This window comes from Palaeococcus pacificus DY20341, from assembly GCF_000725425.1.
Taxonomy (GTDB): Archaea; Methanobacteriota_B; Thermococci; order Thermococcales; family Thermococcaceae; genus Palaeococcus; species Palaeococcus pacificus.
Genome location: NZ_CP006019.1, coordinates 223,432 through 281,102, shown reverse-complemented (window position 1 = coordinate 281,102; position 57,671 = coordinate 223,432). Strand labels below are relative to the sequence as shown.

56 protein-coding genes and 2 tRNA genes (2 of these 58 only partly in view) are annotated in these 57,671 nt (G+C 43.6%); 22 read left to right on the top strand and 36 right to left on the bottom strand.

Annotation, left to right across the window (positions count from 1 at the left end):
• A protein-coding gene (locus PAP_RS01530) for a 50S ribosomal protein L16 (protein ID WP_048164275.1) crosses the window boundary here: on the bottom strand, positions 1-122 show its 5' portion. It extends 421 nt beyond the left edge of the window; the window shows 122 of its 543 coding nt (coding positions 1-122); the start codon lies at positions 120-122; the stop codon falls past the left edge of the window.
• Between the two features lie 179 nt (positions 123-301).
• Here PAP_RS01530 and PAP_RS01525 point away from each other — a divergent pair, with 179 nt between their 5' ends.
• Complete coding sequence (locus PAP_RS01525) at positions 302-1,489, top strand: aminotransferase class V-fold PLP-dependent enzyme (protein WP_048164274.1); 1,188 nt, start codon at positions 302-304, stop codon at positions 1,487-1,489.
• Here PAP_RS01525 and PAP_RS01520 read toward each other — a convergent pair.
• Genes PAP_RS01520 through nuoE form a run of 4 tightly spaced genes read right to left on the bottom strand, consistent with a single transcriptional unit; the run spans position 1,476 to position 7,185 of the window.
• On the bottom strand, positions 1,476-1,997 hold the full coding sequence (locus PAP_RS01520; RefSeq protein WP_048164273.1) for a nitroreductase family protein: 522 nt from the start codon (positions 1,995-1,997) through the stop codon (positions 1,476-1,478). The two genes, PAP_RS01525 and PAP_RS01520, sit on opposite strands and share 14 nt — an antisense overlap.
• 26 nt (positions 1,998-2,023) lie before the next feature.
• Entirely contained in the window at positions 2,024-4,924 is a 2,901-nt protein-coding gene (locus PAP_RS01515) for an NAD(P)-binding protein (RefSeq protein ID WP_048164272.1), read from the bottom strand.
• Between the two features lies 1 nt (position 4,925).
• Complete coding sequence (gene nuoF / locus PAP_RS01510) at positions 4,926-6,728, bottom strand: NADH-quinone oxidoreductase subunit NuoF (RefSeq protein ID WP_048164271.1); 1,803 nt, start codon at positions 6,726-6,728, stop codon at positions 4,926-4,928.
• Positions 6,721-7,185, bottom strand: a complete 465-nt coding sequence (nuoE, locus tag PAP_RS01505; RefSeq protein ID WP_048164270.1) for an NADH-quinone oxidoreductase subunit NuoE — start codon at positions 7,183-7,185, stop codon at positions 6,721-6,723. Before nuoE ends, nuoF begins: the two co-directional genes overlap by 8 nt.
• 172 nt (positions 7,186-7,357) lie before the next feature.
• Here nuoE and shyB point away from each other — a divergent pair, with 172 nt between their 5' ends.
• Genes shyB through pbp11 form a run of 7 tightly spaced genes read left to right on the top strand, consistent with a single transcriptional unit; the run spans position 7,358 to position 12,975 of the window.
• Complete coding sequence (gene shyB / locus PAP_RS01500; RefSeq protein ID WP_048164269.1) at positions 7,358-8,362, top strand: NAD(P)-dependent hydrogenase/sulfhydrogenase 2 subunit beta; 1,005 nt, start codon at positions 7,358-7,360, stop codon at positions 8,360-8,362.
• The gene (gene shyC / locus PAP_RS01495) at positions 8,359-9,228 is read left to right on the top strand and encodes an NAD(P)-dependent hydrogenase/sulfhydrogenase 2 subunit gamma (RefSeq protein WP_048164268.1); all 870 of its coding nucleotides are present in this window, start codon (positions 8,359-8,361) and stop codon (positions 9,226-9,228) included. The genes shyB and shyC overlap by 4 nt, the downstream gene beginning before the upstream one ends.
• Positions 9,229-9,966, top strand: coding sequence for an NAD(P)-dependent hydrogenase/sulfhydrogenase 2 subunit delta (gene shyD / locus PAP_RS01490; protein ID WP_048164267.1), 738 nt, complete (start codon positions 9,229-9,231; stop codon positions 9,964-9,966).
• Positions 9,963-11,210 (top strand): NAD(P)-dependent hydrogenase/sulfhydrogenase 2 subunit alpha, encoded by a 1,248-nt coding sequence (gene shyA, locus PAP_RS01485; RefSeq protein WP_048165895.1) that lies wholly within the window; start codon positions 9,963-9,965, stop codon positions 11,208-11,210. Before shyD ends, shyA begins: the two co-directional genes overlap by 4 nt.
• 50 nt (positions 11,211-11,260) lie before the next feature.
• Positions 11,261-11,926 carry a DUF257 family protein gene (locus tag PAP_RS01480; protein ID WP_048164266.1) on the top strand — a complete coding sequence of 222 codons (666 nt, stop codon included), beginning with the start codon at positions 11,261-11,263 and terminating at the stop codon, positions 11,924-11,926.
• 57 nt (positions 11,927-11,983) lie between these two features.
• Positions 11,984-12,661 (top strand): DUF257 family protein, encoded by a 678-nt coding sequence (locus PAP_RS01475; protein ID WP_048164265.1) that lies wholly within the window; start codon positions 11,984-11,986, stop codon positions 12,659-12,661.
• 5 nt (positions 12,662-12,666) lie between these two features.
• Positions 12,667-12,975 carry a tRNA-binding protein Pbp11 gene (gene pbp11 / locus PAP_RS01470; RefSeq protein ID WP_048164264.1) on the top strand — a complete coding sequence of 103 codons (309 nt, stop codon included), beginning with the start codon at positions 12,667-12,669 and terminating at the stop codon, positions 12,973-12,975.
• Here the strand turns inward: pbp11 and PAP_RS01465 are convergent, their stop codons facing one another.
• The 14 genes from PAP_RS01465 to PAP_RS01400 form a co-directional block, all read right to left on the bottom strand.
• Positions 12,976-13,584, bottom strand: a complete 609-nt coding sequence (locus PAP_RS01465) for a ZPR1 zinc finger domain-containing protein (protein ID WP_048164262.1) — start codon at positions 13,582-13,584, stop codon at positions 12,976-12,978.
• A gap of 75 nt (positions 13,585-13,659) precedes the next feature.
• Positions 13,660-14,067 (bottom strand): cell division protein SepF, encoded by a 408-nt coding sequence (locus PAP_RS01460; RefSeq protein WP_048164261.1) that lies wholly within the window; start codon positions 14,065-14,067, stop codon positions 13,660-13,662.
• Between the two features lie 241 nt (positions 14,068-14,308).
• Positions 14,309-14,863 carry a permease gene (locus PAP_RS01455; RefSeq protein ID WP_048164260.1) on the bottom strand — a complete coding sequence of 185 codons (555 nt, stop codon included), beginning with the start codon at positions 14,861-14,863 and terminating at the stop codon, positions 14,309-14,311.
• Positions 14,860-15,342, bottom strand: coding sequence for a permease (locus PAP_RS01450; RefSeq protein WP_048164259.1), 483 nt, complete (start codon positions 15,340-15,342; stop codon positions 14,860-14,862). Before PAP_RS01450 ends, PAP_RS01455 begins: the two co-directional genes overlap by 4 nt.
• Before the next feature lie 73 nt (positions 15,343-15,415).
• Entirely contained in the window at positions 15,416-16,786 is a 1,371-nt protein-coding gene (gene glmM, locus PAP_RS01445) for a phosphoglucosamine mutase (protein WP_048164258.1), read from the bottom strand.
• A gap of 63 nt (positions 16,787-16,849) precedes the next feature.
• A complete protein-coding gene (locus PAP_RS01440) occupies positions 16,850-18,232 on the bottom strand; it encodes a mannose-1-phosphate guanylyltransferase/mannose-6-phosphate isomerase (RefSeq protein ID WP_048164257.1) in 1,383 nt (460 codons plus the stop codon).
• Positions 18,229-18,963, bottom strand: coding sequence for a mannosyl-3-phosphoglycerate phosphatase (gene mpgP, locus PAP_RS01435; protein ID WP_048164256.1), 735 nt, complete (start codon positions 18,961-18,963; stop codon positions 18,229-18,231). The genes PAP_RS01440 and mpgP overlap by 4 nt, the downstream gene beginning before the upstream one ends.
• Positions 18,964-18,968: 5 nt before the next feature.
• Entirely contained in the window at positions 18,969-20,153 is a 1,185-nt protein-coding gene (mpgS, locus tag PAP_RS01430; protein WP_048164255.1) for a mannosyl-3-phosphoglycerate synthase, read from the bottom strand.
• 121 nt (positions 20,154-20,274) lie between these two features.
• The gene (locus PAP_RS01425) at positions 20,275-21,648 is read right to left on the bottom strand and encodes an ADP-specific glucokinase (RefSeq protein ID WP_169738674.1); all 1,374 of its coding nucleotides are present in this window, start codon (positions 21,646-21,648) and stop codon (positions 20,275-20,277) included.
• A gap of 108 nt (positions 21,649-21,756) precedes the next feature.
• Positions 21,757-22,326 (bottom strand): glucose-6-phosphate isomerase, encoded by a 570-nt coding sequence (pgiA, locus tag PAP_RS01420; RefSeq protein ID WP_048164253.1) that lies wholly within the window; start codon positions 22,324-22,326, stop codon positions 21,757-21,759.
• Positions 22,327-22,407: 81 nt separating this feature from the next.
• Positions 22,408-22,989, bottom strand: coding sequence for a site-2 protease family protein (locus PAP_RS01415; protein WP_048164251.1), 582 nt, complete (start codon positions 22,987-22,989; stop codon positions 22,408-22,410).
• Position 22,990: 1 nt separating this feature from the next.
• Entirely contained in the window at positions 22,991-23,170 is a 180-nt protein-coding gene (locus PAP_RS01410) for a KH domain-containing protein (RefSeq protein ID WP_048164250.1), read from the bottom strand.
• A gap of 126 nt (positions 23,171-23,296) precedes the next feature.
• Entirely contained in the window at positions 23,297-23,965 is a 669-nt protein-coding gene (locus tag PAP_RS01405; protein WP_048164249.1) for a TraB domain-containing protein, read from the bottom strand.
• Entirely contained in the window at positions 23,943-24,866 is a 924-nt protein-coding gene (locus tag PAP_RS01400) for a ribonuclease Z (RefSeq protein ID WP_048164248.1), read from the bottom strand. The genes PAP_RS01405 and PAP_RS01400 overlap by 23 nt, the downstream gene beginning before the upstream one ends.
• A gap of 85 nt (positions 24,867-24,951) precedes the next feature.
• On the opposite strand from PAP_RS01400, the gene PAP_RS01395 reads away from it, so the two are divergent.
• Both PAP_RS01395 and PAP_RS01390 read left to right on the top strand, forming a co-directional pair.
• Entirely contained in the window at positions 24,952-25,911 is a 960-nt protein-coding gene (locus PAP_RS01395) for a tetratricopeptide repeat protein (RefSeq protein WP_048164247.1), read from the top strand.
• Positions 25,912-25,941: 30 nt separating this feature from the next.
• Positions 25,942-26,856 carry a GNAT family N-acetyltransferase gene (locus PAP_RS01390; protein WP_048164246.1) on the top strand — a complete coding sequence of 305 codons (915 nt, stop codon included), beginning with the start codon at positions 25,942-25,944 and terminating at the stop codon, positions 26,854-26,856.
• Here PAP_RS01390 and mobA read toward each other — a convergent pair.
• From mobA to PAP_RS01375, 3 genes are read right to left on the bottom strand one after another with little or no spacing between them, the layout of a single operon-like run.
• Positions 26,812-27,411 carry a molybdenum cofactor guanylyltransferase MobA gene (gene mobA, locus PAP_RS01385; protein ID WP_048164245.1) on the bottom strand — a complete coding sequence of 200 codons (600 nt, stop codon included), beginning with the start codon at positions 27,409-27,411 and terminating at the stop codon, positions 26,812-26,814. The genes PAP_RS01390 and mobA overlap by 45 nt on opposite strands.
• Complete coding sequence (locus PAP_RS01380) at positions 27,412-28,542, bottom strand: ATP-NAD kinase family protein (RefSeq protein ID WP_048164244.1); 1,131 nt, start codon at positions 28,540-28,542, stop codon at positions 27,412-27,414. It abuts the gene before it with no gap.
• 17 nt (positions 28,543-28,559) lie between these two features.
• On the bottom strand, positions 28,560-29,333 hold the full coding sequence (locus PAP_RS01375; RefSeq protein WP_048164243.1) for a potassium channel family protein: 774 nt from the start codon (positions 29,331-29,333) through the stop codon (positions 28,560-28,562).
• A 115-nt stretch (positions 29,334-29,448) separates the two neighbouring features.
• On the opposite strand from PAP_RS01375, the gene PAP_RS01370 reads away from it, so the two are divergent.
• Complete coding sequence (locus PAP_RS01370) at positions 29,449-29,880, top strand: molybdenum cofactor biosynthesis protein MoaE (RefSeq protein WP_048164242.1); 432 nt, start codon at positions 29,449-29,451, stop codon at positions 29,878-29,880.
• Here the strand turns inward: PAP_RS01370 and glnA are convergent.
• Positions 29,877-31,199, bottom strand: coding sequence for a type I glutamate--ammonia ligase (gene glnA / locus PAP_RS01365; protein ID WP_048164240.1), 1,323 nt, complete (start codon positions 31,197-31,199; stop codon positions 29,877-29,879). The two genes, PAP_RS01370 and glnA, sit on opposite strands and share 4 nt — an antisense overlap.
• A gap of 268 nt (positions 31,200-31,467) precedes the next feature.
• On the opposite strand from glnA, the gene PAP_RS01360 reads away from it, so the two are divergent.
• A tRNA-Glu gene (locus PAP_RS01360) sits at positions 31,468-31,545 on the top strand.
• Positions 31,546-31,555: 10 nt separating this feature from the next.
• A tRNA-Ile gene (locus tag PAP_RS01355) sits at positions 31,556-31,630 on the top strand.
• Positions 31,631-31,734: 104 nt separating this feature from the next.
• On the opposite strand, the gene PAP_RS01350 is transcribed toward PAP_RS01355, so the two are convergent.
• From PAP_RS01350 to PAP_RS01315, 8 genes are all read right to left on the bottom strand, one after another.
• Entirely contained in the window at positions 31,735-32,655 is a 921-nt protein-coding gene (locus tag PAP_RS01350) for a DUF2334 domain-containing protein (protein ID WP_236626999.1), read from the bottom strand.
• Positions 32,656-32,698: 43 nt separating this feature from the next.
• Positions 32,699-34,051, bottom strand: a complete 1,353-nt coding sequence (locus PAP_RS01345) for an MATE family efflux transporter (RefSeq protein WP_084177564.1) — start codon at positions 34,049-34,051, stop codon at positions 32,699-32,701.
• A gap of 51 nt (positions 34,052-34,102) precedes the next feature.
• Positions 34,103-35,473, bottom strand: coding sequence for an MATE family efflux transporter (locus PAP_RS01340; protein WP_048164238.1), 1,371 nt, complete (start codon positions 35,471-35,473; stop codon positions 34,103-34,105).
• Between the two features lie 175 nt (positions 35,474-35,648).
• Positions 35,649-38,015 carry a phosphoenolpyruvate synthase gene (gene ppsA / locus PAP_RS01335; RefSeq protein WP_048164237.1) on the bottom strand — a complete coding sequence of 789 codons (2,367 nt, stop codon included), beginning with the start codon at positions 38,013-38,015 and terminating at the stop codon, positions 35,649-35,651.
• Positions 38,016-38,169: 154 nt separating this feature from the next.
• The gene (locus PAP_RS01330) at positions 38,170-39,576 is read right to left on the bottom strand and encodes an ArnT family glycosyltransferase (protein WP_048164236.1); all 1,407 of its coding nucleotides are present in this window, start codon (positions 39,574-39,576) and stop codon (positions 38,170-38,172) included.
• Positions 39,576-40,637 (bottom strand): hypothetical protein, encoded by a 1,062-nt coding sequence (locus PAP_RS01325; RefSeq protein ID WP_052649032.1) that lies wholly within the window; start codon positions 40,635-40,637, stop codon positions 39,576-39,578. Before PAP_RS01325 ends, PAP_RS01330 begins: the two co-directional genes overlap by 1 nt.
• Entirely contained in the window at positions 40,630-41,619 is a 990-nt protein-coding gene (locus PAP_RS01320) for a hypothetical protein (RefSeq protein WP_048164235.1), read from the bottom strand. Before PAP_RS01320 ends, PAP_RS01325 begins: the two co-directional genes overlap by 8 nt.
• Positions 41,616-42,281: a TrmB family transcriptional regulator sugar-binding domain-containing protein gene (locus tag PAP_RS01315; protein ID WP_048164234.1), complete on the bottom strand. Its 666-nt coding sequence runs from the start codon at positions 42,279-42,281 to the stop codon at positions 41,616-41,618. The genes PAP_RS01320 and PAP_RS01315 overlap by 4 nt, the downstream gene beginning before the upstream one ends.
• A gap of 148 nt (positions 42,282-42,429) precedes the next feature.
• Here PAP_RS01315 and PAP_RS01310 point away from each other — a divergent pair, with 148 nt between their 5' ends.
• From PAP_RS01310 to cdr, 8 genes are all read left to right on the top strand, one after another.
• Complete coding sequence (locus PAP_RS01310; protein WP_048164233.1) at positions 42,430-43,662, top strand: 2,3-bisphosphoglycerate-independent phosphoglycerate mutase; 1,233 nt, start codon at positions 42,430-42,432, stop codon at positions 43,660-43,662.
• A gap of 62 nt (positions 43,663-43,724) precedes the next feature.
• On the top strand, positions 43,725-44,873 hold the full coding sequence (locus PAP_RS01305; protein WP_048164232.1) for a M20 metallopeptidase family protein: 1,149 nt from the start codon (positions 43,725-43,727) through the stop codon (positions 44,871-44,873).
• A 235-nt stretch (positions 44,874-45,108) separates the two neighbouring features.
• Positions 45,109-49,398: a S8 family peptidase gene (locus PAP_RS01300; RefSeq protein ID WP_048164230.1), complete on the top strand. Its 4,290-nt coding sequence runs from the start codon at positions 45,109-45,111 to the stop codon at positions 49,396-49,398.
• Between the two features lie 106 nt (positions 49,399-49,504).
• Positions 49,505-50,386, top strand: a complete 882-nt coding sequence (locus tag PAP_RS01295) for an SPFH domain-containing protein (RefSeq protein WP_394296787.1) — start codon at positions 49,505-49,507, stop codon at positions 50,384-50,386.
• Positions 50,387-50,400: 14 nt separating this feature from the next.
• On the top strand, positions 50,401-50,817 hold the full coding sequence (locus tag PAP_RS01290; RefSeq protein ID WP_048164228.1) for an NfeD family protein: 417 nt from the start codon (positions 50,401-50,403) through the stop codon (positions 50,815-50,817).
• Positions 50,818-50,856: 39 nt separating this feature from the next.
• A complete protein-coding gene (locus tag PAP_RS01285) occupies positions 50,857-51,159 on the top strand; it encodes a DUF424 domain-containing protein (RefSeq protein WP_048164227.1) in 303 nt (100 codons plus the stop codon).
• Between the two features lie 5 nt (positions 51,160-51,164).
• Positions 51,165-52,325 carry a 60S ribosomal export protein NMD3 gene (locus tag PAP_RS01280; RefSeq protein WP_048164226.1) on the top strand — a complete coding sequence of 387 codons (1,161 nt, stop codon included), beginning with the start codon at positions 51,165-51,167 and terminating at the stop codon, positions 52,323-52,325.
• 68 nt (positions 52,326-52,393) lie between these two features.
• On the top strand, positions 52,394-53,716 hold the full coding sequence (gene cdr, locus PAP_RS01275) for a CoA-disulfide reductase (RefSeq protein ID WP_048164224.1): 1,323 nt from the start codon (positions 52,394-52,396) through the stop codon (positions 53,714-53,716).
• Between the two features lie 21 nt (positions 53,717-53,737).
• On the opposite strand, the gene PAP_RS01270 is transcribed toward cdr, so the two are convergent.
• From PAP_RS01270 to PAP_RS01255, 4 genes are read right to left on the bottom strand one after another with little or no spacing between them, the layout of a single operon-like run.
• Positions 53,738-54,544 carry a hypothetical protein gene (locus tag PAP_RS01270; RefSeq protein WP_048164223.1) on the bottom strand — a complete coding sequence of 269 codons (807 nt, stop codon included), beginning with the start codon at positions 54,542-54,544 and terminating at the stop codon, positions 53,738-53,740.
• Entirely contained in the window at positions 54,544-54,819 is a 276-nt protein-coding gene (locus PAP_RS01265) for a HEPN domain-containing protein (RefSeq protein ID WP_048164222.1), read from the bottom strand. The genes PAP_RS01270 and PAP_RS01265 overlap by 1 nt, the downstream gene beginning before the upstream one ends.
• A 47-nt stretch (positions 54,820-54,866) precedes the next feature.
• A complete protein-coding gene (locus tag PAP_RS01260) occupies positions 54,867-55,952 on the bottom strand; it encodes an ABC transporter permease (RefSeq protein ID WP_048164221.1) in 1,086 nt (361 codons plus the stop codon).
• Positions 55,949-56,680 carry an ABC transporter ATP-binding protein gene (locus PAP_RS01255; RefSeq protein ID WP_048164220.1) on the bottom strand — a complete coding sequence of 244 codons (732 nt, stop codon included), beginning with the start codon at positions 56,678-56,680 and terminating at the stop codon, positions 55,949-55,951. The genes PAP_RS01260 and PAP_RS01255 overlap by 4 nt, the downstream gene beginning before the upstream one ends.
• 83 nt (positions 56,681-56,763) lie before the next feature.
• Here PAP_RS01255 and PAP_RS01250 point away from each other — a divergent pair, with 83 nt between their 5' ends.
• Positions 56,764-57,573, top strand: coding sequence for a TrmB family transcriptional regulator (locus PAP_RS01250; RefSeq protein WP_052649029.1), 810 nt, complete (start codon positions 56,764-56,766; stop codon positions 57,571-57,573).
• Here the strand turns inward: PAP_RS01250 and PAP_RS01245 are convergent.
• Positions 57,570-57,671 carry the end of an aminotransferase class V-fold PLP-dependent enzyme gene (locus PAP_RS01245; protein ID WP_048164219.1) on the bottom strand. It continues 1,089 nt past the right edge of the window, so only the last 102 of its 1,191 coding nucleotides appear in the window; its start codon lies beyond the right edge, outside the window; the stop codon is at positions 57,570-57,572. The two genes, PAP_RS01250 and PAP_RS01245, sit on opposite strands and share 4 nt — an antisense overlap.

Genomic DNA, 57,671 nt, shown 5'->3' with positions numbered 1-57,671 from the left:
CCAGCTGGGTTTCCCATATCGAAGATCGTAATCCTTGGACCAGGAGCACCCCTAATGTACTCTCTCCTAGTGTAAGCGGGCTTCTTAACCTTCCTGTCAATCTTAGCTGGTCTTAATCCCATCTAACTCACCTCCAAATGAGCATGATATCTATGCTTTAACAAATTCCCATGACTTATAAAAGTTTTGGGATTCAAGCATTTAGGTTTGGAGCGGGGGATTTTATAAAGATTGCCCTTTCTCTCGCTTCCTGCCAAAAACCTTTAATTCTCATGGTGAGAAGAAAGGGAGGGCGATTGTAATGATTAAACACTTGTTCCCAGCTCTAAAAAAGTTTAAGGCATATTTAAATACGGCCAGCATGGGACTAATGCCGTTAACGGCCATGCAGAGTGCCAATGAACTCCTTTCAAAAGTCATCAATTTTGAGGGTGAAGTTAATTCCGTTGATTTTATGGATCCACAGTTTTTAGAGGGCACCCTAGGCGAAGGCGCTAGACTCATGGGGGTTAAAAAAGAGAACATTGGGCTGAGCATTCAAACGACGGAAGGGCTTAAGCGAATTCTCCTCTCCCTCGAGCCAAAGAAAGGGATGAATATAGTCTCACTTGACATGGAGTTTCCAACACTCTCAGCACTTTTAAAGAGCTATGCTAAAAGGTTTGGCCTCAAAATTCGCGTGGTGAGGAATAGGAATGGGCTCTACCATCTTGAGGATATTGAAAAGACCGTGGACGATAATACTTTCGCCATAGTATGCAGCACTGTCCAATGGGTCTCTGGACAAAGGCTAAACCTCAAAGAACTCTCGAGAATAGCCCACGAGAGAGGAGCCTATTTAATAGTCGATGCTGCTCAACATCTAGGCTCTTTAAAGCTAGATCCAAAGAAAGAAGGCGTAGATGCCTTATCTGCTGGCGGAGAAAAGTGGCTCTTAAGTCCAAACACAGGAGCAGGGCTTATCTATTTATCTGACGAGCTTATAGAAGAGGCTTCGCCAATCACGGGAATACTAAACTTGGAGCCTCCAACAGGAGAATGGGGAGCTTGGTGGGGGCTTCCTGAAAAAGACCCTTGGGGCGAATATAAAGCGAGGAGGGATGCAAGAAAGCTCGACTTTGGAGGAGGGCCTCCATACCTCATAGCAGCTGCATTCAAAGCTTCCCTTGCACTCATAAACGATATAGGCATTGATGAAATAGAGAGGCACAATATAAAGCTCGTGGAAAGAATTAGAGACGAGGTTTTAAGCGTCGGACTCAGCGTTATAGCAGACAACTCGTCGATAATAACGATAAAAACCGGGCTGAACTATGAAGAAGAGGAAAAAGTAGTGAAAGCACTAACTGAAAAGGGCATATCAATAAGCCACCGCGGAGTGCTCGGCCACTACGGAATACGGGTTTCACCACACCTCTACAATACAAAGGAAGAGGTAGAACTATTTTTAGAGGAGCTCTTTTCAATTTTGGGAGCTAAAAGCGGTTGAAGTGAATCCTATCCCTCATTACTTCATCCTTTTTGTGCTCTTCCTTTTTCTCCGCTGGGTAGCCTATCCCGATGACGCATAAAATCCTTATGTGCTCTGGAATTCCTAAGAGCTCTCTTATGTATTCCTCGGCACTCTTCTTCTCATTATGCGCTCTATCGAGCACGTGGCCCCAGCAGGCACCAAGTCCCAAAGCAGCGGCCGCCAATTGTATGTGTTCAGCGGCTATTGATGCATCGAAGACCCATGCGGAGCTTATGCTCTCATCACCGCACACGACTATAGCGAGAGGTGCGGTCTCCAAAAACCTCAAAGCCGGCCTCGTCTTTGCTAATGCTTTAATGAGAGCCCTATCATCAACAACTACGAAGTGCCAAGGCCTCCTGTTCCTCGAGCTCGGTGAATAGAAAGCTGCCTCAAGGATTTTCTCGATGTATTCACGAGGAACTTCTTTCTCCTGGAATTTCCTAATACTCCTCCTCTTTTTAACCACATCAAAAAACTCCATGCTCTCACCTCAAAAACAAAAAGAGGTCAAAGGAATAAAAGCTCTTCTACATCAACCTTGAACTCCCTTGCCTTTCCGACTCTCAGCTCCATGTTGAAAACATTTATCACAGTGCCCTCCTTTTCGGCCCAAGCCTTATAGGGGATTATTAAGTTGCCCTCTCCTTCACCGAGCACTATTGTAAAGCCATCGAGCTTCTCCTTTAAGCGGCCGATTACTAAGTAAGTCTCCGCTTTAGGAATGCCTTTGATACCTAGCTTTAGCAAGCCTACTTCGTTGACACCCTCATGTAGGATTAGCGTTGGAACGTCGAGGGGTTCAGCCGGGGCTTCTAAAATAGCCATGTCATAATTCTCCTCCACAAGCTCCTTGCCATTTAGGAGAACCTTTAGGTATGGATACTTGTTCAAATCAGCCTTCACTAAAACGCGCTTGGCTTTCCTTAAGTCTTCAAGGGTTGCTGTTGAAATACCTTCCTTAACTAAAGCGCCGAGCTTGAGATTGTGCTTCTCTGCTAGCTCCTTGAAGTAGAGCGCTTCTTCTTGAGTAACCTCAGGAGTTAGGACAATTGCCAAATTGCATAGCTTCTCCTTTATTACTGCTTTCGCTTCTTCCCAAGTTATTTCCCGTCCATTAAGGATGGGCTTCTCAAGTTTTTGATCCCAGAGACGCTCAAATCTTCCCTTATCACATATATGGCCGTTGTTCCATGAGAGAAGCTTTGATGATGCCCTAACGAGCATGTCCCCATAAACTTCAATATTCATCTCACAACCTAAGCCACAGCCGTTGCACACCGTTGCCACCGGCGTGGTTTTCCATGGACCTGGCTTAACGAATGGAAGCTTTTCGCTGATAGCCCCAGTAGGACAAACATCTATCATGTCCCCAATAAATTGGCCCTCCATGTCCGAAAGCTTCGTGCCCAACGGCGGTGAAATCATGGTCTTAAAGCCTCTAAAAGTATAGTCCAAAACGCCTTCGCCAATTACTTCTTGGGTTAAATTAACGCATCTTCCGCACAAAACACACTTGTTGTTGTCTAAGACAACGCTTGGATGGCTTTCATCAAGCTCAAAGGCGTTTTGTTCACCTACAAAGGCATATTGCTTAGCATCATAGAGCGTTGCGTACTCCCTAAGCTTACACCTAAAGACCTCCATACATCCGCAGGACATGCATCTCTGAGCTTCTTTAAGCACTTCCTCTTCGCTCAGCGTTAGCTCGACTTCCTCAAAGCTCTTAGCTCTCTCCCCAGCATCCTTAAGCTTGGCCTTAACCCTTGGAATCCTCTCCACGTGCGCGTAGTCCTCCTCACTAACGTCTTTCCAGTGGTTGTATGGCTTCAAGTCGAAGAGCACTCTGTACAAGTCCTCATCGTCCACAATCTCCATTATGCGCTTTGATGGCTCTAAGAGTGCCTTCTCGGCCTTTTCGAGCTTACCTTTAAGGTATAGGTCTATCATTATTGCCGCTCTTCTTCCAGTGGCTATGGACTCTATCACCGTTGAGGGGCCCAAAACGAGGTCACCAGCCGCAAAGACACCCTCAATACTCGTTTGAAGCGTCACATCGTCCACCAAAGCTTTACCTCTCTTCGCCTCGATTCCCAAACTCTTCAAGAACTCCTCATCGCAGTACTGTCCGATGGCTAAAATCACGTTGTCCGCTTCAACCGTAAAGTTTGAGCCTTCTATTGGTATAGGCCTCCTCCTTCCGCTTGCATCTGGTTCCCCAAGCTTCATTTTAATTAGCTCTACCTTCTCGACTTTTCTTTCCCCAAGTATCCTGACTGGGTTTGTGAGGAACATGAATTTAACGCCCTCTTCCTCAGCCTCTTCCACCTCGCGCTCGTTGGCAGGCATCTCTTCCCTTGAACGCCTGTAAACAACGGTAACCTCGGCACCAAGCCTTAGAGCTGTTCTTGCTACATCCATAGCAGTATTTCCACCGCCTACGACTATAACCCGCTTTCCAAGCTCAACCTTCTCGCCCATGTTGACTTTTCTAAGGAACTCTATGCCGTGCATCACTCCCTCCAAATCTTCGCCTTCAATGCCCATCTTTCTGCTCTTCCAAGCTCCAACACCTAAAAAGACCGCGTCATATTTTTCTCTAAGCTCCTCTAATGTGACGTCTTTACCAAGGGCACAGCTAGTCTTGACCTCTATGCCAGTGTCTATTACCGTGGCTATGTCTTTATCCAAAACATCCCTTGGAAGCCTGTAAGGAGGAATTCCATAGCGCATCATTCCTCCAAGCTTAGGCATAGCCTCAAATATAGTCACATCATGTCCCATTGTCCTCAAATAGTAAGCACAAGCTAATCCAGCTGGTCCTCCCCCAACAACAGCCACTTTCTTACCCGTTGAAGGCGGAATTTCTGGCATCCACGGCCCGTGCTCTAGGTCATAATCTGCCGCATACCTCTTTAGCTGCCTTATCGCGAGGGGTTCTTCAACCAGATTGCGCCTGCACTCATCCTCACAAAAAGCAGGACAAACCCTTCCAAGGACTGCGGGGAGGATATACTTTTCTTTCATGAGCTTCACAGCTTCGTGGTACTTACCCATAGCTATCAAAGCTAAATAACCTTGAACATCACTGTGGGCAGGACATCCCTTCTGGCAGGGCCCGATACAATCGCCATAGTGGTCGGAGAGCATAAGTTCAAGAGCAGTTCTCCGCATCTCGACGATTCTATCGTTAAGTGTCTCAATGGCGAGACCTTCCATAGGCTTAAGAGTACATGAAGTTGTCAAACCTCTGGGTGTTTCGACGAGGCAGAGGCGGCAAGAGCCGTAAGGGTCTATTTCATCGTCGTAACACAGACCCGGAATGTGCTCGCCCTTTTCCCTAAGAATCTTAAGGAGGGTTTTATCATCAGGAACTTCCATCTCCTTGCCATTAATTATAACCTTCACCATTTTAATCACCCTCATGAGCGTCCATTATTTTTATGGCGTTGAATCTACAAACATCATAGCAAGTTCCGCACTTTATGCACTCTGCCTGATTTATCACGTGAGGCTTCCCCCTTTCGCCGCTTATGGCTTTAGTTGGACACATTATGGCACATGCCGTACATCCCGTACAGTTCTCCGCGATTATGACGTACTTTATAAGAGGTTTACAAACCTTGGCAGGACACGTCTTTTTCTCAACGTGGGCTAAGTATTCATCTTTAAAGTATCTAAGAGTCGTTAGAACCGGATTTGGGGCGGTTTGTCCAAGACCACAGAGAGAGCCAGTCTTCACCTGAGGTGCGAGCTTTTCGAGTACTTCTATATCCTCAAGGGTCCCTTCTCCATTGGTTATCTTGTCCAGAATTTCCCACATTCTCTTAGTTCCTAAGCGGCAGAAAGTACACTTTCCGCACGATTCCTTAACGGTGAAGTCTAGGAAGAACTTTGCAACATCGACCATACAAGTATCTTCGTCCATAACGACCATTCCACCGCTTCCCATGATAGCACCTGTGGCGTTGACAGACTCGTAATCAACGGGCGTATCAAAGAGATATTCTGGAATACAACCCCCAGAAGGTCCTCCTAATTGAACGGCCTTAATTTTTTTGCCGGTTTTAGTCCCACCGCCAATCTCATAGAGTATTTCTCTCAAAGTCATTCCCATCGGAACCTCGACGTTTCCACCCCTGGCTATTTTTCCGGCCAAAGCGAAGACCTTAGTGCCCTTGCTCTTTTCGGTTCCAAGCTTCGCATACTCTTCCCAGCCGTGTTTTATTATCCACGGAACGTTTGCCCACGTCTCAACGTTATTTATGTTTGTGGGCTTGCCCCAGAGACCTTTTTGAGCTGGATAAGGCGGCCTTGGCCTAGGCATTCCCCTCTTACCCTCAATGGAAGCTATCAAAGCCGTCTCTTCTCCACAAACGAAAGCTCCAGCACCTTCCTTAATCTTTATATCAAAGGAGAAGCCGCTTCCTAAGATGTTCTCCCCTAAAAAGCCTCTTTCCCTTGCTTGCTTTAGGGCTATCTTAAGTCTTCTTATTGCAAGGGGATACTCAGCTCTCACATAAATAAAGCCTTTAGTAGCTCCTATAGCATAGGCTCCAATTATCATTCCCTCTATGACACGGTGAGGATCTCCTTCGAGGACGTTCCTATCCATGAATGCTCCGGGGTCTCCTTCATCAGCATTACAAATTATGTACTTCTCATCTCCCTTTGCCTGCCTTGCGAACTTCCATTTAAGTCCCGTTGGAAAGCCAGCTCCTCCTCTTCCTCTAAGGCCAGACTTCGTGATTACATCAATTATCTCCTCGGGCTTCATTTGGAGAGCCTTTTTGAGAGCCTCATAGCCCCCAGCTTGAATGTACTCATCAATGCTCTCAGGGTCTATATAACCACTGTTTTCTAGAACTATCTTCTTCTGCTTAGCAAAATATCCGTCAACGTCCCATGTCTTTCTTATGCCGTTCTCATACCAATCCTTCTTCACTATCCACTCTTCGATAGGCTTCCCATTAATAACGTGCTCCTCAATAATTCTCGACACTTTTTGAGGGGTAACGTGGCCGTAGGTGATGATTTCATTCTCGGTTATTATATCTACGAGCGGCTCCCTATAACACATTCCAACGCAGCCAACGACTTTTAATGGGATATCAATGCCTCTCTCTTTCAGCTCCTTCTTAATGGCTTCATAAGTTTCTTTAGCACCCGCTGCTATTCCACAAGAGTTCATTCCAACAGCTATAGCTTTAATCATCTAGCTCACCTTTTTTGAGCTTTTTCATAAGCTTCCTAACTTTATCTGGCGTAAGCTTTCCGTAAACTTTCTCATTTATCATTATAACAGGTGCTAGGCTACAGCAGCCGAGACAAGCAACCCTTTCAAGTGTAACTAGACCATCTTCTGTTGTTTGGCCTTCTTCAATGCCAAACTCTTCTTTAATGGCTTGAGAAATGTTCACAGCACCGTTTACGTGACACGCGGTCCCATGGCATATTTTTATGACATACTTTCCAAGAGGCTCAAAGCGGAACTGCGCGTAGAAAGTAGCTACGCCGTAAACTCTGCTTAAAGGAACGCCAAGATGGGCAGAAATCTTCTGAAGGGCCTCTCTAGGGAGATAGCCAAATTTTTCCTGGGTTTTCTGTAGCAGTGGAATTAAAGAGCTCGGGCTTTTTTCATATTCATAGATATAACTAAAAGCGGCTTCCATTTTAATCACCATCAATAATGTTCCCTGCATAAATTTTTGTCATGAATGTTTATAAAAGTGCACTAAAGTACATGTTTTGAACCTAAAGTTGAACACTCATCGTTTAAAAAATCCTTAAATCGGGGGTGTTTACAAATATAAAAATAGAAAGCATTAGAGGTCGGTGGTCGTATTGAGATATGTAAAACTCCCCGAGGAGAATTTTGAGGAGTTCTTCAACTCGCTGAAAAAGTGGGGAAACGTCTACGCTCCAACAAAGCAGGGAAATATCTACTCTTTTAAGAAGGTGGAAGAGCTAAGCGAAGTTTCTTTGGACTACAATAGAACCATGCTGCCTCCAAAGAAGTTTTTCGTAAGGCCCAAAGATGAGATGCTGAAGCTTAAAGGCAAAAAGTGGGAAGAGTGCAATGGTGTTGAAAAAATAGTCCTCTTTGGAATCCATTCCTGCGACATACATGGACTCCAGATACTCGATAAAGTCTATCTAGAAGAGCCTGCAGACCCCTACTACAAGAAAAGACGCGAAAATTCAATAATAATTGGAATCAGCTGTATGCCGGATGAGTACTGCTTCTGCAAGAGTTTAGGTACCGATTTTGCCATGAGCGGCTTTGACTTGTTCCTTCACGAACTTCCAGATGGCTACTTGGTTAGAGTTGGAAGCGTGAAGGGGCACGAAATTGCTTGGGAAAATGAGAACCTCTTTGAGGATGTGAGTGAAGAAGACCTAAAGAACTTCAGGGCTTTTGAGGAAGAGAGAGCAAAGGCGTTTAAAAAGGCATTAAACAAAGAAGGATTAGCCGATATGCTGGATTTAGCCTTCAACAGTCCAGTATGGAAGAAATACGAAAAGATTTGCCTTGGTTGTGGAAGCTGTAACATGGTGTGTCCCACTTGCAGGTGCTACGAAGTCTGCGACCTTTGGACGAACGCTTATGAGTCAGTGAGGATTAGACGCTATGACTCATGCTTCATGGAAAGCCATGGTCTAGTTGCCGGTGGCCACAACTTTAGACCTACGCGCTTAGATAGGTTCAGGCACCGCTACTACTGCAAGAGCTATTTTGATCCCTCAGCAGGCTTCAACTGTGTTGGCTGTGGAAGGTGTGATGAGTTCTGCCCAGCTAAAATAGAGCATGTTAAAGTTTTAGATGAAGTGAGGGAGGCTTTAGAATGAGCACGTTTCAAACTCACGACGCGAGGATTTTGGAGGTAAAAGAGCTCACATCAAGAGAAAAGCTGTTCACCCTGCGCTTCGTTGATCCAGAAATCAACAGGAACTTCAAATATAAACCCGGACAGTTTGTAATTGTTGACATTAGAGGCTTTGGAGAGTTCCCAATTAGCTTATGCTCCACTCCAACGAGGGAAGGCTACTTCCAGCTGTGCATTAGAAGGGTAGGAAGGATGACCAAATACGTGCATGAGCTGAAAGAGGGGGATATAGTTGGAATCCGCGGCCCTTATGGAAATGGCTTCCCAATGGAAACCATGGAGGGCTCAAACTTAGTTCTCGTTGCTGGTGGTTTAGGAATGGCACCACTGCGCTCCGTGCTTTGGTACGCCCTTGACAGCGGAAAATACCAGCACATATACCTCTTCTACGGAACAAAGAGCTATGAAGACATACTCTTTAGGGATGAGATAACCCATCTCTTGAAGCATGGAGAAGCAATGAACTGTACTGTAAAGCTCGCATATGAGGTTGAAAGCCCATCGTGTATCTACTTAGAGAAAGGCTTCGCTCCTAAAGTGTGCAAAGGTGTTGTCACGGACTTATTCAGAGGAGAGGAGTTTGACGTTACCAACACCTACGCCCTAATTTGTGGACCCCCAGTGATGTATAAGTTCGTCATAAGGGAGCTCTTGGACAGAAAGCTTTCACCAGGAAGAATTTACATGACACTAGAGAGAAGAATGCGCTGTGGCGTCGGTAAATGCGGGCACTGCATTGTTGGAACGAGCACTTCAATAAAATACGTGTGCAAAGATGGACCCGTCTTCACATATTGGGATGCTCTATCCACGAGGGGGTTGATTTAAATGCTCAAGCTTGGTGTTTTTGAGCTTACGGACTGTGGAGGCTGTGCGCTCAACATACTCTTCCTCTATGAGAAGCTCTTTGATGTGCTGAAGTTCTATGAGATTAAAGAATTTCACATGGCTTCAAGCTTTAAGGAGCACGATCACTTGGATGTTGCCATAGTTACGGGAACTGTATCAACACAGAGGGATTTAGCACTCTTAAAGCACGCAAGGAACCATTCAAAGTATTTAATAGCTTTGGGGACATGTGCAACACATGGAGATGTACAGGGAAGCGTCGAAGGCAAAATTAGGGAAAAGCTTGAGAAGGTCTACGGGACGAAAGCAAATCCCATGAAAGCTTTAGACTCAAAGCCAATTGTAGAGTACGTTGCTGTCGATTACGCACTCCCAGGATGTCCCTACGACAAGGATGAAATTTACCAAGTGCTCATGAACATAGCAAAAGGTGTTGAACCGCCCAAAAAAGATTATCCTGTCTGTATAGAGTGTAAACTCAACGAATACGAATGCATTCTTGTTAAAAGGGAAATCCCATGTTTAGGGCCCATAACCCTCGGTGGATGCGATGCCATCTGCATAAAGTCTGGTATCGGATGCATCGGATGCAGAGGGCCGTTACCAAAGGAAGCGAACCCAGCTGGAGAATTTGAGATTCTCAAAGAGTTGGGATACGATGAGGAATACATTAGGAGGAAGTTCAAGACGTTTGCACGGGGGGAGCTTAGATGGTGAGCATAGAGATAGATGCATTCACAAGAGTTGAGGGAAACGGTGGTGCTGAGATAATAATAGAGGACGGTGAAGTCAAAGAGGTAAGGGTTAAAATCTTCGAGGGGCCGAGATTCTTTGAAATCCTAACCTTGGGGCGGCACTACTACGATGTGCCAGATTTAGAGGCTAGAATATGCGCTATTTGCTATCTATCCCACTCGGTAGCGTCAGTGCTTGGAATTGAGAGAGCCTTTGGTGTCGAGGTTCCTAAGGAGATAATGCTCCTGAGAGAGCTCGGATTAATAGGCGAATTTATTGAGAGCCACGCTCTCCACCTATACCTCCTAGTAGCACCCGACTTATTTGGGTACGCCGATGCTATAAGAATGGCGAGCAAGCATGGAGAGGTAGTGAATGAAGGTCTGACAATAAAAGCCTTCGGCAACTATATTCGCGAAGTAATCGGTGGAAGGGAAATCCATGGCATAAACGTTAAACCCGGAGGATTTGGAAGATATCCAAGCATAGAAGAGCTTGAAAAGATTGAGAAAAACAGCGAAGCACTGATAAAGTTTGCAAAAAGGGCTGTAGGAATATTCGCGTCCCAAGAACCTTTTGGTGCTAAAGCTGAGCACTACATCGCGACCAATGACTATCTATATGGCAATAAGCTAATAGCATGCGACAAGGAAAGCTTTGATTACTTTGAACACATTGAAGAGAAATCTCTTCCCTACAGCTTTGCAAAGCAAAGCAGGTACAAGGATAAGATATTCATGGTAGGATCCCTACCTAGAGTGATGCTCAAAGCCGAAAAGCTGACTCCCCTCGCTAAGAGGCTCTTTGAGGAGTATAAGGAAAGGCTTTCCAAAGGCTATGTGAGCTTAAACAACCTAGCTCAAGCCATTGAGCTTGTTTATGGTCTTGAGAGAGCCAGTGAGATAGCAAAAGAGCTCTTAGATAAAGGAGTCGAAGGAGAAAACATTTCAGTAGAGCCCCAAGAGGGCGAAGGCATAGGTTATGTAGAAGCGCCGAGAGGTGTCCTAGTTCACCACTATCGCATAGATGAGAAGGGCAACATAGCCTACTCTAACATAATAACACCCACGGCCTTCAACCACGCTCTAATGGAGCTAAGCCTTTATGAAGAGGCCAAGAGGCACTACGGGACATTGGATGAAAAAACCCTCATTCAAAAGCTTGAAGAAACTGTTAGAGCATTTGACCCGTGCATTTCTTGTTCCGTGCACTTAGTAAAGCTCTGATGCGAAAGATATTTATTTAATGCCTTTTAATTTTTATTTAGGTGATACTCATGAATAGGCTCAATAAAGTATTCCAACTAATTGATAACATAAAATTCGGAGAAACTGTTCTCATTGAGTATGGCCCCTCGTATGCAGCTGAGTTTATAACTTTAGCACTGGTAAAATACGCCCGAATGAGGGGGTATCCCATAGTAATAGACGATAATTTCGATTCTCTTCATATTGTAAGAGAGCACTTGAAGTTATTTGGAATTAAAGAGAATTTTGAAGATGCCCTTGTTGTGAAGACAGGCGGAATGATAAATGTGGGTAATGTGGTTAATAGAATATCTCTAGAAAGTGACCCTGTGATATATGAAAAGCACTATGAGAGAGTCGGAGAGGAGATTTATTCAAATGCTAATAATGTTATAAATATAGTGCTCGGTATTGAAAAATTGTTCGCATTTGTTGAAAATATAAATCACTTTTACACATGGATTATAGGTATTCAAAGCTTTCTTGGCAATAACAAGAGAAAATCATTCTACATAATTGACAAAAACGTTGCTTCAATCTTAAAGTACAATCCACTGCCAGAGCTTGAGAGAGTGGCGAGCATCGTGGTTGAGGTAACACCAGAAAAGGACAAAGGAGTGCTCTTATTTAAGAAAAGCTCAATGATAGATCTCATCGGACAGAAAATTAAAATTCCTGTATGTGAGTTACTGTAGATTTAATCAACTGACAAAAACTATATATCATTCAAATTCGTTTAATTTTATTAGGTGATGAGTGTGGGTAAAATTCCTGAGAAAATCTTTGAATTAATAGATAAGACTCACTTTGGCGATATGATTCTTATAGAGTATGAGCCGTTTTATGCTGCTGAATTAGTAACGATGATTCTTCTTGAATATGCAAGAAAAGGAGGGCTTTCAATAATAATAGACGATAATCTCGACTGCCTTCACATTGTAAAAGAGCACTTGAGGTTTTTAGGAATTGAAGAGGACTTCAAAGACGCGTTCGTAATAAAAACCGGCGGAAAGTTAAATATAGGTACTGTTGTTGGAAGGGTAAAAATCGAGAGTGAGCCGGCAATATACATAAAGCGTTATGAAGAAATAAGCTCAAAAACGTTTACAGAAGTTGATAGAGCCGTTAATATCGTCCTAGGTTTGGAAAGGCTCTTTGCCTTTGTACAAAATACCCGTGAGTTCTACACATTGATAGGCTCAATCCAAAGCTTTCTCGGTAATGAAAAGAGAAAGGCATTTTACATAATCGACAAAAACGTCGCACTGTCGCTAAAGTACAATCTCCTCCCCGAACTTGAGAGAATAGCAAGCACTGTGGTTTATATATCAGGAGAGCACGGAGAAGGAAAGGTCATATTTAAAAAGAGCCCATATTCCGACTTAGTAGGCCAAGAGTTCAAATTTTCACTTAAGGATTTAATTGGGTGATTTGATTGTCTTTTTTCAAAAGAATTTTTAAAAGAGATATACACAATGAAATAGCCTCAAGAAATCCCATTGGAAAGTTCAGAGTCAAAAAAGAGCTCAAAAGTGGAGAAAAGCAAGCTCTTCTTGGGGAAGTCCTTGAAGGGGTCATATACCCCGGCTACAAGCTCAAAGGAGATGGTGTGGCTTTAGTTAGGAGACTCAAACAGGGGGACAAAGAGATAGACTTTGCTGTAGAATACGACGAAGTCGTCATCCTTTTAGAAGGAAAGATAAGGGTTAAAGAAAACGATATCTTGGAGGTGTACCAATCTTAATCACTGCCCTGTCTCTTCGGGCTCTACAACAACGTAGGGCCCTTTGCTGAGGCTTTTGATTTCTTCTTCGCTTAAAAGCCTGCTCTTGACTTTCTCACCTATTAGTGCACTGTGCCCAAATGGATCCATGATTCTAACCGTGAGCGGCTTTTTGCCATCCCTCACATCTTCAATATATTCTAAAAGCTCATCAACCTTTTTTATGGCATCCTCGTCGTTTTCCTGCTCTTTGAAGTGTCTCGTCATTATAAGAGTGTCCTTAACTCTCTCGAGAAGTCCTTCAACGTTAGTTATAAATCCTTGGCTCGCCGGGCCAGGCTCTATCTTGACCCCAATTTCATCCAGCTCCACTGTGCCGCTCTTGCTCCTAACTACACGCGTAAAGAGGTCTTTCTCCTCCTCAATCTTCACAGTGTAGAGCCTCGGCTCCTTCTCCTCGAGCATCATGACATCCGCATTTCTGTATCCACATTTTTCACAAAATATCGTCGATTCCATAACCTTCCCAAAATAGGGAATATCATGGATGAAGTTTAGGGACTTTAAACTGTTTTTAGCACCGCAAATTGGACAGTCACCCAGCAAAATTTCTTGAATCTCACCTTTCATAATCTCACCCCAGACTAAAATAGAAAGGTGGGTGGTTTATAAATGCATGGTTTAGGATAAAAGAAATCAGGAGAATCACTTTGCAATTTTAATGTCTGACGGCGTTATTAATAGCTTTGTTTCACACTTTGAAATCTTAGCAATGCTACCATCTAAAGCCCTCACCATTCCGACTATCTGCTCCGCAACCTTCTCTAGTATCTCAGGCTTTGGTTCCAGTGGTGTAAGGTCCGCTATTATTATGTTGCCTGCTTGTATCTCACTGGAAATGACCTCCAAATCAGAGTAGCTGGTTACAACCACTTTTTTAACGTATCTAATTTGAGGCTTGATAATCTCCCTAGCCAATTCATCCTCTTCAAGTGGTATCACATCTACTCCAACTTTTTCACTTTTCTTTGGGATTACTTCCTTTTTAAGGCCACTCAATGCCTTCGCCCTCTTAGGCTCTTCTTTTTTAGTTATCTTGTCAAACAATCCCATCCCATTCACCTCATAAGAATTAAGCTACAAATATTTTTTAACTTGATGTTTATATTTCTTTCTCTCAGAGGGCACGCTTATGTTTCTTTTCAGCGTTAATCCCGTCCCTTAAGCTCAACATAAGGCCCGTAAATGAGAGTAAAAAGGAGACAATGAGCAATGAGATAAACATTAAAAATACTCTGAAGAAGGAAGTAGCTCCGCCTCAGCCCGAGAAACCCCACAAATGGAGCCGGCATCTTCATGAAGTTTGTTCATGTTTGGTTGTCTTTTCGCTCCACAAAATTATCTGTTCTATCACTATTCCCATGATAATTACAAAGACTACAGTTAAAAGGAGCCTCGTTATCATAAACTTCAGTCCAAGGAACTGGAGCTCTACCAGCTCTTGAGGAATCTTGATACATGCCCATGCTGAAAGAAAGGCAATAATATTAGAAATGCGAGCACCTTTTTTAAGTAAAGCCGCAGCTATGGGAAAAGCAACATAAAGAGGGCCTGTAGGAAATGCTCCCATAAGTATAGCAAGGAATATACCTTTTATTCCAGAACTTCTCCCCAAATACTTCACGATGACATCATTTGGAACAAACACCGCAAAAAGTCCCATCAGTATCATCACAGCGGGCAGTATCAAAATCATCTCCATAAGGAACCCTTTTGAGGATGAAATTACAGGTTCTTTCTTTTCAGGGAATATTAATAACAAAACTATCTCAATCACTAATGTAATCCCTAAAAAGAGTATGTCTTTTACGAACCCTCTTTTCTGTTTCTCTTTCGACATCTTTTTCATAATATCGCCCCCATAATGAGCCCAATGATAATCGCAATGATAAAGCTCAACCCATTCCTGAGCAATGCCAGCTTTTTCCCCAATATTCTTATTTCGAGAGGTAAAGTAACCATCCCAATCATTGTCAGTGTAGTTATAAAGACAGCAACTGAGGTAATCGAAGCTCCTCTTTCAAGGAGAGATGCTGCCAACGGGAAAGATATCAACGAAGGAATATGCAGTACTGCTCCCAAAAGTGCAACAGTAAGCACTCCTCTAAACCCTGCGTCTTCACCGACAATCTTGGAAATTTGACTTTCCGGCACAAAACCAGAAAGCAAGCCTATGATGATTATTATAGCAAGAACAGTGGGAGAGATTCTAAAGAATGAGATCACTGCCATCTTTAGTGCTTGTTTTGTTTTTGCACGGTCTTTTATTAAAGCAAAAACCAGACATACAACAGCTAAAGCATTTATAAATATAGCAGTCATATTCATTGAATTCCCCTCCGCAATATATGAAACAAGATTCGATAAAAGTTTTTGGTAGAATAAGAAAAGTTTGGAAAAATTAACCCTTCAAGGCCTCATCCAAAAGACCTAATCCCAAATCAAGGTATTCCTTCGCCTTCCTCTCATCCTTCGCCTCGCTGAAAATTCTGATTATCGGCTCCGTTCCGCTCGCCCTCACGAGCACCCAGCCGTCGTCAAAGAGTATCTTAGTCCCATCAGTTGTATCCAGTGTGTAATTTTCCCTAGCAATTTCCGCCACTCTTGCCACTATAGCCTTCCTATCTCCCTCTACATGCCTTTTCGTCTTGACCTGATAGAACTTGGGCAATTCATCTATAAGCTCGCTAAAGCGCATGCCGCTCTTGGCAAAAATCTCCACAATCTTTGCAACAGTCATTGCACCGTCTCTTCCCAAAACATGATCCGGGAAAATTACGCCACCATTTTCTTCCCCGCCAACAAGACCGTTATGCTCTAAAAGAGCTCTCGAAACTATTAGGTCTCCAACTTTGGTCTTCAAAACCTCGCCGCCGTAGGTCTTAGTGAGCTCATCAATTATGTGTGAAGTCGCTATTGTGGTAACAACTAAGCCACCTTTGTTCTCCTCAAGCATAGCCTTTACTACAAGGGCAAATGTCTTGTCACCTTGGACAAACTTTCCGTTCTCGTCTATGAAAACACTCCTATCGGCGTCCCCATCTTGAGCAACTCCAAAATCAGCTCCTAGTGCTTTGACTATTTTCATGAACCCTTTCAAGTTCTCCTCGTTCGGCTCGGGGTTTCTGGCCGGGAAGTGGCCGTCCGGGTGGGCGTTTACCGAGACTACCTTACAGCCAAGCTCACGCAGGAGGTAGGGAAGGGTCAGGCTGCCGGCGCCGTTTGATGTATCAACGACCACAAAAGGTCTTCTCTTCTTGATGGCCTCAACGTCCACTTTGGCTTTTATAGCGTCAATGTAGGGCCTTATGATATCCCTCTCCACAAGCTTTCCAATCTCATTCCACTTCGCTCTATGAAACTGCTCATTGAAGAAAAGGTCCTCAACTATGGCTTCACGTTCTTTTTTCAATCCTAATCCATTGGGCTCAAGGAGCTTTATTCCGTTATACTCCGGCGGGTTGTGTGAAGCAGTTATCGAAACACCTCCATCTGCACCAAAGTATCTACATGCAAATTGTATAGCTGGAGTGGGGGCAATCCCAACGTCAATTACATTCACTCCAACACTCAAAAGTCCGCTTATGAGTGCGTTTTTTAGCATTTCTCCGCTTACTCTAGTATCCATTCCAACAATGGTCCAAAGCTCTTTGTTTGGCTGTTCTCTCTTTAAAAGCGTCCCAAATGCCATCCCTATTTTCATGGCAAACTCTGGAGTTATCTCCTCATTCGTTATGCCCCTAACACCGAATGTTCCAAAGAGTTTCCCCATTTCAACCACCTTCATAGCTCTAGTTATCACTTTGAATGATACATAAATAAAAAGTTTTGGAAGTCAGCTCCTGCCGAAATCGTCTGCAAATCTTTCTATGTCGTCCTCTCCTAGATACTCACCTATCTGTGTCTCAATCACCTCAAGGACAACTTTTCCGGGATTCTCTAAGCGATGAATGACTCCTGCAGGAATGAAAGTGCTCTCTCCTGGTCTCAAAAGAAGTTCCTTATCCCCTACTCTGACTTTAGCGGTTCCTCTAACAACCACCCAGTGCTCGCTCCTATGGTAGTGCATCTGCACACTCAACCTCTTACCAGGGAGGACGGTTAAGCGCTTAATCTTATACCTCTCTCCTTCCTCAAGGACTGTGTATGATCCCCAAGGCCTGTAAGCTGTCCTATGAACAATAGCCCTTTCGTCATTTCTCTCCGTAAGCATCTTGTATATCTGCTTGACCTTTTGTGCCTCTCCCCTATGTGCCACTAAGAGAGCATCACCTGTGTCTATGATTATCATGTCCTTAACGCCTACTGTAGCCGTCAATCTCTCGGTCATTATGAGGTTATTCTCAGAATCAACGCCCAAATATTCAGCTTTTTTACCCTTTGTCCTAAGGGCATTTCCGTTCTCATCCTTTTCAAATATCTCGTAGATAGCATCAAAGCTTCCCAAATCGTTCCAAAGCGTATTTAATGGCACCACTGCAGCTTTGTTTGTCTTCTCCATTATGCCGTAGTCCACTGATATCTCGGGGACAAGTTCATATGCTTCTTCAATAGTCTTGGCGCTCTTAAATGCCTCATAAACCTCAGGAGCTAACATCTTAACTTCTTCAATGAAGAGCTCGCTGTCGAACAAAAACATTCCGCTGTTCCAGTAGTAGCCATCCTCAACGTACTTCTTTGCAGTCCCAAGGTCTGGCTTCTCTTTAAACTCATCCACTCTATACCCGCCCTCAAGCTTCTCGCCAGGTTTTATGTAGCCGTAGCCCGTGTGAGGCTTCGTCGGCTTTATTCCAAATGTTATAAAGTAGTTATTGGCGAGCTTCTCAGCGCGTTCAAAAGCTTTGATATAGTTTTCATTTGTGTCTATTAGATGATCAGACGGAAGGACAGCCACTTTTGATTTTCCAAAGCTCTCGTGTATTGTCTTAATTCCCCAGTAAATTGCAGGGAGCGTATTTTTTCCAACTGGCTCCAAAAGGATGTTCTCTTCCGGAACTTCAATCCCCATTTCTCTTAAATCGTCTAAGATTCTAAACTTGTAATCCTTGTTCGTAACTACATAGATTTCTCTCGGTGTCGAAAATTTTAGTGCCCTTTCAACAGTTTTTTGGAACAAAGAAGAGTCGTCGAAAATTTTGATGAACTGCTTGGGCATTAGCTCCCTGCTCAATGGCCACAGCCGAGTTCCTTTTCCTCCGGCTAAAATCAACGTCTTCATTTCACCACCTCCATTATTTCTTCAAGAGAACTTATATTCTTAGCCCTCGGATGTTCAAGAGGCCCAATGATGAAAGCGAAATCTACAATGTCCAACATCGGAAAATCGTTCAAGCCGTCGCCAACGGCATAGCTCTCAACATCACCGAGCCTTCTATAGAGAGATAACAGCACTTCAGCCGCTTTACCTTTGTCTGTTTTTCCATGGATATTATAAAAGCGGCTTCCCCTAGACACATCGAGCCCCCTAGCTTTGAGAGCATTTTCAAAGTCTTCCTTCTCCCATCTGAATACTGTCTCGGAGTACTCGCGCTTCATTGCAAGCTTCGCTAACTCTTCCGGAAGCCCTGTAAACGCAATTATTTCTTCCAAAGTAGAGTTAGCATAATATTTAAGGCCAAATTCATCCCCCACTGCATTCAGTACTTCCCTAATCCGATCGTACTCTACACCCAAATCAATCACAAAATAATCGTCCACAGCTCTGCTGAAATTAAAGCTAAAGGGGAAGTAGTCCTTGGGAATATAAATACCGCTCCCGTTTTCGACTATGAACGGATCGCCAATTCCCAGCTCCTCCCTATAGTATTCCTGCTCTGCTCTCGTCTTTGACGAGTTGAAGACTATCCTAAATCCCCTTTTCTTCAGTTCTTCAACTATATCCCTTGCAGGCTCTGGAGAGTAGTCATCTCCTATGAGCGTTTTATCTAAATCGAGGAATATCACTTTCATACGAGTCACATTTCAAATTTTAATAGCGTTTCAGAGTTGTCCTCCACGACTTCCATCCATTTTTCTACATCAATGTCTTTTATGGGTGACATTGTTAGGGGCTTTGGAGGCTCCTCACCTTCGTTTAAAATTCCATGGAGCTTTAAGTCTTCTAAAATCCGAGTTTTAAGTCTATTCGAGGCGAGCTTTGAATGATAAATCGTCCCTAAAGAGCTTAGGATCATATCTGCTATATGCTCTCTGCCCTTCTCTTCATGGAGATGTGGATTTAGGGTCTCGATTTGGAAAATTTCAACTCCTTGATCATAAACTTCTTTGTACTCCTCCACATTCTCCCACGCACCAAAGCGCTCAAAGAGATATACGAGCTCAAAAGGCTCAATAGAGTAACCAGTTGAGAAAGGCATTATCTCAGCAAGCTTTATCGTCATAGCATGCTCTCCAGCGTTTCCAGTCACCACTATGTTAGTCTCAAAGTTGGTACCTTCGCCTATGAGATAGTTCATGTATCTGTTGGTTATCTCACTCACCCTTCCCCACTTTCTAAAGTACAGGCCGCGTTTGCCAACTTTTGGCTTGTGGCGCCAGCTTAAGCGAACCATGGAGTAATCGGTCTCGCTCATCAAAAAGCCTGCAGCATAGTCTTTGATGTATTCATTCACAGCCCCTGGGATGTAGTTGTCCGCATCCACAAAGCCCACGTACTTTGCACCAATGGCCTTAGCTAAAAGTATTCCAACGAGCATTCCTTCTCCCTTGCCGCTCCTAACAAAACCATCCTTATTTAGAATATCAGTGTATCCAAGCTCCTGAAAAGCCTTGGCAACTCCCCCATCTTTCTGGTGCACCATAATTATTTTAGAGTGGGTCAAGTTGTAGAAGTGCTTCACCAAATCCACTTCCTGCTTAAAGAGGTTTGGGCCTTCTCTTTTACTGTTTGAAACGAGAATAATCGGGCACTGATGAGGAATAGCTTTTAAAACACCATCAACGAGCTGAAGCTTCTCGTTTTTCATAGGAACTACAATGGCTATATCCTCCAGTATACGATATATATCCTCCCTCGGAACGTTTTTGACCGTAAAGCTTCCCACATCTTTCGTTTGAGTGTCGAGTTTTATAACTTTTTGAACCTCGTAAATCTCAACAGCTCCAAATAACTCCTTGTAAACAGGAGCTTCTAAAAGCATTATACCACCTCCAAAATCCTAAAAGCCTTCAAATTGCTGATTAAAAGCAATTCAAGCACAATTAATCCACATCTATTTAGTAACTTTGACTATATAAAATTTGCTAAAAGAAAAGAAAAAGTTAACCCATCAGTGCAAACTCTCCCACAAACGCAGAGCTTGAAATTGTGTCCCCTATACCAACAGTGCTCTTTGGGGAGGCCACTATTTTTGTGGGAACAAAGGCCAGCTGGCGGTCGGTCATGTCTATAACGCCGTCTTCCATACCAAACTCCTTCTCCAATGCTTCAATCAATGGAAAAGCCCTCTCATTCGTTGAAACGCTCAATGCATCCCTAATTTGGATCATTTTCTCCAAGTTTCCATACATTGCTTTACCTGCGGCCGCTAAAGCTGCAAAGAGAAGTGCATCCCTAACCTCATCACCGCTGTATTGAGTGAGCGCCATGTAATACCCGTAGGTGTGGAAGTGTATCCTTTCTATCCCTGTCTCGTCCATCAAGAGATGCATAGCATCTATAACGGCAAAAACATCTGCGTGGAGAACTTCCTGAGCCAAAGTATCGTCCCCTATTATCTGCATGAGCGAAGCTAGCTCAACCTCGTTTAAGCCTACGCTCGTAAACTTTGTAAGCATGCTTATTAAGTCCTCCCTAACAACCTCATTAGCCGTGTAGGCAAACTCAAAGTGGCTCTTTACACCAAGGCGGTTTAAGATGTTGAGCTGGGACTCAACACGGCTGAGGACATCTTTATAGGTAGTACCGTCAGGATAGTATTCCTTAAGAACTTGAAGGCCACTTATTACTGCCAGATCAACCCTCTCCGCTATTCTCTTGAAGTGTTCCCTAAACTCCTGCCTCATATAAACGCGGGCATTATAGTCGTCAGCGTTAGCGATGAAGCGGTTTTCTCTCGGTGCTTCAATGTCAAACACCTTGAACCCTCTAGGGAATTCGTAGATGTAGTGTATGAGATCTTCCTCACGTTCAATGGCCTCTTTTGGATGGAATAACTTCAACTCACCGTTTTCAAAAACAGGAACGTATATTGGTCCATCAACAAAGAGTTTAGCTTGGATCTCGGAGTTTTGAGGCACATGAACTATCGTTGGAATATTGTAGACCCCTCCAAGGAGGTTGGCCATTATACCTGCTTGACCTCCAATCCTAAGCTCATCCCATCCCCATTCCTTAAGATAAGCCCTTACCTCATTGTTCTCTACAAACCACTCCATAGCCTTTCCATATTTTATACTTCTCAAAATACCAGCAAAGAGTTCTTCAAGCGAGGAAACCTTCTCAGAAGGTTTTTCTATGAACTCAAAAACATTCTCTCTACCCACTTCTTCCACTCGCTTCTCTAAATCTTCCTTATCGAGATACTTGATGGCATCTATATTAGTGTTATACGCCAGCAAAACCCCTCTAACCTTTGGTAGAACATTTGTAGTCCTTTCAAATGCATCCACATACAGCCTCTTCCAAAGCCTTATCATTTCCTTATAGCTCTCTTTCATAGAGACCACCCGGCATTTATCAAAAAGTTTTGATATATCTTTGATCAATACCTATTTAAACTTTGTAAAAATTAAAGAGGATACTCACTCAGTCCACTTTGGATTGTCCTTCACAACAACCTCGCCATTCTCTTCGACCACTATCTTTGAGAATCCCTTCTCCTTAATTGTTCCATAGTCGTGACCAGCATCGGCTGGATAGAGGGCTAAGAATATAAATGGCTCGTCTCCAGTGTTTATCGTCCTGTGAGCCCAATAGGGTGGGACATAGACTATAGTTCCTGGCTCCATTGGAATCCATCTTGCTTCTCCTTCAGGCGTTTGAAGGAGCATTCCTCCCTTACCTTTCAAAGCAAAATAGACCTCAGCTCTATCGGCTTTTGAATGATAGTGTCCTTTCGTCATGAAAAACTCGCTCCCCACCTTGCCAGGATAGAGGACGGTTGTGGCGAAGTTCAAATCTCCATCCTTTTCCTCCTGCTCAACTGCATAGACTTCATATATTATGGGGTCCTCCTTTAGGAGCTTCTCATAGGCCTCCTCGTCGACATAGTAGCCCTTCATGTCGCTCAGCTTTCTAACGAGCTTTTTTGCATTCTCAATAATTCCACTTTCAAAATCAAGCTTAACTCCAAAAGGCTCTTTGTACTCCATCACCATCACCTCGTAGTCCTGCTATAAGTAGAGACTCGACTTATTTTAACTTTTCCCTCTTGTATCACCAAGAGTGAAAAATTATAGAAGGGACTGGAATATAAACGCCATTCCAATTGCCACAGCCCAATAGCCCGTGTTCCAGCGCAGGACTTTATAGCCGTCTAATGGCGGAACAGGAAGCAAGTTAAAGAAAGCTAACCAGAAGTTAACCATCGCCGTATAGTATAGAGCAATGCCGAGGGTAATAGGCAAACTCAGGAACTGCAGGAGCAGTAGAGCTATTAACCCCACAGCAAGATTTGTTGCGGGGCCGGCTATGCTTATTTTCCCATTCGCTTCTCTATCTTCCCAAGGCTGGTATGGGGCGTATATGTAAACTGCCCCGGTAGCCGCAAAGATGAAAGGCAAGCCTACAGTTTTCCGTAGAATCCCCAAGAGAAGAGCAAGCACTATTCCAGTATCCCACCGCTTATAGAATGCGGTATAGCCATAACCTCTAGCAACTTGCCTATGGGCTAGCTCGTGAAATATAAAAGCTGTGAATACCGCTAGAGCAACATAGGGAATTAACTTGAGCTCAAAGTTTGAGAAGATAAACGTTAGAACAATGAACGAGATTATTAAATCCTCTAGCTCCTGTGTTCGGAGATCCAACACCATTTTATCTACCTCTTATCTCAATCTTCTTGCCTAACACTAGCTCGGCTGCTTTTACCGCGCTTCCACCGCTTCCGACAGCAATTTTTACTTGTTCCTTCGGAACATAGACTACAATCTTATCCTCTTCCTCTTCCACCTCAAGTATCTCAACACGGAGCATTTGCCTTAGCCTATCTTCCATTACGACCACCTTTGAACCTGCACATTATTATAAAAGTCACATCCTTTTTTAACTTTATTGGACTATGCGGCAAAAGTTTTTATATGCATTCCTTGGAAAGCAGAAAAAAGAAAATGCTCAGCCCATTCAATCTTTGTAAGAGTTCAAAATCCTCTCTATACCTTTTTTATGCCCCAAACCGACAATAGCAACAATTTTAGGCTTTTTAATTCCCATGCGCTTTAAGTCATCAACGATGGCCTTTAAATTATGCGCCATTATCTCGTTGCGCTCCTCCACAAGAACATGGAAGAGGTATGGATAGCGGCGCTTAAATTGAAGCATCATAAATTTATACTCATCCATGAGGTTTGAAGCCTCTTCCCGCGAAGGCAAGAATGGTAAGAAAACCGCCAAGCTTTCCAAAAGGAGCATTATCTTCTCCCTAAGAGGAGCTTTTAACATCTTCGCGGTGATTATGCTTATGTTCTCGTCTATTACAGCTAGGGGTATTCCAAACCTCTGTGCCAGCGCTATAGCCTCCTTCATCTCACCGCCGGGCATCATACCAAACTCTTCACCGAGCTTCTCTTCGACTTTGGCGAGGATATACTGAACCAGTCCCCTCCTTCCAAACTTCAGCGCATCTTCAAAGCTTGGCCTTCGAGGGTTCTGCATGGCATAAAATCTCGTTCTATCCAGCTCAACCGCTATTGCATTGGGCTTCTCTTCCAAAATCGTCCGCCTAACCTCTTCCCTGCTTCTGGGGGAGACATGCATGGTTCCAATGAGCTTAACGTAGCGAAGATAACTCATATCCCTCACCGCTTATTCTGAGTCTATCCAAATCATTAGGCACTATAAAGTTATGGTTACATAATTCTCTCACTCCTTGAACGTATTCGTCATAGGTGTATCTGAAGGCCCTGTGGAAGAGTGCTAAAAGTTTAACCTTTGCTTTTTTAGCCATCTCACAGGCTTCACTCACAGTTGTGTGATAGCTGTCATCTCTGTCTTCATCGCTTAAATAAGTCGCCTCATGAATCAACAAATCGGCCTTCTCAGAGAAGAGCCTAATCCTTTCGCAAGGCGCTGTATCGCCCGTATATACTACTTTAATGCCTCTCCTTGGTTTCCCTGTGACGTCTTCCAAGTGAATGAGCTTTCCATTAACCTCGATTTTGCCCCTGCGCTCGAGCTCTTTCATCCAGGGACCGGGCCCCAAGCCAAGTTCCTCAATTTTCTTGAGATCAAAATTTCCTCTTTTGTCCTTCTCTTTGAATACATAACCCAGAGCTGGGATGCCGTGCTCTACCTTGAAGCTCCATATTTCGTAGTCGTTGAACTTTAACCTCGCCTCTCCCAGCTCATGAACGTGAACATCAAAGCTCGGTCTGAAAAAACCGCTCTTGAGATAGTTTTGAATGAACTCGAAGGTATATTTCGGGCCGTAGATGTGGAGAGGCTTTTCTCTATCCCAAAGAGTCATCGTTTGGAGTAAGCTCATAAGTCCGAGATAATGGTCACCGTGAAAATGGGTGATAAAAATTTTCTCTATCTTCATGGGGCTTATTCTAGCTATGCTGAGCTGTTTTAAAGTGCCCTCCCCCACATCCCACAATATAACCTCACCCTTATACCGCAAGGCTATTGCCGGGACGTTTCTCTCTTTGTTTGGCATTATACCTCCAGTGCCCAGAAATGTTATCTCAAGCATGATTAAAGATAGGAGAGAGAGTTAAAAAGGCTATCCATCTCAAAGGTTAAATATTCAAAGGCTCAACTATGTATGAGGGATTGAGATGGAGGAAATTATGAAAGCTTTGGAAATGAAAGATGCAGAAAAAGTTGCGGAGCTTCTCTACTACAAGGCAGACGAGCTCGAAGATGAAGAGCTTAAAGAAGTTTTAAAGAAGGCTGAAGAGTTAGCCAAAGAGAAAAAGCACCACGAGCTTTACAAACTTATAGCATACATCTATCAGGAGTTTTTGGGTGTAAATAAGATAAGTGAGTTTGAAGAGCTTGCATTTAGTGAAGACACCTTCGAGGCCAAGTTCCACTTAGCTGATTTATATGCCTTAACAGGGGAAATTGAGAAGGCTTTGGGGCTTTTCAGGGAGCTTTTGGAGGAAGAGACAGCTAAAGGCAACAAGGAGAACATTGCAAAGGTCTACTACAGCATGGCCCTAGCTCATGAAGAGCTCGCCGAGTATGACAAAGCCAAAGAGCTCATGGAAAAAGCCGCCAAAGCCTTTGAGGAGCTTGGAAAAGAGGAAGACTATATGCACGCACTCATATACCTGGCCTACCTCAAGTTTGAGAGCGGTGAAGTCAGCGAGGCCAAAGCTGATATAGCGAAGCTTTTACCAAGGATAAAGGACAAACCAACGCTGATGGCGCAGGTGCACCTGGTCTTTGAGGAGATATTTGAGGATGAGGAAAATTACGATGCGGCTTTACAGGAGTGCCTCTACGCAATGCTTGAGGCCAGAGAAGGAGAGTACCTTGACATAACCTTCGACGCGCTGATAGACGTCATCTGGCAGCTCATGCTGGAGGATAAGTTCGATGTAATCTACGAAAATATGGACATGTTCTCAAATGCCTTTGAAGATCTGAGAGAGTTTTTTGACGGCGTCAAAGCAATAGCACTGTTTAAAGACGGCAAGATTGACGCAGAAGAAGCCAAAAAAGCTCTAGGAAAGATAAAGGATCCAAGGCTATTAGATTTGGTGCAGCTCTTGGGAGAAGCAGAGTTCTGATTTTTATTCCCTCCTCTTTTGGTGATTTTTATGAAAATAAGGATGGCAAAACTCGAAGATGTAAGTGATATCACAGCCGTCCACTGCTCGGGCGTGGAGAAGTGGCGCCGCATAGATGGGAGTGAGGCTCCCTATGAGGAGCTGACGATTTGGGAGCGCTACAGGCACGGCGGTCCCTGGATGAGCGTTGAAAGCTGTGCCGCCCACCTGAACATTCTCCTCCTTGAAAAGCAAATTTCACTTGTGGCAGAACTTAATGGGAAAATAGTGGGGAACGCAGAGCTCTTAATAAGTGAAGAAAACGTAAACGGCAAAATAACGAGGATAGCCCACCTGGACGTTATTGAAGTGCACAAAGAGTTTAGAGGGAAAGGAGTGGGGAGAGCGATTGTAGAGTTTGCAGAAAAACTTGCAAAAGAGAAGAAATGCCAGCTGCTGACGGTTACACCCGATAAAAGCGCCCTCGGATTTTACTCAAAGCTCGGCATTAATGAGGTAATCCACACGGGAGTGCTCTACGCTTTTGACCTCTCGAAATTCCCAAAAAGAGATGCTCAGCCAGAGCTTAGAGAGTTCACTTGGAGGGAAATAAAGGAAAAAGAACTGCTGCTTGGAAAGTTCCAAAGCGCATACCACCACTGGTTCACGGCCTTCAAAGATAGAATCGCAGGGATAGATGACCGCGTTCACTTCGAGAGCGGGCACATAGGTGAAGGCTACTACGTACTCGAAGGGAGCTTTTTTGATGCGAAGACCGCCACGCTGTACTTTTGGGGCAAAAACTTAAGAGACGCACTTATATTAGCCGGAAACAGGGCAAACACGCTCGGATTCAAAGTCTTAAAGACAATCGTCCCTGCAGAGCACCATAAAGACGTTGAAGACCTTGGAGCAACCCCTCTAGAAAAGAACGTGATTCTGGCCAAGAAGCTGAGCACTCTTTAGATCACTTTTCTTATTTATGTTGAAGAGGCTCTCCCCGAATTCTGGGGGAAGGTTTTCAATTTCTATTTCGCAGAAATTTACACCCCTGATCGCCTGATTTAGGGAATATTCCTCCCTCTCAATAGCCTTCCTTAAAACCTCAGCGAAGTCCTTCGAGTAAGCCGCATGCAGAGGCTCCATATAGCCGTTCTCCCATACAGGGACGCACACCAGAGATTCGCTTTTATAAAACGTCCCGATTATTAAATCAACAAAACTAGGATTTATCCGGGGCATATCCCCAGCAACGACAAAAGCATCCCCCACCTCCTTAAGGGAGATATAAACCCCCCCAATTGGGCCTATTAATAGCTCATCAACCAGAACGCTAAAACCAAGATCTTCAAATTTTTCCCTCCGCTCCTTACTCGTCACAATCAGGACATCCTCCACAAGCCTAGCCTTTAAGAGTCTCTCAGTGGTGTGCAGGATAAGAGGCTTTCCATCCACTCTATAAAGGAGCTTATCTTCACCAAAACGCTTCGATTTTCCTCCTGCCAAAATAACTCCCATCATTCAGAGCACCTTAACCATCCTCTCAGCCCATGGAGACACCCTAACCCTAATGTAGCCTCTAAGCTTCTCATCAACTTCCTTATCGCCCGTGTAAACTCTAATTATGCCTCCTGCAATCTTCGATGGCGCCGCAACTACGATTATGTTCTCCTTAGGTATGTGCTTCAGCACTTCAGCGCTGAACTGTTGATTGCCGCGCCCAAAGAGGAAGTTGAGGCCTCCAATAATCGTTACGATTATCTTTGGGTGTTTATCCACAAACTTCAGCAAATCTTTTTCTTGGGCATCCTTTACCAAAAGCTTAACTTCCCCGTCCTTTATTTCAACAATATCAACGCCTAAGAGCGTCCCATCTATGCCCAGCTTATCTTTAAGCCTCTTAATCGTCGAACCCGCTCCTAAGAAGTATATCCCATCTTCAAGCTCTTCATGGATGGCCTCAATTATTGCCTCAATATCTTCGGCCTCATCCGTTTTGCTCGGTTCTTTTGCCCCTTGGACCAAAAGCTCGACATAGGGTGTCAAAGCTTCCCCATAGAACTTTGGCTTAACCTCATCGTGTCTGTAGGCATTTTCATCTAAGTCCACGACGCTGCGCTCCACGAGTTGGGCATCGCCTCTGGCGAACTCTATTAAAACCCTCGCAGCATTTTCAGGAGAAGCCGCAAATACCCCGGAGAACATCTTAACTCCAGTTGGGATCCCCAAAATGGGCTTTTTCTTATCGATAGCCAAATAAATGTCCCTAGCTGTTCCATCACCGCCAGCAAAGAGGATTATATCAACCTTATCAGCCATGAGCTCTGCAAGAATTTTTGTGTCCTCACTCGTCGTATCGGGGATTTTTATGCCCAAAATCTCCTTGTAGCCAACTTCGCGGTGTTTAATGACCCTAAATTTAAAGCCAAAGTCTTTTAGAGCATACTCTCCCATCTCCTTCGGCCCAGTTACAAATTCAAACTCACCTGACTCATTATAGTGAGATAGCTCGTGAAGGAAGAGCTTTGCCAAATCTAAAGCTACTGGTCTAGCTCCCCTTTTTATGGCTTCTTTAACAACCCCATCCGTCCCTTTTAAAGCCACTTTTCCTCCCATGCCTGCTATGGGGTTAACGATTAAACCAACCTTCAATTTTACCACCTTCTATGCTAACTACCCCTAAGCTCCATTTCCTCTTGTAGCTTTCTAATTCTGGCCTTTTCAACTGCTTCTTCATGCTCAATTTTACCCGCCATACCTTTAACTCTCTTTGAGAGGGCGAATATAACCTCCTCAGGCCCATAGCATACTAAAAGATCATTGGGAAGTATTTTTGTCTCACTACCCGGCGCTCCTATGAAGATATCCTTCCCATTGATCCTTCTATAGATTCCCAAGACCAAAACACCCTCCTTGTTAAGTTGGAGTTCTCCAAGGGTTTTATTTGCCAGCCAGCTCTTTTTCTTAACCATTATTTCCGCTATGGAATAGCCCTTACTCAAGCCAAGAAGCTGATGATAGTCATATATCTTAAGGGAAGTGAAGCGCGATAGCGCTTTTCGTATAATTTTTCTCATAATCCGCTCTATCAGTTTAGACCTTGAGAAGAAGAAAAGCACTATCAAACCCAAAGCAAGGAAGAGGACTGTCGTCTGAGCTTCCTCCGCACTCTTGCCAACGAAGGTTAAAACTAATGTTGCAATGGCCGAGGTTATACCCGCACTCCCAAGAAAGATTAGAGTCCTTATAATCCTTCTTCTAACAGGGTGAGAAACCACATATTCAGACTCAGATGTCGTAAATCCAGCACCTGAAAAAGCGGAGTGGGCTTGAAAAGACGCGACATCTCTGGACAATCCCGTCATCTCAAGAGCTACAGCTCCAATTCTCACGATTATTATTGAAAACAGAATGACAAGGAGGAAAGACATTAAAGCTATCATGCTCATCACCTCACAGCTTGAGATATTATAAGCGGATAATTAAAGGTTTCTACTTCTCATCCACAGATTCGTAAGGGTTTTTAATACCACATACCAATCATAAGAGGGTGAGAAGATGTTGGTAAAACTCTTCAAAAAGCCGGATGACTTTGATTTAAATGAAGCCGTTAGCAAAGCCTCTTCAAACCTCACAGGGGGAGTTGTGATATTCTTAGGAAAAGTCAGGGAAGAGAATCATGGGAGAAAGGTAAAAAAGCTCATTTATGAAGCCTATGAAGAGATGGCACTGGAAGAAATGGAGCGGATAAGGCAAGAAGCTCTAGAGAAGTTTCCAATCGAGGAAATGCTCATATGGCACCGCTACGGGGAGCTTGATGTAGGTGAGAACACCATACTAATCGTGGCTGCAGCGAAGCACCGTGGAGAAGCTTTCGATGCATGCAGATGGACTATAGATGAAGTGAAAAAGAGGGTTCCCATTTGGAAGAGGGAAATAACAGACGAAGGAGAGTTTTGGATAGAAGGGGATAAAGTCAAAAAGGCTTAGATGTGGAAGTACCTCTCGAGTTCCCACTCTATCACTTTCTTTGTATCCCCTGACAGCCCATTCTCCTCAATGTACGCCAAATAGCTTTCCCACTCCTTCTCTTTGTAGGCGATGAAATTGTCGTAGGCTTTTCCAAGGGCACTTCTAACAACCTTATCCTTCTTCAAGGCCTCTAATGCTTCCCCTAAGTTTGATGGAAGCGTTTCTATGCCGCGCTCCTCCCTTTTTGCCTCGCTCATTTTATAGACGTTTTCCTCGACGTAAGCGAAGGGCTCCTCTTTGCTCTTAACGCCATCCATTCCCGCCTTTATGATAGCTGCGAATGCAAAATAGGGGTTTGCGCTTGGGTCTGGACAGCGGTACTCAATTCTTGCACCCTTACCCCAAAAGGCAGGCACTCTAATTAGCGCACTCCTGTTCCTGTATCCCCAAGAGATGTAAACCGGCGCTTCGTATCCTGGGACTAAGCGCTTATATGAGTTCACGGTTGGGTTGGTTATAGCGGATAGGGCCTTTGCATGCTTTAATATGCCGCCAAGGAAGTGAAGGGCAAACTCACTCAGACCTTCTTCTCCAACAAACATGTTTTCGCCGTCCTTCCAAAGGCTTATGTGAAGGTGCATTCCGTTTCCTGGCATTCCAAATATTGGCTTTGGCATAAACGTGGCATACAAAGAGTGCATCTCAGCAACAGCCTTCACGATGTGTTTGAAGCTAACTATGTTGTCTGCAGTTTTTAGCGCTTCATCAAAGCGGAAGTCAATCTCATGCTGTCCAGCGCCGACCTCGTGGTGGAGCACCTCAGGAGTTAGGCCAAGGTATGGCATATAGTAGGCAATCTCCCTCTTTATTTCCCTTGCTTTGTCAAGATGTATCAGGTCGAAGTAACCGCCAGCATCGGGAAGTTTGAGCTCCCATGAACCGTTCTTCTTAAAGAGGTAAAACTCTGGCTCAGGCCCTATGTATGCGGTTAAACCTTCCTTAGCAAGCTCGTCGAGCGTAGCCTTCAGAACTCCCCTAGGATCAGCCCAATAGGGCTTATCGCCTTTGTAAATGTAACCATAAACTCTCGCTATCCCTTCCCAAGGGACTTCTGCATAAGTCTTGGGATCAGCTTTTAGTATTAAGTCGCTGTCTTCTATACCCTGAAATCCCGGGATGGATGAGCCATCGAAGGCTATACCATCCTCGACCGCTTCCTCATACCTTGAAATTGGCACTTCCATACCTTTTGGAACGCCATTTATGTCAACAAAAATTAGCTGTAAAAACTTGGGGTGCATTTTATCCTCACTCTGAATGCTTTTAACTTCGTTCATTTTTATCACCATTAAATAGTTATTTGTTCATCATGACCAATAATTGGTTGAACGAATTAAGAAATAAAAGCTTTTTCATTAAAAGTTTGTCATTTTGATAAAAGAAAAGCTCACCCGGAGTCATTTACATTTTTGTGTTAATTTTTTAAGTTAAAAACTGAAAAATTGACAAAAAAATGTAAGCAAGCACTACCGATGAACTCATGCAGAAGGTATGAACTACCGAAAGATTTATAAAGTCACTACAGCAATGCAATATCGACACAGCGCCCCGGTGGTGTAGCCCGGTCAATCATGCGGGACTCTCGATCCCGCGACCCGGGTTCAAATCCCGGCCGGGGCACCAGAATTCTCGCGGGCCCGTGGCTCAGCCTGGTCAGAGCGCCCGCCTGATAAGCGGGAGGTCCGGGGTTCGAAGCCCCGCGGGCCCACTAGAATTTTCTAAGAGCTCTCGAAAATTTTATTACAGAGTAAAGCTTCTTTTATACCCCCTTAATGTATTAGTGTGTTCCTCTTAAAGGCCCCTTTAACTTATCTAACTCGTTTCCCCTAACAAGCTCGCCCATTTAACGAATTCTTCAAAAAACTTTAGGCCTCCTCCATAATTTACTACTCCCAGATGAATGGATAGATAGAAGGGCACGCCTCTTTGGGAAGTATTGTAGTAATCCCGCTCAGCCAAGGCTAAACGCATTTCAACGTCATCCTTCTCTATGTACCACGTGTATTCATGGTTCCAAACCCTCTCAACGCTTCCATTCGGGAGGATGAAGTAGTCGGGCATGACAATGGTTAAATTGTATTCTCTAATTGCTTTTATCGATTCGTTATTTAACGCCCATGCAGGGGGCAAGAAAAAGGCAAAATTATCAAAGCCGACTTCGCTCATAAGGGCTGTGGCATTCTTCAGCTTTTCTTTAGCAACATCATATGAGCAGTTGAATTCGTGGTAAGTATGCTCATAGCCGTGGAGCTCTATTCTATAACCTCGCTTTTGAAGTCTACGCAGATATAAAACGAACTCCCTATTCTCTCTCAAATCCCACCTATTGCCATAGTGAGGAGGATCAAAACGGGGAATCACAAAAAGAACAGTTTTTGAGGAGTAGTTATAGAGATCGATGACTTGCACGACCTCTTTGAGCTCAGAGAAATAATAGGGAGTCACATCATGCACAAAAATCAAGGGCTTTTCATAATGCACCTTTGTTTCATTTATTGGATTTGAAGGCTTTCTGCTAGTTTTGAGAATTCTATTAGATTTATTCAGTCGAAGAAGAGACACTATGCTGATTTTTTCATTTAATGGGTCATATCCAACTGTCGTAAGGCTCGATACTTCCCTCTCAAAAGGCACACTCTTACGAGTATCCTCGCTTTTATGGACTAACCCAATTGAAAGCAGAACAGCGAGTATAATTAGTATAATAAACCACTTTTTTGGCAGGCGCATCATTATATGTTACACATCAAAGTTAAAAAATTTGCTCCTAATGCCGTTAGTGTTCAATTATCCTCTTCATCCATGAACCCTTTAGGAACCATAGGATGCCCACAGAAGCCGCTATGAAGTTGCTTAAACCCATACCTAAGAAGACCCCTTTAGAGGACATGAGGATGTAGTACCCAAAGAGGTAGCTTAACGGTATTCTAAGTCCCCACAGCCTGAGGATTCCCAAAAGCATCGACTTCTTAGTATGTCCTGCGCTCTGGAAAACGTTGTTAACCACCATGAATATACCGTTGAAAAATGGGACGGATATCAAAAAGTACTTCATAACCACTGCACTTTCCGCTATGACTGCAGGGTCGTCTAAGAAAACCTTAAACACCTGAACTCTGAAGACGCCTATCAAAATGATTGCAATGCTCGCTATTGTGAAGTTGACGATCATAGTTCTTTCGGTTATCTTTTTAGCTCTCTCATATTTTTCAGCACCCACATTTTGGGCTATCATAGTACCCATAGCCATGGAGATTCCCCTTGAGATGCTCGTGAGGAAGTTTACGAGGCGGGTGGTTATGGTGTAAGCTGCATAGGTAACATCACCAAATCCAAATATAATTCTCGTCAAGATTACAAAACCGAAGCTGTTCGCTGATTGGCCTATGCTCGAAGGCAATCCCACTCTGAAAATTTTCTTATAAAAGCTTAAATCAGGCCTAAGGGTCTCTCTCGTCAGATGGATGCCAACCCTACCTGTGAAGAGTAAGTAAGCCCCTATAAGTGAGCCCAAGCTGTTGGAGAATATCGTGGCTAAAGCCGCCCCCTTAACTGCAAGCTCTGGGAATCCAAAGAGTCCAAATATTAAGAGGGGATCAAGGACTATGTTAAGCGCAACGGTGAAGAGGTTGATTTTAACAGGCGTTTTAGTGTCTCCAACTGCCCTCATTAGAAAGCTGAAGGCAAAAGAAGTGAAAGAAAAGGGAATTCCAATAAAGATTATTCTCAAGTAGGCTAAAGCGTAAGGATAGACATTATCCGTCACCTTCATGAAGCCCAGAGCATATGGGGTGAGCAAATAACCTATGACACCTACCGCTGCAGAGAAAAACAGCATAAGCGAATACAAGGCTCCAGCAGCTTTGTTGGCCTTTTCATATTCACCAGCACCGATGTATTGACCAACAAAGGCAAAGCCAGCTGTAGCGAAGCCCATGCCAAGGCTCATTAATGTCCCTATCAACGGCCATGAAACACCGGGAGCGGATAGAGCTTCTCTCCCAAGCTTACCGAGCCAGAAAGTATCGGTTATGTTATAGAGCACTTGAACTAAGTTGCTGATGATTAAAGGATAAGCTAACTTGAGGAGTGTCTTCTCTATACTGCCCTCAAGTATCTCTTGCCTCATTTCTTGTATACGGGACATAGTAAATACCTATCGAAGCGTTAATATAAAAGCTTAATGGTCTATAATGCGCCTCATCCAACTGCCACGGAGGAACCAAGCGAGGGCTACCAAAGCAGTGAGAAGATTGCTCAATCCCATGCCAAGCCATACACCAACAGTACTGTTGAAAAAGAGGCCTAAGCTATATGCGAGAGGTATCCTTAGGGTCCAGAGCCTTAAAATTCCAAGGATCATAGCTTTCTTAGTATGTCCCGCACTCTGGAAAACGTTGCTCACTGCAGCCAATATCCCAAAGAACGGGAGTGAGAAGGCAAAGTACTTTATGAACCTCGCGCTCTCAGCCAGAACAGCTTCATCGTTTATGAAAAAGCTAAAGATTTGAGGCCTAAAAATAACCACAAGGGCTGTTCCAACACTTAAAATTATGAAGTTGGTGAACATTGCCTTTTCGGCTATCTCCTTTGCCCTCTCATACTTCTCTGCCCCAACGTTTTGGCCCACCATGGTTCCCATGGCCTGACTTATGCCGTTGGCAAAGGCGAACATGAAGTTCGTGAGGCGGTTGGCTATTGTGTAAGTTGCAAATGCCACGGTTCCATAGGCGTAGATGACCCTCGTGAGAACCACAAATCCAAGGGCATCCGTGGAGAAACCAACGCTTGAAGGCAGACCAACCCTAAAGATACGCTTGTAAAAGTCCCAGTCCGGCTTTAGAGTTTCGAGGGTGAGGTGTATCCCAACTCTGCCCTTGAAAAGCAAATATCCCCCAATTATGGAACCAATACTGTTCGAGAACATAGTCGCTACTGCAGCACCAACGACACCCATCCTCGGAAATCCAAACCATCCAAAGATTAGTATGGGGTCTAAAATTATGTTTAGAGCGATAGTAAATATGTTTATCTTGACAGGGGTTTTAGTGTCTCCAACAGCCCTAAGGAGGAAGTTGAAGGCAAACAGCGTGAAGGAGAAGGGAATCCCAATGAAGATTATCCTTATGTAGCTCAGGGCATAGGGATACACTTCGGATGTCACATTCATAAAGTCGAGCGCTAGGGGCGCTATTATTATACCAAAAAAGGCAACAAAGGCAGAGAAAAGCATCATCATTGAGTATAAGGCACCAGCAGACCTGTTGGCCTCTTCGTATTTCTTCGCCCCTATGTACTGACTAACAAAGGCAAAGCCAGCTGTAGCGAAGCCCATTCCTATACTCATGAAGAACCAAACGAGGGGCCAAGCAGTTCCAGGAGCGGAGAGCTCTTCCCTTCCAAGCCTGCCGAGCCAGAAAGTATCGGTTAAATTGTAAAGAACCTGAACCATGTTGTTGAGAATTAGAGGATAGGCTAGCTTAAGTAAAGTTCTCTCTATGTTGCCTCCTATAATTTCATCACGCATTGCTTGAATCTTCTCGCCATCCATAACAATCAAACCAAAATCGAAACGTTAATATAAAAAGCTTATGATGGCTAAATTATCCCAGATTAGACAAAATATTCCTGCTTAAGCATCAAAACGTTTTATGAATCCATTAAATGCCAAAAAGCATCTAAGCTACGATTTCAGCAAAAGGAATAGAAATAAAAGTTAAGAGACCTCAGAAGAGGTCCTCTTCGTCCTTGAAGATGCTCTTCCTGGCGTGCTCAAGCATGAGCTTCCTCTCTTCTTGGGCAACGACCTTTCTTATGAGCTCAACTGCATCTGGGTTTGCTGAGAGGCTGTCAATTCCAAGCCTGACGAGCTTCTTAGCCATCTTTGGATCGCTTCCAGCTTGTCCACAGATGCTTGTCTCAACACCGTACTTCTTGCACACCTTGATGACGTGCTTGATGAGCTTAAGCACGGCTGGGTGCTTCTCGTCGTAGAGCTTGAAGACCCTCTCGTTGTCTCTGTCGATGGCGAGTGTGTATTGGGTGAGGTCGTTTGTACCGAAGCTGACGAAGTCAAGGCCTTCTTTGATGAGCTCCTCGATGATGAGGGCACTTGCTGGGGTCTCAATCATGACTCCCCACTCAACGTCCTTGTGTGGGACGAGGCCAACCTCAAGGGCAATCTCCTTGGCCCTTCTGACCTGCTCTGGGTGGCTGACGAGTGGGAGCATGACACCTATGTTGTCGAAGCCCTCGTCAACGAGCCTCTTGATGGCCTTGAACTCAGCCCTGAGAAGCTCTGGTTGGTCGATACCTCTTCTAATTCCTCTCCATCCGAGCATTGGGTTCCTCTCGACTGGCTCGTCCTCTCCACCTGGGAGCTCTCTGAACTCATTGGTTGGAGCGTCCAATGTTCTGTACCAGACCCTTCTTGGGTAGAATGCTGTGACGACTGTCCTGATACCCTCGACAAGCCTCTCAATGAGCTCCTCTTCCTTACCTTCCTTGAGGAACTTCATTGGGTGAGCGCCGATACCGAGGATCATGTGCTCTGCCCTGAGGAGACCGACACCGTCAGCGCCTGTAGCGGCGGCCCTCTCGGCAACCTCTGGCATTGAGACGTTTACCTTAATCTCTGTTCCAGTGACGAGTGGAGCACCGGCGACGACGACTTTGCCGCCCTCTTCCTTCTCCTCCTTCTTAACGAGGCTCTTAACGATACCCTCGTAAACGACACCTCTTGTACCGTCAACTGTTATCTGCATGCCGTCTTTGAGGACCTTTGTGGCCTCCTTAGTACCGACAACAGCTGGAATACCGAGCTCTCTTGAAACGATGGCGGCGTGGCATGTTCTTCCACCCTCGTCGGTAACGATAGCTGCGGCTCTCTTCATTGCTGGAACCATATCTGGGTTGGTCATTGTGGTAACAAGGATGTCTCCTTCCTTAACCTTGTCAATTTCATCAGCTTCAAATATGATGACAACTTTACCTGCACCGATACCTGGTGAAGCGCCAAGACCCTTGAGAAGAACCTTCATTTCCTCAGTCATCTCAGCTTCCTCCGTCTTAACCTCTTCCTTCAAGGTTGTGATTGGTCTTGATTGGACGATGTAGAGCTTACCATCATCCTTATCGTAAGCCCACTCAATATCTTGTGGCCAGCCGTAGTGCTCCTCAATCTTAGCACCAATCTTAGCGACCTCGATGATTTGTTCCTCTGTGAGGACTTGCTTCTCAACCCACTCTGGGCCGAGGTGGTCAGCAACCTTAACGTAAATAGTTCCCTTACCAGTCTCTGGGTTCCTAACGACCATAACTTCCTTCTTGGCAATATACTTCTCCTTAATCTTCCATGTGCCCTTCTCAACTATATACTCATCTGGTGAAACTGAACCGCTAACGACTGCCTCACCAAGTCCCCAAGCAGCGTTAATCATGATCTCGCTCCTATCGTTGGTGACTGGGTTGGCTGTGAACATGACACCGCTTGTCTCACTGTTGACCATCTTTTGGACAACAGCGCTCAAGTAAACCTTTGAGTGATCAAAACCTTGCTTAGCCCTATAGAAGGTAGCTCTTGCAGTCCAAAGTGAGGCCCAGCAGCGCTTGACCTTGTCAAGAACGTCCTCAACACCATAAACATCCAGGTATGTCTCTTGTTGGCCAGCGAATGAAGCTTCAGGCAAGTCTTCAGCTGTAGCTGAGCTCCTAACAGCAACATAAACAGCATCCTTGTTATACCTTTCACTCAACTTCTTGTATGCCTCTTCAATCTCCTTAGTAATTTCTGGAGGCATTGGGAGCTCAATAATCTTTTGTCTAATCTTGGCAGTGTTCTCTTGGAGTTGCTTTGAGTCATCAACGTTGGTTTCGCTTATGACACCCATAATCCAGTCTTGGAGAAGTGTTCCATCTTCAAGCTTAACGTTCTCAACAAAGTACTTGTATGCTTCGGCAGTAACACAGAATCCTGGTGGAACTGGAATGCCTGCATTTGTCATTTCTCCGAGGTTTGCACCCTTTCCACCGACAAGGGCTACATCGCTCTTTCTTAGGTCTTCAAACCACTTTATAAACTTGTATTCGCTCATTTCAATCCCTCCACTTTTAAAGTAACCGTGAGTGATATCCCAAGGAGGCTATTTAAAATTAACTGTTCAAATGTGGTTTTTATGAACATAAAATCTCTTCAAACGTCAAATTGTTTTTAAAAATGCTCCAAAAAAAGAAGGAGATGACAAAAATTTAATCTACCCTCACAAAAACATTATACCTACCTTCATAAAATTCTTTAATGAGTGTGTATTTCCCTGACTCTTTGATTTCCTCCCAAAGTAAGTCACCCTTTTTGTAGATAATCACATCGTAATATCCATTCAAGATCCCCCTCTTCATCTTCGGATATGCTATGAGCTGGTCAACTTCTGCTTCTGGGAAAAAGTAGCCCGCTATGGTGTACATACGGGGAGAGACCATTATTTTTTCTACATTATAGTTATCCTTGACATACTTTAGAACAGCTATCTCTTGATAACCAACTCTATCCCACTCTTCACGCTTGTATTCTATCGCGTTTGGTAGTTTTGGAGCTAAAAAGGCCAGCAAAATTAGCAAGAGTAAAGCAGCCTTTAACTTGTTGCTGGACTTGGGCCTCACTTTGAGCAATGTCTCGTATAGTAAATAAACACCTTCAGCCGCAAGAAGTGCCATTACTGGAGACAAAAACGTCAAAAACCTAACCTCCTTATGAACCACTGTTAAAATACCTATAAGCCCTATGAAGCTCCAGCTTAACAAGAGCCATCCTCTATCATCCTTGTTTTGCTTTGCAAAGCCCAAAAAGATGAGTGCCACGAAGGTAAGGCTCAGTGCTTTGATTACGAGCTTCAGATACTCAAAGGCCGAACTTGGGGTATCGAGTGTTACCACCCTTGAAGCTACGCTGAAAGTTCTAAAAGCACCCCCATAGTGGAGGTGCCCCATATAGAGCCAAGGTAGAAGAGTTAGACCAAAGAGCACAAATCCTATGTAGTATTCCTTCTTTCTAAGCCATTTCCAGTGATCCGCAAGGTAGAGGTAAGCTAAGAACACTCCTATAATCGAGAGTCCCGTATAACGGGTCAAAACAGCTATTCCTGCAGAGATAAACGCCAAGTAAATGTAGGATGCCTTGCTTTCCTTCCTACCTGTGTAGAGGAGGAAAAGTGCGAGAGTGTAAAAAAATGTGAATTCGCTGTGGACTAATGCCCTGCTCGCCATTGCAAAGGAGAGCGGATTAAAAATGTAGAACAGACTCGCTATCACTCCTTTTTTCTTATCATCGAAGAGCTTAAGGGCAAAAAAGTATACTAAAACCGCCGTCAATGCATAGAACATCGCGGAAATCAAGCGAGCTATAGCCAAATGGGAATCATAGCCAAAAAAGCGGTAGAAGAGCGAGAGGGTGTAAGGATAAATTGGAGGCCTGTACATCATGTAAACTCCCTGATAGGTAAAGCTCCCGATGTTTTTCGCAAGGCTCCTAGCTATGCATATATAAAGGGCCTCATCATACGTTAGGCTGTCAGCCGGTGGTGCCGAGAGAATGCTTAAAGCTAGAGCAAATGCAAATATATCTAGTGCGATTACGTATTTGGATAAGTCCCGTTTCATTATGCCTCACCTCTAAAACTGGCAAAATATGCAGAACCCATTAAAACTCCAAAGTTTAGGGCGTCAAACCCGTTTTCAACAGCTAAGATTAGGAAGACCAAGCTGAGGGCTTTAAACATGGATGCTTTTTCAGCATCCCTGAGTGCCATGCCCACAAAAAATGCCTCAAAGAGCCCAAAAACCCCCAAATCATAAGCAGGCTGTCCAAAGATCGTGTAGGTGTAGTTGTTTTCTCTGCCGAAGAGAGAAGCTACATATCCTCTCGCATCAGGACTGAGGATGAGCTTGAACTTCCCAAATGGCATTCCTAAGGAAAAGAGCTTTTCATAAACCATGTATGAAAATCCTGCCCTATAAACTAAACTTTGAACAAAGCCAAGCTTCCAAATGGGATATACACTCCTAGTCGCATAGAAGCGGACTACAAATGCCAGAACCACCAAAGGGACGCCGATTATTAAAAGTTTTTTGAGATCTCTTTTTTCGGCCCTAAACAAGTATGCCAAGAAAACTATGAGTGCGTTGCTTCTAAAAGTTGAGACCACTGCAAAAGCCTCAGCCACAAGAAAAAGTATAAGATTTGGCTTGTATGCAAGTAGGAGAGAAGCAAATATAGCAGAGGTTAAATAGAGGTCTTTTAAATCACTGTACCTCGTTTGAGGATTTAAAATCGGGATTATCCCCTTAGATATTGCTAAGAGCGGAAGAGCCACTACCAAAGTTGCTCCAGCATAATAAGCGTACTTTGCATACTTACCGCTACCTTCCTTTAAGAGAGCTGTACCACCCAAAAGAACGGCTAGGGCAACTAGGATTCCAAAAATTCCCGCCGCCGAGCTCACTAAGAGGCCGAAGGTTAAATAAATGTATGATCTCCAAGGAGGGAGATTAAATCTGCTTCCCGCATTGTAGCCTAAAAAAAGCACCAGGGAAAATGCCAGAGCATAAAGTAAAGCATTAAGACTAAGCTCGCCCAGATAGTTCTCGAATGCGAACTTCCCTAAGAGCACAAGAAATATGTAAGCGCCCAAAAAGAAACCAAAGATTCTGCCGCTATCCAACCTTCACCACCCTTATGGAGTATTTGCCCCTAATCAGCACGTAGAAGCCTATGAAGAAGAACACATAAACGGGCAAATCAAGAATACCCGTTTCAACACCAACTATACCATAGGCTAAAGTGGTATAGTAGATTACTCTTAAAAGTCTGTCCTTAGCTTTGCTTATCATTCCATAATACATCCCGAGCAAAAAGCCCTCCAATATTGAAAACAGCCCAAAATCCAAGTACATACCACCTAAAAGCGTTGGTGTTATTGAAACTCCCGTCTTCACGTATAAAAAGCGCGCAACCAGGTATCTCGGCGAAAAACCGCCCAGTATGTAGGATCTAATACCCGCCCACTGGAGGTAGCCATGGTAAAAACCGTGCCAGTGAGCCCTTCCTATTATAACGTCCAAAACGGAAGTTGTTGCTTGAACCCTAATGAGCTGTGTGCTTAATGCTTCTCCCCTTACGAGAGCAATCCCTACAAGTCCAGCCAATATCGGGAGTAAAAACACTGCTAAGTGCTTTAGCTTTATATCCTTTCCTTCAAAATAAGCGGCTCCAAAGGCCAAAAAGCTCACCAAAACTGGAGTTCGGTAACCATAGAGTGCCACGAGAAATGGATAAGCAAAGGAGTACTTCTTTCCTCTTGAAAAGAGATACACACTTGAAGGAACACCTAAAAAGTAAGTTAACGCTGTGAGGCGGGGATTTAAAAGATGTTTAGCCGACGAGTCCAGCAGCGGAATCTTCATAATCATAAGTATCTGGAGCACGATCAAAAGTAATGATATAAAAAAAGCCCAGGTCAGGTGTTTTTCCTGTATTATCCCGAGCTTTTTTTCTTCCCAAGAGGTAGTTTCACCCTTAAAAACCCCGTATGTAAAAGCCATCGCAAAAAGGGTGCCTACTATAATCGTCCTATAGGAAGCGGCACCCAATGCTATAAACACCATGAAGAGGAAGGGAATTATGAGGGGAAGCCTAAGCTTCATATGTTCTTCACCCCTAGCACTCTGAGGGGCAAATTGCGCTCCTCTGAGTTCACATAAAGGGTTCCATACATGTAAACCTCTTTATCTCCAATATATCTCTCCAAAATTTCAATTGGAACCATTCCAGCAGTTAAAATCACACCATCCTGGAAAGTCTGCTTTACATCAATTGAACCATATGTGAGGTAATCCACACTATACTTGAGCTTTCCTATCATTATCGGATCAGTAAGCCCCTTCACATAGATTATTCCAGAAAAGCGCTCGGAATAGGCATCTACCTTAAGGTCTTTAATAACATCCCTATACTTCCCACTCCTAGGAGGGAGCTCATACGTATAAACGCTTCCTCTAGCTTTAATTTCAATATGCTTTGCCTTTATATCCTCTTTTGTAGCTGATGGCCCTCCTACAGTGAGCCTCTTCCCATCCTTGACAATGTAAATCGTTGATCCATCTACGGAGAAAAGCTCTCCTTCTAAGGTCTTCCCGTCCACAGTTTCAATAACAACAGTTACGTTAAACCCCTGAGTGAGCAAAGAAAACCCCCTATTTGCAGCTTCATAAATCTCGCCGCCTTGGTAGTGGTCAAGATAACTGTTAACCACAATCCCTAATAAGGCTATTACAACTATCAGCGCAAAGGCTTTTTTATTGTTCACACTTACCACCTAGAGCTTTATTGGGGTTGAAAATTATAAAAGAGTTGCGCTTAGCAACGTATACCTCGTATAATGTCCTTGAGAAATTTCATGTTAATAAAACATATCTTTTAAATAATGAAAATGTCAACACTTCTCGGTGGTGCAGATGAAGAGAAAGGGAATTTTTATACTCGCCGATGGATTAGGGGATAGACCAATAAAAGAACTCGGTGGAAAAACACCTTTGGAATACGCTAATACGCCGAACTTAGATAGACTAGCAAAAACTGGAATTTGTGGAATGCAAGACCCTATTTTCCCAGGTCAGCCCGCTGGAAGTGATACCGCTCACCTCTCCATTTTGGGCTACGACCCCTACAAGACATACAGGGGAAGAGGCTACTATGAGGCATTAGGAGCGGGCATAGATGTTAGAGAAGACGACATAGCCTTTAGGGTAAACTTCGCCACATATGAAAACGGTCTAATTGTTGATAGAAGAGCCGGAAGAATAGCAACGGAGGAAGCACACGAATTGGCTAAAGCCATTCAAGAGCAAGTCAAGCTCCCCGTGGAGTTCATATTCAAAGGGGCCACCTCACACAGAGCGGTTTTAGTCCTTAGAGGTCTAGCAAAAGGGTACCGCGTTGGAGAAAATGATCCCCATGAAGCGGGCAAGCCACCGCACGAGTTCACCTATGAGGACGAAGAAAGTAAGAGAACCGCTGAAATCTTAGACGAGTTCGTGAGAAAAGCACATGAAGTCCTTGAGAAGCACCCAATAAATGAAAAGAGGAGAAAAGAAGGAAAGCCAGTTGCAAACTATCTTCTAATTAGGGGTGCCGGCACAGCTCCCGATATTCCAAAGAAGTTCCCAGAGCAGTGGAAAGTAAAAGCTGGTGCAATCGTTGCGGTTGCATTGGTTGGAGGAGTATTGAAAGCAGTTGGTTTTGAGTTAATTCCTGTCAATGGCATAACTGGAGAATACGATACGAACGAAATTACTAAGGCTAAAGCCGCCGTTAAAGCTTTAGAAGAATATGACTTCGTGTTCGTCCACTTCAAGCCAACTGATGCGGCTGGCCACGATGGAAATGCAATGAAGAAAGTTGAGATGATTGAGAAGCTCGACCGTCTCGTAGGATATATCTTAGACAACGTCAATCTCGAGAAGACGGTAATAACGCTAACAGGCGACCACTCCACACCTTGCGAAGTTAAGAACCACAGCGGAGACCCAGTGCCTCTAGTAATAGCCGGCGGAGGCGTTAGGACTGACGATGTAGAAGCAATAGGAGAGAGGCAATGCGCCAAAGGTGGCTTAGGAAGGATTAGGAGCAAATATATAGTGCCCATAATGATGGACTTGATGGGAAGAGCCGAGAAGTATGGAGCTTGAGCCGTTTAGATTTTCATCGAAAAGTTAATATCCCTCTTTTACCACTTTTCTTTGGTGGTGTTATGAATCCAGTTGAAGAAGCTTTGAAAATTAAAGACCAAATTGTAGCATGGCGTAGAGACTTTCACATGCACCCAGAGCTTGGTTATGAAGAGGAAAGGACTTCCAAAATTGTTGAGGAGCATTTGAAGGAGTGGGGTTACAAAATAAAGCGCGTTGGGACGGGTATAATAGCGGATATTGGTAGAGGAGAAAAAACTATAGCCCTAAGGGCAGATATGGATGCCCTGCCAGTTCAAGAGGAGAACGATGTTCCATATAAATCTCAAGTTCCTGGAAAAATGCACGCCTGTGGCCACGATGCCCACACAGCGATGCTCCTAGGAGCTGCAAAAATTTTAGCAGAGCATGAAGAAGAGCTTATGGGGAGGGTGAGGCTTATATTCCAGCCCGCTGAAGAAGGCGGCAACGGAGCACTTAAGATGATTAAAGCCGGGGCTTTAGAGGGAGTTGATGCCATCTTTGGCCTCCATGTATGGGGAACCCTACCTTCAGGAGTTTTTGGAATTAGAGAAGGGCCATTCTTAGCAGGAGCCGGAGAGTTTGAGGTTAAGATTAAAGGCAAAGGTGGCCATGGAGCATCTCCACATCAAACTATAGACCCCATCCCCATAGCAGCCCAAGCAGTCTTAGCATTCCAAACAATAGTCAGCAGAAACATTGACCCAATTGAAACAGCTGTGGTGAGCGTCACATCCATCCATGGAGGGAGCGCTTTTAACATAATCCCTGAAGAAGTTGAACTTAAAGGAACGTACCGCTTCTTTAGACCCGAGATACAAAAGCTCATCGAGAACAGGATGGGAGAGATTTTACAAGGTTTAACCCAAGCGCATGGTGCAAGTTATGAACACAGGATAATCGAGCTTACATCTCCGGTTGTGAACAATCCCAAGATGACCAAATTTGTCAAAGCTATTGTTCAAAAATATGGCTTAAGGCATGAAGAAGTTGCAGCGGATATGGGGGCTGAGGATTTTGCATATTATCTTCAAAAAGTGCCTGGCACATTCATAACCCTTGGAATAAGAAACGAAGAGAAGGGAATCGTTTATCCGCACCATCATCCTAAGTTTGATGTTGATGAGGACGTCCTTTATTTAGGAACAGCCTTGGAAGTAGGGCTTGTTGTGGAATTTACAAAGATATAGTGCATTCCTATTTAATTTATACATTTTTACACTACTCTTTTGTTGAGTTTTAAGGCATTAATTGGAACAACACCAGCATATTTATACAGAGATAGATTACACTTTAAGGCGTAATTTTAACACATGGATGTACTTTAATTGACTACATAGTAATTAAATGAGGCCTACTAACGAAATGCTTATATTTTTAACAAGCATAGTCTATTGATGAACATTTTAATACGGAGGTGTACACATGAATAAAAGAGCGTTGAGTGTTGTTATAACTCTCTTGATGATACTTGCAGTAGTGCCAGCAGCTTTCGCTTACAGTGCAACATCGACTTTGCCATCTTTCAAAGTGGCAGATTCAATAAGCAAAAGCAATGATTCTCCACTAAAAGAACAGCTTCAGAAAATATTAAACAGCGGAAAACAGGAGGTAAGGCTCATTATAGCGCCAAAAGATGGCTACGAGATGCAGGTATTTAATGAGTTGAAAAAAATAGGCAAAATAGACCCAATCAGCAAGCCAGAGTTTAAGTTCATAGTGATCACAGTATCAAAGGATAAACTAAGTGAATTAGAGAACATTAACGGGATTTTTAAAGTGTGGGAAGATAAGGAGATAAAACTCCCACCAGTATTCCATGACGAAGGGTACTCCATTAAAAAGGGTGTATCCGAACCAAACATGTTCATGAGCATTTTCACTATAAATGCATACAATACTTGGAATGACTACGGAGTCTATGGTGACAATGTAACGGTGGCAATAATTGACACTGGTGTGGATCCAATACACCCATTCCTCCAGCAGACATTAAATGGAGAGAAGAAAATTATTGATTGGAAAGACTTCACTGAAGAAGGCCATGTAGATACCAGTTACACAGCAACAATAGATAATGTTACAAATGGAATTCTCATTATAAAGCAAAACATCTCAGTAGACTGGGGAACATATGGGCTTGATGTGGATGCAGCAAGGGAAAATATAACAAGTTTCTATATCGAAAATGTTACCATAGGTAATATAACCTCAGCAAATGGAATCTATCACTTTGGTTTGCTCCCAGAGAGATACTTTGATTTGGACTTCGACCAGAACTTCAATGAAGCACACTTTGTTCTCGTCGTAAATTCTTCCGAATACTATGACACAGTATACATAGACACTGACGATGACCTCGATTTAACTGATGAAGTGCCCGCCCACATATACACCAAAAGCTACGATATCATAAGATTTGGCCCAGGACTGCTGGAGGAACCATTAGAGTACGACATTAACAATGAGCATATAAGGTACCCATACTATCCAATCTCATGGTTCTACAAAACAATTTATAATGCAGAAATTGGTGTTGTTATTGGAGATATAGACCCAAGTGGAGACGAAGTTTCCTTAGGATGGGATGGAGGACAGCACGGAACTCACGTAGCAGGTACAGTGGCTGGAGTAGGCCTCGCTGGAACCGACTTAGAAGGGATCTATGGTGTTGCACCAAACGCGAGAATAATGGCAATCAGGGCTTTAAGGAGTGTTGGATGGGGAGCAACTTCTGCAATAATAAATGCAATGATATATGCTGCAATATATGGTCCCGACAATGTAGCATTCAGCGGAGATGAAGCAGACGTAATTAATATGAGCTTGGGCGGCTTAGCAGAGTACAACGATGGCCTCGAAAGTCCAGAAAACTTCTATGTCAATTATCTAACCGAGCTAACTGGTGTTGTGTTCTCTATATCTGCAGGAAACAGCGGGCCAAGTACCAACACTGTCGGCTCTCCCGGTGACGCTGATTTTGCCATAACCGTCGGTAACTACTGGGAAGGCAATAGGTGGTACATGTTCTATGGATTCCCTGGAGTTATAGATGGCCCAGCTATGAGTTCCTCAAGAGGACCAAGAATGGATGGACTCCTCGACCCTGATGTTATGGCACCTGGAACAGATATAGTCTCATCCGTACCTGTATGGGACAACACGTACTCCATAAACTCCCCGTATGACTACTACAGTGGTACCTCTATGGCAGCACCACATGTTGCAGGTGCAGTTGCGTTGCTGATAGACTATGCTAAAAGAAATGGCATAGAATATAATCCATTCAAGATTAAAGAAGCCCTCATGCTCTCAGCAAAGAAGCTTGATGGAGCAACACTAATAGACCAAGGATTTGGATTAATCCAAGTTGATAAAGCTATTGAAGAACTTGAGAAGCTCAGCAGCGAACCCACCACGATGATATACGCCGGAACAACATTCACCGGATACAAGAACCCGATTGACAAGAAATTAATTCCAACTATAATGTTAAATGACTACTTCACATGGGCTTATGATGTACCATACCTCTACAAGGGTGTATATGCAAGAAATGTGCTCCCAATAGCAGTGCCAATATATGCGTATGTATTGAAGTGGGACGAAGACTATAACTACTTCTACGTGGGCAATGGAACATATAAAGTCAGCACAAACGTTGATTGGATCAAACCAAGTGTGGATGAAGTCACCATAACTGAAAACGGAACGATGTTCTACATAACCATTGATTACTCAAAGCTCCAAAAGCCAGGCACATATGTAGGACTGATTTATATCGACGATCCAAATACAGAATTCCTAGAGGGATATGTTCCAGTTACCATTACAATCCCAATTAACAAGAACGGTGAACTCGGAGGCAAGATAAGCGATACTGAAAAGCCGGGGCAGGCCAAGCACTACTACTTTGACGTTCCAAGGGGAACCCAAATGCTTGAAGTTACCATAAGAATCCCAACTGATGATGAAGGCAACCCATTAGGAAGAACAAGACTTGTTATAGCCAAACCAACAGGTGTACGTGTAATAAGTGGCAGTTATATGGGAGCCGGTGGATCAACGAATGAATACACTTACTACATCCAAAACCCTGATGAGGGAATGTGGGAGATAACCGCATACAGCAGTGTATCAACAGGTAACTATGGACTTAGTGAGGCACAATATGAAATCGAAGTTAAAGCATACAGTATAACAGTTGAACCAGCACTGATTAGGGCTGACTTTGACACACCCGGAGTCAAAGAGATCACAGCAGAGGCCACAAATACATATGAGACTGTTAACACAAGCATCATAGGCATTGGTGTTGGAAGACTCGATTTAACCTATGTATGGGTTGAAAATGTTTCACAAGATATGCTAAAAACCATGGATATTATTGAAGCTAATGAGAGCCTATATTACATGAACGTAGGCATTACTCAGCCAGAAGATCCAAGTGCTGACTTAGATCTGTATGTTTACTACTATAAGACTTGGGACCAACTTGCTAATGATATCAACGATGGGATAATTGACAACTACACCCGCAGGTATATTGATCAAATAGGCCCAACTTCAGATGAACATTTAGAACTTTTCATGCCTGCCCAGGGATATTACATGGTCATAGTGCATGGATATGACACCGTAGGTTATAACCCAATCCAGTTCATCTATTATGAGCAGATATTAACGGATAATGGAGACGTCAATGTAGATACAACTCCCTTCGAGTTTGCAAAAGGAGAGACAAAGACCATAACAGCCAATGTCAACCTCTCAGAAGAAGGAACATACTTAGGTGTGCTGGGAATTAAAGACGTTGAAAGTGGGGCTACACTAGGATACTCCCCGATGATACTCCAAGTAGGAAAACCAGAAATGTACGTCGCATTAATGGGTACTCCAACAATAGGAGAACCATCACTCCTCACACTTAAGATACTCGACAAAGCAACACTTGAACCAATCGAAGGAGAGACAAAAGTTATCATAAATGGACAAGAGTACTATGCTGAAGATGGGGAACTCAAGTTCTATTACACCCCAACATCACTAGACGCTGCTAAATTCAATGTCAAGGTAATAAGTGATGACTACAAAGACTTTGAGGGAGAGTTCGAGCTAACTCCAAAGGAGCCATTTACAGAATACCTTTACGAGAGCAATAGAGACTCAACAGTTATCAGCGGTGATGCAACAATAACAACCTTCGATACAAAGCACGGAGAAGTTGCAGTCACAGTTGAGGGAAATACCGGTGAAACAGCAGTTGTTATGATAACCCTACCGCTCGATGCCTACTTCATTGAGGTTACGGGCGAGCATGTAGTAAGCTACTACATTGAAAAAGGACAATACGCACAGTACATATTTGTCACAGTAAAGTTCGCTTCAGCAGCTGACATTAAGATAACATATAAGACAAGCGGAGACATAATAAGGACAATGGACGTTGTCTGGTACATGCTCTACAACAAATACAATGCTAAGTTCAATGAAACATATGCTAAGGCCCTAGAGCTTGGTGTCGATGATGAGACAATTCAAGAAGCCCAGAAGTATAAAGAACTTGCCGACCAATACTACAAAGATGCATGGCAATTCGGTCACCCACTCCAGGGTTACATACAAGCAGTGCCATACTTAAGGAAAGCATACATCAATATCAAGAATGCCTTGGATATCCTTAACAATGCTATAGAAGCCTTAGAGGCTTCTTAAACTTCTTCCTTTTCTTTAACTTTTGAGTTTTGATTAAACTTATGCGAAAAATTTATATTTTTGTTCTAACTAATCCTAGTTGAAAACCAAATATGTGGTGATGGTAATGGCTGCAGAAATTGCCATAGTTATACTCGGTGTGTTTTTGCTTTTGATGCTAGTTTTGAGTGTGAAGGTGATTAGACCATACCAAAAGGGTCTCGTAGAAAGGCTTGGAAAATTCAACCGCATTCTAGAGCCAGGAATACACTTCATAGTGCCATTTATGGAGACTGTTAAGAAAGTAGATATGAGGGAGCACGTCATCGATGTTCCACCCCAAGAGGTCATTTGTAAGGACAACGTTGTTGTGACAGTCGATGCTGTCGTTTACTACCAAGTCATGGATCCCGTAAAGGTGACATACAACGTGAGCAACTTCCTGATGGCAATCATCAAATTAGCACAGACAAACTTGAGGGCAATAATAGGTGAGATGGAGCTCGACGAAACCTTGAGCGGCAGAGATATTATTAACGCGCGCCTTAGGGAAGAGTTAGATAAAATCACGGACAGATGGGGTGTAAAGGTTACAAGAGTCGAGATACAGAGGATTGACCCACCAAGGGATATTCAAGAGGCAATGGCTAAGCAGATGACGGCGGAGAGGGAAAAGAGAGCAATGATTCTAATTGCAGAGGGTGAAAGGGAGAGCGCTATAAAGAAGGCAGAGGGTGAGAAACAAGCTGCCATATTAAGAGCAGAAGGTGAAAAGCAGAGGCAGATTTTGGTTGCCGAAGGTCAAGCAGAGGCCATTAGAAAAGTCCTTGAGGCCCTTAAGCTGGCAGATGAAAAATATCTGGCCCTCCAATACATTGAAAGGCTCCCCGAATTAGGAAAACAAGGAAACCTCATAGTGCCCTATGATACCGAGTCACTAATAGGTCTCCTGCGGGTTCTCCAAAAGGTGGGGGAGAGAAAAGATATAAGCTCAGAGAACAAAGAGTAAAGCGGTGAGCAACTATGGACTACCTCCCCATTTTACTTTTAATTTTGGGGCTTCTCATAATAGTGTTCGACATGATGGTTGCAGCATTTATAACGCCAATTGGAATGGCATTTGCCGCACTAGGTCTGCTGCTAGCGCTTAATATTGATTTTAACGTGGCATTCATAATCTCATTAATCGTTGCAGTCGTGAGCTACCAGCTCTTTGCGCGCTTCATAAGAAAAGAGACGAAAGACATTGGAAAGCCAAAATACACATTTGAGCTGAAGGGAAAGAGGGGAAAAGTCAGAGAGATAAAAGAAGATGAAGTGTGGGTGGAATTAGAAGGGGAAATTTGGCTCTCAAAGCCCCTAAATGAAGTCAAAGAAGGCGATGAAGTGGTTGTTGTCGATACGAACGGCATAAAGTTAATTGTCAGAAAACTTGATTAGCTTTTTAAACTTTCTCTGCTATTCTTAATCGGTGGTTAAATGAGGATTTACGTTAAGGTTTATCATGTCCAGGGAGAGGTTTTAGTGGCAGCGTGCGACGAGGAGCTCTTGGGCAAGACCTTTCGCGAAGGTGAACTCAAGCTCGAAGTAAAAGAGCGCTTTTATAAGGGAGAGCTAGTTGAAGCAGATGAGCTGGGAAAGCTTTTAGAAAAAGCCACCATAGTAAACCTAACTGGTGAGAGGTGTGTTGATAAAGCCATAGAGCTCGGCTATGTCGATGCAGATAGAGTTTTAAGGATTCAGGGAGTTCCCCATGCGCAGATAGCTAAAATGATATGGTGAGTAAGATGAGTGAGAGATTTTGTTACCGGTGTGGAATAAGCGAGAGTGAAGGAGGGCCTTTAATAGACGGCCTATGCCAAGTGTGCTTTAGGAAGGAAAACCCTGTGCTTTTGATGGAGAGCGAGATAAACACTGAACTGTGTCAGAACTGTGGGAGCTATAAAAAGAGAGGTGTTTGGGTTGACCCGGAGAGCTATGAATTGGATGAGCTTATTTTTGAAGTTGCAGATAACGCCCTTTTGGAAAACCTCCTCCTTGATGAGCGCATTAAAGGGGTGGAGATAGTAGAGAAAGAGGAGCTAGATGCTATTGAAGAAATTCCTGTGGGAAAAGCCTACGTAAGCTTTGAGCCTATAGACTGGCACGTGGAACACTTCCCAGCTATAGTGACCTACTATATTAGAGTTAAAGCCAAAATCCACGAGCTCCAAATAGAATTCCATGAAGAGAGTAAGGAAGTTGTGGTTTACGTGAGGCAGACCGTTTGCCCAAGGTGCCAAAAGTTCCTGGGAGGCTACTTTGAGGCCATTCTTCAAGTTAGGGCCGAGGGGAGAGAGCTGAGTAAAGAGGAAAGAGATGAAATAGCAAACCTCGTTCAGGAAAAGGTCGATGAGATAATGAAGAGAGATAGAATGGGCTTCATCCAGGATACTGTAGAGAAAGACGAAGGACTGGACTTCTATATGGGTTCAACTAAAGCAGCTAGAAAGCTTGCCCAAGCTATAAAGGACAGGTACGGCGGAAGCATAAGTGAAGCCTACCAACTCATAGGCCAAGATAGACTTAGGAGCAAGCCAGTTCAAAGGGCAAGCATTAGCATTAGACTCCCCAAGTTTGTAAAAGGGGACATAGTTGGGGATAAAAACGGAAATATCTACCGCGTTGAAGGGCTTGATGGAAGGGGAATTAACCTCATAAACTTAGCAACCCATAAGAGCGAGCACAAAGACTGGAAGAGCGTGAAGAGGGACGAAATGGATTTGGTTGAGCATGAAAAAAGCGAGGCCATGGTAACGAGCCTAACTCCGAATGAAGTCCAGTTTATGGACATGAAGAGCTATGAGACTTTTGAGATTGAGAAGCCAAAGCTCGAGCTTCAAGAGGGGGAGGTCTACAAGCTCCTGAAGATAAAAGGAAGATACTACGTTGAGGGTAAGAAAGAGTGAACTAAACCACATTTTTGTCCATCAACTTTTTTAACCTTTGGTTTTAAACCTATTCTTGGTGAAGAAAAATGAAGCGCGTAGTTATTATAGGTGGCGGTGCCGCTGGAATGAGCACCGCATCGAGGGTAAAAAAGCTGAAACCTGAGTGGGATGTCAAAGTTTTTGAAGCAACGGAGTGGGTTAGCCACGCTCCATGCGGCGTCCCCTATGTTGTCGAGGGGATTTCACCAAAGGAAAAGCTCATGCACTATCCACCAGAGTTCTTCATAAAGAAGCGCGGCATTGATTTGCACTTAAACGCTAAGGTAATAGAGGTTGAGCAGGGTAATATAGTGGTTCAGGAGAGCGATGGAGAGCACAAATACGAGTGGGACTACCTTGTCTTTGCTAATGGTGCATCACCAAAGGCACTGCCAATAGAAGGCGTTGACCTAAATGGAGTCTTCACTGCAGATCTACCACCCGATGCAGTCGCCATCCAAGAGTACATGCAAAAAAATGAAATCAAAGATGTTGTCGTCATTGGAACAGGTTATATAGCCTTAGAGATGGCCGAAGCTTTTGTTGCCCAAGGGAAAAACGTAACGCTCATTGGAAGGAGCGAGCGCGTTTTGAGGAAAACATTCGACAAAGAAATAACAGACGTTGTTGAAGAGAAGCTTAGGGAGCACTTAAACCTGAAGCTAAATGAGCATACGAGAGAGATTATTGGAGAAGAGAAAGTGGAAAAGGTTGCTACGGATAAGGGCGAATACAAAGCTGATCTCGTTATAATAGCCACAGGAATAAAACCAAACGTTGAACTGGCCAAGCAGCTTGGAGTTAAGATAGGGGAAACAGGCGCTATATGGACAAACGAGAGGATGCAAACGAGCGTTGAGAACGTCTATGCAGCTGGTGATGTAGCAGAGACAAAGCACTTCATAACAGGCAGGAGGGTGTGGCTCCCGCTGGCCCCGGCAGGCAATAAAATGGGCTACGTTGCTGGGACTAACATAGCGGGCCTAAGCTTAGAATTCCCAGGAGTCTTGGGGACGTCAATAACCAAATTCATGGACTTGGAGATAGGAAAAACTGGATTAACAGAAAGTGAAGCCAAAGAAGCGGGTTATAATGTTGAAACCGCATTCATAAAAGCTGGAACAAAGCCCCACTACTATCCTGGTGGAAAGAGGATATGGCTCAAAGGAGTCATTGACGGAGACACTAAAAAGCTCCTTGGAGTACAGGTCGCTGGCGGAGAGATTCTCGCAAGGGTTGACACGGCAGCAGTTGCAATCCAAGCAGGATTAACTACAAAAGACATCTTTTTTGCAGACTTAGCTTACGCACCACCCTTTGCTCCAGTCTGGGATCCCTTAATTGTTTTGGCTAGAGTCCTGAAGTTTTGATTCTTTTTTTATTTTTGAAGTTTAGCGCCTCCAGACGCTCCAAATAAGCCTCGCACCATCTGTAGGTTCCATTAGTGTATCGCGGGCAAGCCTTAGGATGAAGTCAAGAAAGGCAATCTTATCTATGAATGGCCTAGTTGGAAAGATGAAGCCGAATAGGTGCTTAATCCTAAAGTGGGGGACGTAGAGGAGGCGCATAGGGTTTATCAGAGCAATGTCCTCTCTAAATTTAACGCTAAAGGGGAAGTCGCTCATGACTATGTCCAGACCCCGTTCTTTTGCTTCTTTAATAAGAGCCTCTTCATTTGGCTCATAAATCCAGAGTTTATCCCCCTCAATGGGTTCGTATTCAATCTGCGGAAACGCGTATTTTATGCCGACCTTAACGGGCTCAAGTCCAAAGGCCTCGGCAAAGCCTAGAAGAGCTTTCGCGTAGATGCTTAAAAAAACTAAAGCTCGCCCATTATTTTGAAGCTTTGGCCACCTCATTGGAGGGTACTCGAGCTCGGCCTCGAGGATAGGCTTTAAAAATTCAACGTGCGTTCCTTCTATCAGCTTTAAGTGTTCCTCAATCTTCTTCCTCTTAATCAGCAAATCGAGCTTCGAATAAACAGTAATCTGCTTAACGCCCAAAGCCTCTTTGAGCTTTCCTATCACAAAGCTGTTCCCAATTATGGCACTCTTATCCGTCCTATCCTGCCCTATTATGAACAGCCTGTCATTTTCTTCATCATAAATTAGCTCTTCTATAACATAGGGCACTTTTTCAAACCCGTTCTCTTCCCTAATTCTATCGATAACTTCTCTAACATCCTCAATGTTAAACATCACATCACCTTATAGTCCTTCATGCACTCGTAGATTTCCTGGGCAATTTTTAAGGCTTCCTCTGCATCATCCGTGTCTTTCACAATAATTTTACCGCTCGGAAAGAGGCTTATGTCGTAGGTCTTCTTCACTAATGCTAGGAAGCGCGTAACCCTCTTGATTTGATAACCTTTTTCAGCTAAACACTCACAAAGCTCCTCTAAATCCACATCGAGCTTTTCCTCAGGAGTTATGTTTATCGCCTTCATGCTTGTGCACGGTTTTGCAATAAGCATAAGAAATCACCTCAAGTAATCATTTGAAAAAAGAGATAAAAAGATTTTCATTGCTTTTTCTTCATGTTGAAGATTGCTAAGCTCAAAAATAAAATTCCAAAGGTTATTAAAACAGCAACGTCATGCCACACCTTTTCTATTCCCCATCCTCTTATGATAACGGATCTCAGGGAATCTACGGCATAAGTTGGGGGTAGCAGATAGGAAAACGGCCTTAGGTACTTTGGTATCGCTTCAATTGGCCAGAATATTCCAGCTAAAAGGAAAGTTGGGAGGATTATTATTGGAATAAGTTGCACTGCTTGGCCTTCACTTCTTGTTACACTTGAGAGAAGCATTCCGAGGTTTACGCCGACTACTGCAAGCAGAGAAACTATGAAAAAAGCCAAAACTGGATTCCCGGTAATTTTGACGTTGAAGCCAAATATGCCCACAAGCATCATTATTGAAGCTTGAATTATTCCCAATACTCCGAATGCGATTGAGTAGCCGATAACAACTTCCTCTTCCTTTAAGGGGGTTGCTAAAGCTCTCTCCAGCGTTCCCATGTTTCTTTCACCAATGAAAGAGAGCACCGAAAGTATTGTGGAAAGCATGAATACGGCTAACGACATTATGCCCGGTAGGAACATATCCATAAACTTTGCCTCTTTTCCGTAAATCGCGCTGTAATCTATACTTATTGGGAATCTAAGTCCTTTTTCAATTAGAGTATCCATTAGAGCTTTGTTAACACCAGTCACTATAGTTTCCGCCACATTAACGTTGCTCTTATCAAGATACACCTCTACAGCGGCTTTTCCTAAAAGCACATTTTTGCTAAAGTCATCCGGAAAATACAGCACAGCCCAATATCTTCCTTCTTTAACCTCATTTATTGAAGATTGCAAATCACTACGCTCTTCAATGATAAATATCTCTTTGTCAAGATTTTTCACAATTTCTGATGCAAAATGTCCGTTATCCAGGTTCACAACTATTATATTAACATCCTTAATTTCACCTCCAAATGCGAAGCCAAAAACTGTCATAGCTATTATAGGAGCTATTAACGCAAAAGCTAACATCCTCCTATCATGTTTAAGTCTCCAAAAGATTCTTTTTGTAACAGCAGAAACTCTATACCACTTCATGCTCTCACCCCATAGAGTGTCAATTTTAGAAAAGCTTCCTCAAGATTCTCCGAATTTGTTTCTTTTACTATTTTATTTGGGTTATCGACCGTCACTATATTTCCTTCTGACACTATGGCAATCCTATCGCATTTCATAGCTTCATCCATGTAGTGAGTTGTGATTAAAATCGTCACGCCTCTTTTTGAAAGCTCTCTAAAATGCTCCCAAAAGTTAGCCCTTAAGTGAGGATCAACTCCTACGGTTGGTTCGTCTAAAATCAGGAACTCAGGTTCATGCAAAAGTGCACAAGCCAAAGAGACTCTTCTCTGCATACCCCCGCTTAGCTCGGCTATTAATTTGTTTTCAAAACCCTCTAACCCCACAAGCTTTAGGATTTTCTCCTTTTTATTTTCAAATTCTTCTTTTGTGAGCTCATATAAGCGAGCGTAGAACTTTAAGTTCTCCTCTATGGTTAGGTCTAAGTAAAGGGCAAGTTCCTGCGGCATGTAACCTACTTTTTTCAAAATCTCCTTATTAGGCATCTTCTTTCCAAGTATGTAAACCTCCCCAGCGTCTTTCTTTAGAAGTCCTAAAATGCTTTTTATTGTGGTGGTTTTCCCTGCACCGTTCGGCCCTAAAAGGCCGAAGATTTCACCCTCACTGACTTTAAAAGAGAGCCCATTAACAGCAACTAAATGTCCATAGCTCTTTTTCAAGTTTCTAACGATTAAAGCATCTCCACCCATTTCAATCACCTGAGTGCAGGTCTCGTAGAAAGATATATAAGATTGTTGTAACTAAGTGAGTTACAAAATTGAAGGTGACTAAAATGGTAATAGTTGATGAAGTAATTATTGAGAAGCTTAAGCTTCTTGGTCTTAGAGAGTATGAGGCAAGGATTTATGCAACTTTGGTGGTTTTGGGACCATCAAAGGCAAGTGAAATAGCCAAGGAGAGTGAAGTTCCAAGACCGAGGGTTTATGATGTCTTAAAAGAGCTTCATAAGAAAGGTTTCGTAGATATAAGCGAAGGAAATCCTACATACTTTAGAGCAGTGGAGCCCGAGAAAGTAATCGCTTCATTGAGGGATAAATACTTGAAATCCTCCGAAGAGGTCATAATTAAGTTGAAAAGCTATCAAAAGGAGCAAAGAGAAGAGTGGATGCCTGTTTGGTCTCTCCAAGGAGAGTGGAACATAAAAAGCAAAGTTGAAGATTTAGCGGACAGAGCTAAGAAAGAACTCATAATAGCTTTTGTGGATGGGAAGCTAGCTTTGAAATTTAAGAAAGCCTTTGAAAAGGTAAAGCATAGAGGATTAGATGTAAAGATTCTTCTTCTCGAGAAAAACAAGCGTTATCTTAATGCATTAAACCGATTTGGAGAGGCGAGGTGCATACAGCTTGAAAAGATTTTAGATAGAGAATCAGAAGACTTTAGGGAAGTACTCGCAGAAGCGTTGTTCTCAAATAAGACACCCTACAATGTAAAGGGAATTTTTGTTAGAGATGGAGAGGAATCCATTTTGATTTATGAGGAAGGGGGAATCCTTAAAGGCCTAATTATAACAATTCCGTTCATCCCAATGTTTCAGAGAAAAATGATGCTTCACTTTATTGAAAAAAGCAAAGAAAAGAGCTAACGCAAGCTCTTGACGAGCTCCTCCATGACGCTTAAGAAGGTCTCAACTTCCTCGAGGCTGTTGTAGACATGGAACGAAGCTCTAACAGTTCCGTTGAT

Coding starts and splice junctions, on each gene's coding strand:
- PAP_RS01320 (WP_048164235.1), bottom strand. CDS start 41,619: ATGAAGCTTAGGCTTCCCCTCATAATTCCCTTCCTCTTCATGGTGTTT.
- PAP_RS01330 (WP_048164236.1), bottom strand. CDS start 39,576: ATGAAACGGGACTTATCCAAATACGTAATCGCACTAGATATATTTGCA.
- PAP_RS01390 (WP_048164246.1), top strand. CDS start 25,942: ATGAAAATAAGGATGGCAAAACTCGAAGATGTAAGTGATATCACAGCC.
- PAP_RS01350 (WP_236626999.1), bottom strand. CDS start 32,655: ATGATGCGCCTGCCAAAAAAGTGGTTTATTATACTAATTATACTCGCT.
- PAP_RS01520 (WP_048164273.1), bottom strand. CDS start 1,997: ATGGAGTTTTTTGATGTGGTTAAAAAGAGGAGGAGTATTAGGAAATTC.
- PAP_RS01450 (WP_048164259.1), bottom strand. CDS start 15,342: ATGAATATGACTGCTATATTTATAAATGCTTTAGCTGTTGTATGTCTG.
- pgiA (WP_048164253.1), bottom strand. CDS start 22,326: ATGGAGTACAAAGAGCCTTTTGGAGTTAAGCTTGATTTTGAAAGTGGA.
- PAP_RS01440 (WP_048164257.1), bottom strand. CDS start 18,232: ATGAAGACGTTGATTTTAGCCGGAGGAAAAGGAACTCGGCTGTGGCCA.
- PAP_RS01285 (WP_048164227.1), top strand. CDS start 50,857: ATGAGGATTTACGTTAAGGTTTATCATGTCCAGGGAGAGGTTTTAGTG.
- mobA (WP_048164245.1), bottom strand. CDS start 27,411: ATGATGGGAGTTATTTTGGCAGGAGGAAAATCGAAGCGTTTTGGTGAA.
- PAP_RS01465 (WP_048164262.1), bottom strand. CDS start 13,584: ATGAAAGGTGAGATTCAAGAAATTTTGCTGGGTGACTGTCCAATTTGC.
- PAP_RS01460 (WP_048164261.1), bottom strand. CDS start 14,067: ATGGGATTGTTTGACAAGATAACTAAAAAAGAAGAGCCTAAGAGGGCG.
- PAP_RS01345 (WP_084177564.1), bottom strand. CDS start 34,051: ATGAGGCAAGAGATACTTGAGGGCAGTATAGAGAAGACACTCCTCAAG.
- nuoF (WP_048164271.1), bottom strand. CDS start 6,728: ATGATTAAAGCTATAGCTGTTGGAATGAACTCTTGTGGAATAGCAGCG.
- PAP_RS01270 (WP_048164223.1), bottom strand. CDS start 54,544: ATGTTTAACATTGAGGATGTTAGAGAAGTTATCGATAGAATTAGGGAA.
- PAP_RS01405 (WP_048164249.1), bottom strand. CDS start 23,965: ATGAGTTATCTTCGCTACGTTAAGCTCATTGGAACCATGCATGTCTCC.
- PAP_RS01300 (WP_048164230.1), top strand. CDS start 45,109: ATGAATAAAAGAGCGTTGAGTGTTGTTATAACTCTCTTGATGATACTT.
- PAP_RS01375 (WP_048164243.1), bottom strand. CDS start 29,333: ATGATAGCTTTAATGTCTTTCCTCCTTGTCATTCTGTTTTCAATAATA.
- glnA (WP_048164240.1), bottom strand. CDS start 31,199: ATGAACGAAGTTAAAAGCATTCAGAGTGAGGATAAAATGCACCCCAAG.
- PAP_RS01305 (WP_048164232.1), top strand. CDS start 43,725: ATGAATCCAGTTGAAGAAGCTTTGAAAATTAAAGACCAAATTGTAGCA.
- cdr (WP_048164224.1), top strand. CDS start 52,394: ATGAAGCGCGTAGTTATTATAGGTGGCGGTGCCGCTGGAATGAGCACC.
- ppsA (WP_048164237.1), bottom strand. CDS start 38,015: ATGAGCGAATACAAGTTTATAAAGTGGTTTGAAGACCTAAGAAAGAGC.
- PAP_RS01265 (WP_048164222.1), bottom strand. CDS start 54,819: ATGCTTATTGCAAAACCGTGCACAAGCATGAAGGCGATAAACATAACT.
- PAP_RS01310 (WP_048164233.1), top strand. CDS start 42,430: ATGAAGAGAAAGGGAATTTTTATACTCGCCGATGGATTAGGGGATAGA.
- glmM (WP_048164258.1), bottom strand. CDS start 16,786: ATGGGGAAACTCTTTGGAACATTCGGTGTTAGGGGCATAACGAATGAG.
- shyC (WP_048164268.1), top strand. CDS start 8,359: ATGAGCACGTTTCAAACTCACGACGCGAGGATTTTGGAGGTAAAAGAG.
- PAP_RS01290 (WP_048164228.1), top strand. CDS start 50,401: ATGGACTACCTCCCCATTTTACTTTTAATTTTGGGGCTTCTCATAATA.
- PAP_RS01295 (WP_394296787.1), top strand. CDS start 49,505: ATGGCTGCAGAAATTGCCATAGTTATACTCGGTGTGTTTTTGCTTTTG.
- PAP_RS01260 (WP_048164221.1), bottom strand. CDS start 55,952: ATGAAGTGGTATAGAGTTTCTGCTGTTACAAAAAGAATCTTTTGGAGA.
- nuoE (WP_048164270.1), bottom strand. CDS start 7,185: ATGGAAGCCGCTTTTAGTTATATCTATGAATATGAAAAAAGCCCGAGC.
- PAP_RS01480 (WP_048164266.1), top strand. CDS start 11,261: ATGAATAGGCTCAATAAAGTATTCCAACTAATTGATAACATAAAATTC.
- shyD (WP_048164267.1), top strand. CDS start 9,229: ATGCTCAAGCTTGGTGTTTTTGAGCTTACGGACTGTGGAGGCTGTGCG.
- PAP_RS01525 (WP_048164274.1), top strand. CDS start 302: ATGATTAAACACTTGTTCCCAGCTCTAAAAAAGTTTAAGGCATATTTA.
- PAP_RS01250 (WP_052649029.1), top strand. CDS start 56,764: ATGGTAATAGTTGATGAAGTAATTATTGAGAAGCTTAAGCTTCTTGGT.
- PAP_RS01370 (WP_048164242.1), top strand. CDS start 29,449: ATGTTGGTAAAACTCTTCAAAAAGCCGGATGACTTTGATTTAAATGAA.
- PAP_RS01515 (WP_048164272.1), bottom strand. CDS start 4,924: ATGGTGAAGGTTATAATTAATGGCAAGGAGATGGAAGTTCCTGATGAT.
- PAP_RS01255 (WP_048164220.1), bottom strand. CDS start 56,680: ATGGGTGGAGATGCTTTAATCGTTAGAAACTTGAAAAAGAGCTATGGA.
- PAP_RS01415 (WP_048164251.1), bottom strand. CDS start 22,989: ATGGTGTTGGATCTCCGAACACAGGAGCTAGAGGATTTAATAATCTCG.
- mpgS (WP_048164255.1), bottom strand. CDS start 20,153: ATGCTTTTAGAAGCTCCTGTTTACAAGGAGTTATTTGGAGCTGTTGAG.
- PAP_RS01410 (WP_048164250.1), bottom strand. CDS start 23,170: ATGGAAGATAGGCTAAGGCAAATGCTCCGTGTTGAGATACTTGAGGTG.
- PAP_RS01280 (WP_048164226.1), top strand. CDS start 51,165: ATGAGTGAGAGATTTTGTTACCGGTGTGGAATAAGCGAGAGTGAAGGA.
- PAP_RS01475 (WP_048164265.1), top strand. CDS start 11,984: ATGAGTGTGGGTAAAATTCCTGAGAAAATCTTTGAATTAATAGATAAG.
- PAP_RS01455 (WP_048164260.1), bottom strand. CDS start 14,863: ATGAAAAAGATGTCGAAAGAGAAACAGAAAAGAGGGTTCGTAAAAGAC.
- PAP_RS01340 (WP_048164238.1), bottom strand. CDS start 35,473: ATGGATGGCGAGAAGATTCAAGCAATGCGTGATGAAATTATAGGAGGC.
- PAP_RS01395 (WP_048164247.1), top strand. CDS start 24,952: ATGGAGGAAATTATGAAAGCTTTGGAAATGAAAGATGCAGAAAAAGTT.
- PAP_RS01400 (WP_048164248.1), bottom strand. CDS start 24,866: ATGCTTGAGATAACATTTCTGGGCACTGGAGGTATAATGCCAAACAAA.
- mpgP (WP_048164256.1), bottom strand. CDS start 18,963: ATGAAAGTGATATTCCTCGATTTAGATAAAACGCTCATAGGAGATGAC.